Source organism: Streptomyces sp. NPDC089919, from assembly GCF_040684615.1.
Taxonomy (GTDB): Bacteria; Actinomycetota; Actinomycetes; order Streptomycetales; family Streptomycetaceae; genus Streptomyces.
Genome location: NZ_JBFBGK010000004.1, coordinates 55,205 through 111,910 on the forward strand (window position 1 = coordinate 55,205; position 56,706 = coordinate 111,910).

Below are 56,706 nucleotides of genomic sequence, written 5' to 3' on the forward strand. Positions count from 1 at the left end.
GGTGAACGCCGACATCGACCGGATCAACGCGATCACGGACGCCGCGAAGGCCGCCACCGAGTGGAACAAGGTCAACAAGTACCTGCTGGAGAACGTGGTCAACGTGGTGCCCACCGGCTACTACAAGCAGACCCAGATCGCCGGTTCGGGTGTCGGCGGGGTCGTCTACGACGACGTCATCGGCGCGATCGACCCGCGCAAGGTCTTCGTGAAGTAGCCCGCGCACGCTCTTCGTGAAGGAGCCCGCGCCACCCCTTCCCAGGGGCGCCCCCCGACCCCGGGGGCGCCCCGCCCACGCCGCTGAGAGCTGCCCACTGATGCTGCGCTTCCTCCTCCGCCGGATCCTCGGCTCCCTCGTGATCCTGCTGCTGATCAGCGTGTTCACGTTCTACCTCTTCTTCGCGATCCCCCACGACCCGGCGCTGCTGGCCTGCGGCAAGACCTGCACGCCGGACGCCCTGGCGGTGATCCACAAGAACCTCGGCATCGACAAGCCCGTCCCGGTCCAGTACTGGGAGTTCCTCAAGGGGCTCTTCGTCGGGCGGGACTTCGACCTCGGGCCCTGTCCGGCACCCTGCTTCGGCTACTCCTTCGCCAAGTCGGAGCCGGTCTGGGGGCTGCTGACCGACCGCTTCCCGGTCACCCTGTCGCTGACCCTGGGCGCCTCGGTCTGCTTCCTCGCGGTCGGCCTGGGCACCGGGATGGTCTCCGCGTGGAAGCGCGGCACCCTCACCGACAAGATCTTCAGCGGCGGGTCGCTGGTGCTCAGCTCGATGCAGATCTACTTCCTCGGCCCGATGGCGCTGGCCCTCTTCGTCTTCCAGACCGAGCTGCTGCCCCAGCCCAAGTACACGAACTTCACCGACGACCCGCTGCACTGGTTCACCGGGCTGCTGCTGCCCTGGGTGATCCTGTCGACGATCTTCACCGGCAACTACACCCGCATGGCCCGCTCCACGATGGTCGAACAGCTCCAGGAGGAGCACGTGAAGACCGCCCGCGCCAAGGGCATGTCGGGGCGGTACGTCTTCTTCCGGTACGCCTGGCGCGGCTCGCTGGTGCCGATCATCACCATCTTCGGCATCGACCTGGGCTCGCTGCTCGGCGGCGCGATCATCACCGAGTACACCTTCGGCCTCACCGGCCTCGGGAACCTCTCGGTGCACGCGGTCACCGACTCCGACCTGCCGCTCCTGCTGGGCGTGATGCTCTTCGGCGCCGCCATGATCCTGCTCTTCAACATCGTCGTGGACGCCCTGTACGCCTTCATCGACCCGCGCGTGCGGCTGGCCTAGGAGAGAGCGCGTGACCACCCTGACCAAGGAAGCCGGCGGCGCGCCGGGCGCGGCGCCGGGGGCCTTCCTCTCGGTGCGCGACCTGTACGTGCGCTTCCGGACCGAGGACGGCATCGTCAAGGCCGTCGACGGGCTCTCCTTCGACCTCGAACGCGGCCGGACCCTGGGCATCGTCGGCGAGTCCGGCTCGGGCAAGTCGGTGACCAACCTGACCGTCCTGGGCCTGCACAACCCGCAGTTCACCGAGATCGCCGGGGAGATCGTGCTGGACGGCCAGGAGCTGACCGGCGCCCCGGAGCGGACGCTGGAGAAGCTGCGCGGCAACAAGATGGCGATGATCTTCCAGGACGCCCTGACCGCCCTGTCGCCGTACTACACGATCGGCCGCCAGATCGCCGAGCCGTACATGAAGCACACCGGCGCCTCCCGGCGGGAGGCCTGGGACCGGGCGGTGGAGATGCTGGGCAAGGTCGGCATCCCGCACCCCCGGCTGCGGGCCAAGGACTACCCGCACCAGTTCTCCGGCGGCATGCGGCAGCGCGCGATGATCGCCATGGCGCTGGTCTGCGACCCGGACCTGCTGATCGCCGACGAGCCGACCACCGCGCTGGACGTCACCGTGCAGGCGCAGATCCTGGACCTGCTGCGCGACCTCCAGCAGGAGTTCGGCACCGCGATCGTCTTCATCACCCACGACCTCGGCGTGATCGCCAACACCGCCGACGACATCCTGGTGATGTACGGCGGCCGGGCCGTGGAGCGCGGCGCGGTGCGCGAGGTGCTGCGCGCACCGCAGCACCCCTACACCTGGGGCCTGCTGAGCTCGATGCCGCGGCTGGGCTCGGACGTCGGCACCACGCTGACCCCGATCCCGGGCACCCCGCCGAGCCTGCTCTCGCCGCCCTCCGGCTGCGCCTTCCACCCGCGCTGCGCCTTCACCGCCGAGGTGGGCGGCGGCCGCTGCGCGGACGTCCGGCCGGTACTGGCGGACGGCCGGGCCAGCGCCTGCCACCTGAGCGCGGAGCAGAAGCGGACCCTGTACACCGAGCGGATCATGCCGCGGCTGACCGGCCGGGGCCCGAGGAGCCAGACGCCATGAGCGATGAGAGGACCCTGCCCGCGCCGCGGGAGGCGGCCGGACCGGCCGGCGAGCCGCTGCTGGTCGCCCGGGGGCTCACCAAGCACTTCCCGATCATGGGCGGCTTCCCCTTCAAGAGGAAGGTCGGCGCCGTCCAGGCGGTGGACGGGATCGACCTGACGGTGCACCCGGGCGAGAGCTTCGGGCTGGTCGGCGAGTCCGGCTGCGGGAAGTCGACCACCGGGCGGCTGCTGACCCGGCTGCTGGAACCGACCGGCGGCTCGATCCGGTACCGCGGGCAGGACATCACGCACGCCGGCCGGCGGCAGCTGGCCCCGGTCCGCTCCGAGATCCAGATGATCTTCCAGGACCCGTACTCCTCGCTGAACCCGCGGCAGACCGTCGGCTCGATCATCAAGGGCCCGATGGAGATCAACGGCATCGAGCCGCCGGGCGGCCGGGAGCGGCGGGTGCGGGAGCTGCTGGAGACGGTGGGCCTCAACCCGGAGCACTACAACCGCTTCCCGCACGAGTTCTCCGGCGGGCAGCGGCAGCGCATCGGGGTGGCCCGGGCGCTGGCCCTGGAGCCCCGGCTGATCGTGGCGGACGAGCCGGTCTCGGCGCTGGACGTGTCGATCCAGGCGCAGGTGGTCAACCTGCTCCAGGAACTCCAGCGGGAGCTGGGCATCGCCTTCGTCTTCATCGCCCACGACCTGGCGATCGTGCGGCACTTCTCGCAGCGGCTCGCGGTGATGTACCTGGGGAAGATCATCGAGTCGGGCGACCGGGACTCCATCTACCTGCGCCCGCGCCACCCCTACACGCACGCGCTGCTCTCGGCCGTGCCGGAGGCGGTGCTCTCGGACGAGGAGGCGGGCGGCGGCCGGGAGCGGATCCGGCTCGCGGGGGACGTGCCCTCGCCGGTGGACCCGCCCTCCGGGTGCCGGTTCCGCACCCGGTGCTGGAAGGCGCAGGAGAAGTGCGCGGCCGAGGAGCCCCCGCTGGTACGGCTGGCGGGGAACCGGGACGGCCACCTGACGGCCTGCCACTTCCCCGAGGAACCGACGACCGCGGACCGGGGTGAGGACATCGTCCTCGATCCCGCCCTGGCCGCGATCGAGGAGGCCACCGAGACCCGTTGACCCGAGCCCGGCCGGCCTCCACCGGACGCCGGACCCGGTCCGCCCACCCCGAACCCCGGCGGACCGGGCCCGACGCGTGCGCGGCGGGCCCGTTCAGGCCTGGACGACCTTGCCGGGGTTGAGGAGGTTCTTGGGGTCGAAGAGGCGCTTGAGGCCTCTTTGGAGTTCCAGGGAGGCGGGGTCCAGTTCGCGGGCCAGCCAGTCGCGCTTGAGGGTGCCGATGCCGTGCTCGCCGGTGGTGGTGCCGCCCAGGGCCAGTGCGGCGGCCATGATCTCGTCGTAGGCGAGCCGGGCCCGGTGGCTCTCGTCGGGGTCGGCCCGGTCGAAGACGACGGCGGGGTGCAGGGTGCCGTCCGCCGCGTGGCCGAGGGTGTAGAGGCGCAGCCGGTGCCGGTGTGCGATCTCCTCGGTCGTGCCGATGAACTTGGGCAGTTCGGAGCGGGGTACGGCGACGTCCTCGACGAGCACGGTGGCATCGCCGGGCAGCCCGGCGGCGACGGCCGCCAGGGCCGGGGTGACCAGCCGCCGGGCTTCGGTGATCCGCCGGGACTCCGCGGGGTCGGCGGCCACGGTCACCTCCGCCGCACCGGCCGCCCGGCAGAGCGCGGCCATCTCGGCCAGTTCGCCCGCCGGGTCGCCGCCGTCGCTCTCGATGATCAGCGTGGCCGCGCCGTCCGGCCGCATCAGCGGGTGGCCCAGCGCGTGGACGGCCCGCGAGGTGGCCCGGTCCAGGAGTTCGAGCGCGGAGGGGACGTACCCGGTGGCGGTGAGGGCGGCCACCGCGTCCCCCGCGGTGGTCAGGCTCGGGAAGCGGGCGAGCAGCGAGAGGGCCGGCGGCCGCAGCGGACGCAGCGCGAGGGTGGCGCCGACCACCACGGCGAGGGTCCCCTCGGAGCCGACCACCAGCCGGGTCAGGTCGTAGCCGGCCACGCCCTTGACGGTGTCGCGGCCGGTGCGGGTACGGCGGCCGTCGGGCAGGACGAGGTCCAGGCCGAGCACGTAGTCCGCGGTGGTGCCGTACTTCCCGCAGCAGACCCCGCCGGCGTCGGTGGCGATGTTGCCGCCGATGGTGCAGCGGTCCCGGGAGGCCGGGTCGGGCGGGTAGGTGAGGCCGTGCGGGGCGACGGCCTCGTTGAGGTGCCGGGTGACCACGCCGGGCTCGCAGCGGACCAGCCGGTTGGCCGGGTCGATGGCGAGGATCCGGTCCATCCGGGCGGTGGAGAGCAGCAGGCAGCCGTCGACGGCGTTGGCGGCCCCGGCCAGGCCGGTGCGGGCGCCCTGCGGGACCACCGGTACGCCCAACTCGTAGGTGGTGCGCAGGATGTGGGAGACCTGCTCGGGGGTGTCCGGCAGGGCGAGGACGGCGGGAGTGCCCCCGTCGGAGAACGGGGCGGCGTCACGGGCGTGGGCGAGGAGCTGGGCGGGGTCGGTGACCAGCGCGTCGCCGGGCAGCCGGGGCAGGAGGTGCTCGATCAGGTCTGCGAGGGGCATCCGAAGGCCTTCCGGGCGTGACGGGACGGAGGTTCGGCGGTGGCCGGGCGGGCCGGCGACCGGACCTCGACGGTCGGTGATCAATCCAGCACGCTCCGTGGATCTTGGCAAAATCGCCCCGCATATCCGCCCGGCCTGGTACAGGGCCCCGCTCAGGCCGCCCGGCACAAGGGGCGAGGCCCCCGGTGGTGTCCACCGGGGGCCTCGCGGATCCATCTCAGGGGTGAGTCGGCACTGCGTCAGGACTCCTTGCCGAGCGGCGGGGGCGGGGCCGGCGGCGGCGGGAGCTCGCCCTCCTGGGGGACGACCTGCTTCTCGGCGGCGAAGTGGCAGGCGGAGTCGTGGGCGGCCGGGCCGCCCTTCAGCCTGAACTCGGCGGGCACCGCGAGCAGCGGCACCTCCTGCGCGCACCGCTCCTGCGCCTTCCAGCAGCGGGTGCGGAAGCGGCAGCCGGAGGGGATGTTCGCCGGGGAGGGCACGTCGCCGGTGAGGATGATCCGCTCGCGGTGGGCCCGGGCGCCCGGGTCGGGCACCGGCACGGCCGACAGCAGGGCCTGGGTGTAGGGGTGGGTGGGGTGGTCGTAGATCTCGGTGTCGGTGCCGGTCTCCACGATCCGGCCGAGGTACATGACCGCCACCCGGTCGGAGATGTGCCGGACGATCGACAGGTCGTGGGCGATGAAGACGTAGGAGAGGCTGAACTCCGCCTGCAGCCGCTCGAGCAGGTTGACCACCTGCGCCTGGACCGAGACGTCGAGGGCGGAGACCGGCTCGTCGGCGACGATGATCTCGGGCCGCAGGGCCAGGCCCCGGGCGATGCCGATGCGCTGGCGCTGGCCGCCGGAGAACTGGTGCGGGTAGCGGTTGATGTACTCGGGGTTGAGGCCGACCACGTCGAGGAGGTCCTGCACCTTGCGGCGCCGGTCGCCCTTGGGGGCCACCTCGGGGTGGATCTCGTACGGCTCGCCGATGATGTCGCCGACCGTCATGCGGGGGTTGAGCGAGGTGTAGGGGTCCTGGAAGACCATCTGGATGTTGCGGCGGACGGCCTTCAGGGCGCGGGCGGAGAGCTTGGTCAGGTCCTCGCCCTTGTAGGAGATGGCGCCGGCGGTCGGGCGTTCCAGGTTGACCAGCATCTTGGCGACGGTGGACTTGCCGCAGCCGGACTCGCCGACGATGCCCAGGGTCTCCCCCGCGCCGAGGTCGAAGGAGACCCCGTCGACGGCCTTGACCGCGCCGATCTGCTTCTTGAAGAGGATGCCCTGGGTCAGCGGGTAGTGCTTGACCAGGTCGCGGACCTCGAGGATCGCCTCAGGCATGGAGGCACTCCTTCCAGAAGTGGCAGGCGCTGGTGCGGGGCACGGGCGACTCGGTGACCTCGTACAGGGGCGGCACGTCGGTGCGGCAGAGCGGCTGGGCCATCGGGCAGCGCGGGTTGAAGGCGCAGCCGGGCGGGATGGCCAGCAGGTTGGGCGGCAGGCCCTTGATGGCGTAGAGCTCCTGGCCCTTCTGGTCCAGCCGGGGGATCGAGTCCAGCAGGCCCCTGGTGTACGGGTGCGCCGGGGCCTTGTAGATCTCGTGGACCGGGGCGGCCTCGACGATCCGCCCGGCGTACATGACCGCGATCTTGTCGGCCACGTCGGCGACCACGCCGAGGTCGTGGGTGATCAGGATCAGACCCATGTTCAGCTCGCGCTGGAGCTCCGCGAGCAGGTCCATGACCTGGGCCTGGACGGTGACGTCGAGGGCGGTGGTGGGCTCGTCCGCGATGATCAGCGAGGGCTCCAGGGCCAGCGCCATGGCGATCATGATGCGCTGGCGCATGCCGCCGGAGAACTGGTGCGGGTAGTCCCCCACCCGCTGCTTGGCGGCCGGGATCTTCACCCGGTCCATCAGCTCGACCGCCTTGGCCCGGGCGTCCTTGCGGGAGGCGCCCCGGTGCACCTCGAACATCTCGCCCAGCTGCGCGCCGACGGTGAGCACGGGGTTCAGGGAGGAGAGCGCGTCCTGGAAGATCATCGCCATCTCGGCGCCGCGCACCTTGCGCCGCTCGTCCTCCTTCATGGTGAGCAGGTCCTTGCCCTTGAAGAGGATCTGGCCCTGCGGGATCCGGCCCGGGGGCATGTCGAGGATGCCCATCACGGCCTGGGCGGTCACCGACTTGCCGGAGCCGGACTCGCCGAGGACGGCCAGGGTCTCGCCCTCGTCCACCGAGTAGTTGACCCCGTTGACGGCCTTGGCCACCCCGTCCCTGGTCTTGAATTCCACGTGCAGGTCGCGGACTTCGAGCAGCATTGGGCCCAACTCCTCAGCGCAGCTTGGGGTCGAGGGCGTCGCGCACCGCGTCGCCGAGCATGATGAACGCCAGCACCGTCAGGCTCAGCGCACCGGCCGGGTAGAGCAGCATGTGCGGGGCGTTGCGGATCTGGGACGCGGCGTTGGAGATGTCGATGCCCCAGGAGACCGTGGGCGGGCGCAGGCCGACGCCGAGGAAGGACAGCGTGGCCTCGAGGGCGATGTACGTGCCGAGCGCGATGGTGGCGACCACGATCACCGGGGCGACGGCGTTGGGCGCCACGTGCCGCAGCAGCATCCGGCCGTTGCCGGCGCCGAGCGCCCGGGCGGCCTGGACGTAGTCGTTCTGCTTGGCGGTGATCACGGAGCCGCGGGCGATACGGGCGATCTGGGGCCAGCCCAGCAGGACGATGAAGCCGACCACCGGCCACACGGTGGTGCTGGTGACCACGGACAGGAAGACCAGGCCGCCGAGGACCACCGGGATGCCGAAGAAGATGTCGGCGATCCGCGAGAGCAGGGCGTCCCACCAGCCGCCGAAGAAGCCGGCCAGGCCGCCGAGCAGGGAGCCGAGCAGGGCGGCGCCGACGGTGGCGCAGATGCCGACGGTGATGGAGGCGCGGGCGCCGTAGACCGTGCGGGTGTACACGTCGCAGCCCTGGGTGTCGTACCCGAAGGGGTGGCCGGGGGCCGAGCCCTGCTGGGACTTGGACAGGTCGCACTGGAGCGGGTCCCCGGAGGCGATCAGCTGCGGCCAGATGGCGATGACCACCAGGAAGAGGATCAGCAGCGAGGAGACGATGAAGACCGGGTTGCGGCGCAGCTGGTGCCAGGCGTCGGACCACAGGCTGCGGGCCTTCTCGTTCGGCGCGGCCGGCCCGCCCGTCCCGGGGCCCTTCTCCAGGCTCTCGGCCTCTTCGATCGCCAGGTCCATGGCGCCGCCCTGTCCGGTGGGGGCGATCGCCTCCCGGTCGCCGGGCTTCAGCGGGTCGTACGGCTCAGGCATAACGGATCCTCGGGTCCAGGACCGCGTAGAGCAGGTCGACGAGCAGGTTCGCCAGCAGGAAGACGATCACCAGGATGGTCACGAAGCCGACCACGGTGGGGGCGTTGTTGCGCAGGATGCCCTGGTAGAGCTGGTAGCCGACGCCGTGGATGTTGAAGATCCGCTCGGTGACGATGGCGCCGCCCATCAGGGCGCCGATGTCGGTGCCGATGAAGGTGACGACCGGGATCAGCGAGTTGCGCAGCAGGTGCCGGGTGATGACCCGGCGGCGGGGCAGGCCCTTGGCGACGGCGGTGCGGACGTAGTCGGCCTTGACGTTCTCGGCGATCGAGGTGCGGGTGAGCCGGGTGACGTAGGCGAGGGAGACCAGCGCGAGCACCACGCCGGGCAGGATCAGCTCGTTGAGCGGGGCGTCCGAGGAGACGGTGGGCCGTACCCAGCCCCATTTCACGCCGAGGACGTACTGGAGCAGGTAGCCGGTCACGAAGGTCGGGACCGAGATCACGATCAGGGTGAGCACCAGCAGGGTGGTGTCCACGGCCCGGCCCCGGCGCAGGCCGCTGACCACGCCGAAGGTGATGCCGGCGATGATCTCGATGACGATGGCGACCAGGGTCAGGCGCAGGGTGACCGGGAAGGCCGTGGACATCAGCTCGGTGACCTTCTGGCCGTTGAAGGCGGTGCCGAAGTCGCCCTGGAAGATCTGGCCCATGTAGTGCAGGTACTGCTTCCACAGGGGCTGGTCGAGGTACAGGTCCTTGCGGATGCGGGCGGCGGTGGCGGGGTCGGGCGCCTTGTCGCCGAAGAGGGCCGCGACCGGGTCGCCCAGCGCGTACACCATGAAGAAGATCAGGAAGGTGCTGCCGATGAACACCGGGATCATCTGGAGCAGCCGCCGGATCACATAGCGTCCCATGTTGACGCCTCCAGGGTTGAGGGGGCCCCGGCGGGCGGCGCGGAGTGCCGCCCGCCGGGCTGCGCCACTGCGAGTGGCGGGGTCAGCCGACCTTGATCTGGTCGTAGACCGGGACGCTGAACTGGTTGAGGGCCACGTCGCTCACGCGGTCGGAGTAGCCGGCGCTGCCGTTCTGGTACCAGAGCGGGATGGCCGGCATCTGCTCGGCGAGGATCTTCTCCGCGTCCTGGAACTTGCCCACGGCCTTGGCGGAGTCGCTTTCCTGGTTCGCCTCGTCGACGAGCTTGTCGAAGTCCTTGTTGCTGAACTTCCCGTAGTTGGAGGAGGCGCCGGTGTAGTACAGCGGCTCGAGGAAGTTCTGGATCAGCGGGTAGTCGGCCTGCCAGCCGGAGCGGAAGGGGCCGCTCATCTTGAAGCCGCTGACCTGGTTGCGGAAGTCGGCGAAGGTGCCGACCGGGTTGACGGTGCAGACCGGGCCCTTGCCCAGGGCGTTGTTGATGCTGTTGCAGACGGCGTCCATCCACTCGCGGTGCGAGCCGGTGTCGACGTTCGAGGTGAGGGTCATCTTGCCGCCGGGCAGGCCGCCGCCCTCCTCGATCAGCTTCTTGGCCTGGGCCGGGTCGAAGGTGCAGGCGTCGCCGCAGATGCTGTCCTTGTACCCGCCCTTGTCGCCGAGGGCCGGGGAGGTGAAGTCCTTGGCGGGGGTGCGGGTGTTCTGGAAGATCTGCTTGGTGATCTCGTCGCGGTTGATGGCCATCGAGATGCCCCGGCGGACCTTCTCCATGCCGGCCTTGCCCCAGGCGGCGTCGTAGAGCGGGAAGACCACGGTCTGGATGATCAGGGCCGGCTGGTTGATGTACCGGTCGCCGAGGTCGCTCTTGACGTTCTTGAGCTGCTGCGCCGGGACGTCGTCGACCAGGTCGAGGTTGCCGGCGATCAGGTCGGTGTAGGCGGTGTTGTTGTCGGTGTAGACCTTGAGGTCCACGCCGGCGTTCTGGGCCTTGTCGTCGCCCGTGTAGCCGTCCCACTTGCGCAGCTTCATGCCGGTGCCCTTGGTGTATGAGTCCACCGTGTACGGGCCGTTGCCGACCGGCTTGTTCAGCCAGCCGGCGTGGTCGGTGAAGAAGGCCTTGGGCAGCGGGGAGAAGGCCTGGTAGCCCAGGGTCTCGGGCCAGGTGGAGAACTTCTCCTTGAGGGCGACGGTGAAGGTCTTGTCGTCCTTGACGACCAGGCCCTTCATGGTCTTGGCCTTCGGGTCGCCGCTCTCCGGGTGCAGGTCCTCGTAGCCGACGATGTCGGAGAAGAAGGGCGAGTTGTTCTGCTTGTTGCGCACGTCCGCGCCGTAGTTCCAGGCGTCCACGAAGGAGTGCGCGGTGACCGGCTCGTCGTTGCTGAACTTCCAGCCGTCCTTCAGCGTGACGGTGAAGTTCTGCTGGTCGGTGGTGTCGATCTTCTCGGCGACCATGTCCTTGGCCTCGCCGGTCTTGGGGTCGTAGCGCTTGAGGCCCCGGAAGAGCATGTCCAGGACCTTGCCGCCCTGGACCTCGTTGGTGTTCGCCGGCTCCAGCGGGTTCTGTGGGTCACCCCAGGAGGAGCTGACGATGCCGTCGCCCCCTCCACCGCTGTCGCTTCCGCCGCCGCAGGCCGTCGCCGAGAGGGCGACGGCCACCGCACATGCGGCCCACTTCGCGTGGGTGGCTCCGCGCATGGAGTGCCTCCTATGGGGTCCCAAGACTCACTTGGCGCCAATATCACCCCAAAAGGCATCTCTCTGCACATTTTGCGCGGCTGAACGGACCCGGCGTCACCCGGCTGTCAGCGCAAGGTGATCTCCCAGGTGTCCACGGCGTAGTGCGGACGCATCCCGTGCGCCTCGTAGAGGGCGAGGGCGCCGGTGGCGTTGCGGGTGTCCACCCCCAGGCCCAGGGTGTCCCGGCCACGCCCGGCGTACACCGCGAAGGCGTGCCGCAGCAGGTACCCGCCGATGCCCCGGCCGCGGTGCTCGGCCCGCACCCCCAGGCTGCGCACCCAGCCCATGGCGGCCCGGTCGTCGCGGCTGACCAGGACGGCCACGTCGCCGTGCCCCGCCAGGGCCGCCAGCCACACCAGCGACCAGTCGGGGCCCTCGCCGCGGGTCGCGCCGAGGTCGTCGAGCCACTGCTCGTAGCTGCGCCACTGGTGGTCGAAGTGCTCCTGGAACGTCTCCATGAGGAGGGCGTGCGCGATCCGCCGGTCCGCCTCGGCGGTGGCCTCGCGCAGGGTCAGGCCCGGCGGCGGGACGGGCGCGGCGGCGTGCGGGGCCAGGCCCACGGTCATGACGTAGTGCCGGCGCACCCGCTGCCAGCCCCGGCCGGCCAGCAGCTCCAGGTCGAGGCTGGGGGCCGTGTGGAGGTTCAGGTGGACCACCGCCCGGGCCGCGCCGGCCGCCCGGGCCCGCGCCAGCGCCCGGGCCTCCAGCAGCGCCAGCAGCCGCTGCCCGGCGCCCTGGTGGTCCGGCAGGACGTAGTGGTCCCCGTCGATCCGCTCCGGGTCGCCGTCGCACCACAGGCAGGCGTACGCGACGAGCGCCCCGCCCTCGAAGGCCAGCCAGGAGTCCTCGGCCAGGTCCATCTCGGGGTGCAGCAGGTCGGCCTCGACCTCGGCGAGGTCGGTCTCCGGCCGGCCGATCTCGAACAGGTCCACGGCGTTCATCAGCGCGCAGATGTCGGACGCGTCATTGGGCCCGGCGGGCCGTACGGTCACCATCGCCCCACTGTCGGCCCCCCGCCCGGCCCCCCGCAAACCCATTTGGTGATCGCAGAGCCGTCGACTTGGCCGCCCATGGCGTCGAACGATCTCCGACAGGCAGCACCGAGCGGACGGATTCGGCCACCAAGAGATCTTTTTCGCCGAACCATAAAAAATAAGTCAAGCAATGTCCGGGAACACGCCAGAACGAAGAGCGCACCTCAGCAGATGCTCAAATACCTTGCCGCGGGCACCTCAATTTGGTGGACTCAGTGAGCCGCCACAGCGGAAACGTTATTCGACGAAGGTTCGATCAACCACAAATCGTTCAGGGTGGGGTTCATATGAATAAGAAGGTCACGGCAATTGCGACGACCGCGACTGCGGCCGGCGCCGCCGTCATGATGGCGGTCACGCCGGCTGTCGCAGCAGTAACGCCGGGCGCATCCACCATCATCGCCAAGAGCTCCACGCCGAATTCAGTCAAGAGCTCGCTCGCCGGTGATGACAGCCGCGGCCAGAGGGGATGCACAAATGCATCGTATTTCCTCGGGCGAGTGACTTACAACGTCGGCAAGGTGACCGCGACCAGTGTCGAGATCAAGAGTTTCGACCTGGAGCTGACCGGCGGCAAGACGACCCAGATCGGCGGAATTCACATCAGCCGCGGCACTGACGGCAAGCAGGTGTGGGGTGTCCCGTATAGCATCCCGAAGTACGTCCCCAACCGCTCGCAGACCAAGCGTTACACCGTAAACAAGGTTATTCCCGCCGGTGAGGCGCGAGCCAAGGCAATCTTTTTGGTGGTCAACTTCAGCACAGACATGGCCGCGTCCGGGGAACCGGTCTGGTGCTACGGCCGGGGCAATTTCGTCTTCAAGGTGCGGCCCGGCACGTACACCCACAACGAACCCGCGTAACCATCACGTGGACCGTGCAGGACACCTGCACGGTCCACGACGGCATTTCACATAACCCGAAGAGGCTCACCGAGGGGCGGCCCTGCGTCGGCGGTCAACTCCACATCACGCCTGCGGCCAGTGCGGCCATCCTGTGAGGACAGCTCTGGCGCCGCGCGCCACCGGCTCGTCTGTGAATGCAGCTGGAGGCCCATTCCGCCGACCCCGGCCACTGTCTCCTCGTACGACGCAGGGCGCCCGGTCCATGAGGACCGGGCGCCCTGCGCGTGCGCGGTGCGGTGATCAGGCCGTGTGGAGCACGTCCCGCTCTTCCGCGAAGTGGCAGGCCGACTCGTGCGCGGCGAGCGAGTCCGAGCCCTTGAAGCGCTCGGGGATCGCCAGCAGCGGCACCTCCTCGGAGCACTTGTCCTGAGCCTTCCAGCAGCGGGTGCGGAAGCGGCAGCCCGACGGCGGGTTGGCGGGCGACGGGACGTCACCGGTCAGGATGATGCGGTCGCGGTGCTCGCGGGCCTCCGGGTCCGGGACCGGGACGGCCGACAGCAGCGCCTGGGTGTAGGGGTGGGTCGGGTGGTCGTAGATCTGCGCGTCGGTGCCGATCTCCGCCATCTTGCCCAGGTACATCACACCCACGCGGTCCGAGATGTGCCGGACGATCGAGAGGTCGTGCGCGATGAAGACGTAGGAGAGGTTGAACTCGTCCTGCAGCTTCTCCATCAGGTTGACGACCTGCGCCTGGACGGAGACGTCCAGGGCCGAGACCGGCTCGTCGCAGATGATGATCTCGGGGTTGAGCGCGAGGCCGCGGGCGATGCCGATGCGCTGGCGCTGACCGCCCGAGAACTGGTGCGGGTAGCGGTTGATGTACTCCGGGTTCAGACCCACGACGTCGAGCAGTTCCTGCACCTTGCGGCGCCGGTCGCCCTTCGGGGCCACCTCGGGGTGGATCTCGAAGGTCTCGCCGATGATGTCGCCCACCGTCATACGGGGGTTGAGCGAGGTGTACGGGTCCTGGAAGACCATCTGGATGTTGCGGCGGACGGCCTTCAGGGCGCGGCCGGACAGCTTGGTGATGTCCTGGCCCTTGTAGAAGACCTCGCCGGCGGTGGCCTTCTCCAGCGTCATCAGGAGCTTGGCGACGGTGGACTTGCCACAGCCGGACTCGCCCACGATGCCCAGGGTCTCGCCCTGGTACAGGTCGAAGGAGATGCCGTCCACGGCCTTGACCGCGCCGACCTGCTTCTTGAACAGGATGCCCTGGGTCAGCGGGAAGTGCTTGACCAGGTTGCGCACCTGGAGGATCGGCTCGCCCTTGGCCACGGGCGCGCTGATCGCGGCCTCGACCGCCTCCGCGGAGACGGCGTCCTCGGTGCTCACGTCGTTCTTGATGGGCTCAGCCATGGATCGTCTCCTTCCAGAAGTGGCAGGCGCTCTTGCGGCCCGGCAGCTCGCTGCCGTCCTGCTCGGTGACCGCGCTCAGCACCGGGATGTCCGTCCGGCAGATGTCCTGGACGGCGGTGCAGCGCGGGTTGAACGCGCAACCGCTCGGGAGGTTGAGCAGGTTGGGCGGCAGGCCCTTGATCGCGAAGAGCTCCTGGCCCTTCTGGTCCAGGCGCGGGATCGACTCCAGCAGACCCTTGGTGTACGGGTGCGCGGGGCGCTTGTAGATCTCGTGGACCGGGGCGGTCTCGACGATCCGGCCGCCGTACATGACCGCGATCTTGTCCGCGACGTCGGCGACCACGCCGAGGTCGTGGGTGATCAGGATCAGGCCCATGTTCATCTCGCGCTGGAGCTCCGCCAGCAGGTCCATGACCTGCGCCTGGACGGTGACGTCCAGGGCGGTGGTGGGCTCGTCCGCGATGATCAGGTCCGGCTCCAGGGCCAGCGCCATGGCGATCATGATGCGCTGGCGCATACCGCCGGAGAACTGGTGCGGGTAGTCGTTGACCCGGGCCTTGGCGGCGGGGATCTTCACCCGGTCCATCAGCTCGATGGCCTTGGCCTTCGAGTCCTTGCGGGACATGCCCTCGTGGACGCGGAACATCTCGCCGAGCTGGTAGCCGACGTTGAGCACCGGGTTGAGCGAGGAGAGCGCGTCCTGGAAGATCATCGCGATCTTCTGGCCGCGGATCTTCCGGCGCTCCTCGTTGCCCATCTTGAGCATGTCCTGGCCGCGGAAGAGGATCTCGCCCTGCGGGATCTTGCCGGGGGGCATGTCGAGGATGCCCATGATGGCCTGGGCCGTCACGGACTTGCCGGAGCCGGACTCGCCGAGGACGGCCAGGGTCTCGCCGGAGTCCACGGTGTAGTTCACGCCGTTGACGGCCTTGGCGATGCCGTCCCGGGTGTGGAACTCCACGTGCAGGTCGCGGACTTCGAGGAGCGGGCCCTCGTGGGACGCCCCGTCACGGGGGGCGGGGACCGTCGCGGTCTTGTCGATGGTGGTCATGTACGCCCTCCTCAGCGCAGCTTGGGGTCGAGGGCGTCGCGCACCGCGTCGCCGAGCATGATGAACGCCAGCACGGTGAGGCTCAGCATGCCCGCGGGGAAGAACAGCACGTGCGGGGCCGTACGGATGACCTGCTGGGCCGACGAGATGTCGATGCCCCAGCTGATCGTCGGGTCCTGCAGGCCGATACCGAGGTAGCTCAGCGTGGCCTCGGCGCCGATGTAGCCGCCGAGCGCGATGGTCGAGACGACGATCACGGGCGCGATGGCGTTCGGCACGATGTGGCGGAGCATGATCCGGCTGGTGCTCGCGCCCAGGGCGCGGGCGGCGGTGACGTAGTCCGCCTCCTTGGCGATGATCACCGCACCGCGCATGACGCGGGTCATCTGGGTCCAGCCCAGGAAGGTCATCGCGAAGACGACGGTCCAGATGGTGCGCTCGGCGAAGGCGTTCAGGATGACCAGCGAACCGAGCAGCAGCGGGATGCCGAAGAAGATGTCGGTGATGCGGGAGACGACGGTGTCGACCCAGCCGCCGAAGTAGCCGGCGATCAGACCGGTGATGCCACCGATGATCGTGACGGCAGCGGTGACGCAGATGCCGACCGTGATCGAGGCGCGGGCGCCGTAGAGCATCCGGGCGTAGATGGAGCGGCCCTGGCCGTCGTAGCCGAACCAGTCGGGCTGGAAGAGGTGACCCCAGCTCGGCGTGGTCAGGTAGTGGTTGCGCAGGTCACCGGCGCGGGGGTCCGCGGAGGTGAACAGGCTCGGCACGATCGCGATGGCGATCAGCAGCACGATCAGGAACAGCGAGATCACGAAGACCGGGCGGCGGCGCAGGTCGCCCCACGCGTCCGACCAGAGGCTGCGCGCCTTGTCGTCCTTCTTGGCCGGCGTCGAGGCGGCCTGCTCGGTCACGTCCGTGGCCTTCTCAATGGTGTCAGGCATACCGGATCCTCGGGTCCAGGACCGCGTAGAGCAGGTCGACGATCAGGCTCGAGATGAGGTAGACGACGACCAGGACGGTCACGAAACCGACCACCGTCGCACCCTCCTTGCCGTTGATGGCGCGGTAGAGCGCGTTACCGACGCCCTGCACGTTGAAGATGCCCTCGGTGACGATGGCGCCGCCCATCAGGGCGCCCAGGTCCGTGCCGAGGAAGGTGACCACGGGGATCAGCGAGTTGCGCAGCAGGTGGCGGCCGATGATCCGACGGCGCGGCAGGCCCTTGGCCACCGCGGTGCGGATGTAGTCGGACCGCATGTTCTCGACGATCGACGTACGGGTCAGTCGGGCGACGTACGCCAGCGACAGCGAGCCGAGCACGATCGCCGGCAGCATCAGCTGGTTCAGGTCCATCGAGTCCTGGACGGTGGGCGTGACCCAGCCCAGTCCGTCGGCGAACACCGTCTGCAGGACGTACGCGAGAACGAAGATCGGCATGGAGATCACCAGCAGGGTGACGACCAGCACGAGCTTGTCCATGATCTTGTTCCGGCGCAGGCCGGCGAGGACGCCGAGCGCGATGCCGAGGACGAGCTCGATGCTGAAAGCCAGCAGGGCGAGCCGGACGGTGACGGGGAGGGCCTCACCCATCACATCGGTGACCTGACGGCCGGACATCGTCTTGCCGAAGTCGAACTGGACCAGGTTGACGATGTAGTCGACGTACTGCTTCCACAGCGGCTGGTCGAGACCGAGTTCGTGCTTGATGGATGCGAGCTGGGCGGGGTCTGCCGCCTTGTCGCCCCACATGGCTCGGACGGGGTCGCCCGGAAGGGCGTACACCATCAGGAAGATGAGCAAAGTGGTCCCGAGGAATACCGGGATCATCTGGAGCAGTCGCCTCGCGACATAACGCCCCATGGTGCCTCCATTGGTGGTCGGCGCGACAGCGGCCGGACCGCTCCCCCGAGAGTGGGGGGAGCGTCCGGCCGCTGTCGTCAAACTGCCTGCTCCGCGGCGCGGAGCGTGAGGGGTGGGCCGGTTGCCGACCTGATTACTTCTGCTTGACCTCGACCTGGGTGAACACCGGGTCACCGAAGGAGTCGTAGGTCACGTTCTGGACGTTCTTCGACCAGCCGGCGTTCGTCTTGTAGTACCAGAGCGGGATGGAGGGCATGTCCTTCGCGAGGACGGCCTCGGCCTGCTGGTACAGCTCGGTGGTCTTGTCGACCGAGGTGGCCTTGTCGGCCTCCTTGGCGAGCTTGTCGAACTCCGGGGACGAGTACAGCGAGTCGTTCGCCGAGGCGCCCGTGCCGTAGATGTCGCGCAGGAAGTTGGCGTTCAGCGGGTAGTCCTGCTGCCACGCGGAGCGCATGATGCTGGACACCTTGTGCTTGTCGATGATGTCGCGGGCCGTCTTGAAGTCGGCCTTCGGGTCACCCGAGCACTCGACGCCGGTGGACTGGCGGATGGAGTTGCAGACAGCGTCCACCCACTCCTTGTGGCCGCCATCGGCGTTGTACAGGATGGTGATCTTGTTGTTCGGAACGCCACCACCCTGCTTGATGAGGTCCTTCGCCTTGGCGGCGTTGAAGGTGCAGGCCTCGCCGCAGGCACCGGCCTTGTAGCCGGCGACACCCGGGGCGACCCAGGAGTCGGCGGGCTGGCGGGAGCCCTGGAGCACGGTCTTGGTGATGGTGTCGCGGTCGATCGCCATCGACAGGCCCTTGCGGACCTGGGCCTTGTTGACGCCCTGCCAGTCCTTGTTGTACATGGCGAAGGCGATGGAGGTGATGCCACCCATCGGCTGGTCCACGGCGCGGTCGCCGAGGTCGGCCTTGTACTTGGGCAGGTTGGTCGGGTTCACCTGGTCGAGAACGTCCAGGGTGTCCGAGGTGAGCTCCTTGTAGGCAGCCTCGGCCTGGATGTAGTTCTTGAAGACGATGCCGCCGTTCTTCGGCTTGTCGTCGCCCTTGTAGCCGGGGTACGCGGCCAGCGTGACGGCCTTGTTGTGCTCCCAGCTGACGAACTTGTACGGGCCGTTGCCGATGGGGGCCTGGCCGTACTTCTTCGGGTCACCGAAGAACGCCTTCGGCAGCGGCGAGAAGGCGGTGTAACCGAGCTTGTACTGGAAGTACGAGACCGGCTGGATCAGGTCGATGGTGAACTCGGTGTCCGAGACGACCTTCAGACCGGACATCTTGTCGGTCTTGCCGTTGCCCTTCTCCGGGTGCACGTCGGTGTAGCCGGCGATGTCGGCGAACCAGTTCGAGTTGATCTGGTTGTTCTTCGTCGCGGCGGACCAGTTCCAGCTGTCCACGAAGGAGGCAGCGGTGACGGGGGTGCCGTCGTGGAAGGTCCAGCCCGACTTGATGGTGACCTTGTAGTGCTGGGCGTCAGTGGTCTCGATCTTCTCGGCCATCTGGTTGCGCAGCTTGCCGGTCGCCGGGTCGTAGTCCAGCAGACCGCGGAACAGGTTCTTGATGATGCGGCCGCCACCGACCTCCATGGCGTTGGCCGGCTGGAGCGGGTTCTGCGGCTCGCTGCTCTGGTAGCTCCAGACGCCCTTCGCGTCGACAGCACCCTTGGCGTCGCTGCCCTTGTCGTCCCCGCCACCACAAGCCGTAGCGGCCAGAGCGACGACGATCGCGCCCGCAACCAGCTTGGCGCTCTTGGCACCGCGCATGGGTTTCCTCCTCATGAGTCCACTGATCAACATGAGGGGCACAAGTACGCGGCCGACACCCCTGACGGCCCCGAGACAGTGCCCCGAGTGTGCTCGTGAGTCGGCGCTCCCCACAGCGCGTGACCCATTGACCCGAGCTCAATGGAGCCATCCTTAAGGACGCCCTGTCCGTTAACCACACTTAAAGGGTCTCGTTTTCACAACATCAACAGCTCTCAAAACCCGAAATACGGACAAAGGGAGCACAGACAGACACGCGCGAAACGGACGGTTAGCACACGTTCCGGAGTGTGACGGTCGGAATCCGGACACCGGAGCGCAACAATCCGTTTGACAAACGTGAACGGCCCGGCTCCACGCGGGGCGTGGAGCCGGGCCGTTCTCGGCGTCCGGACACTACTACGGGCGGCCCGGAGGCCGCCCGTAGTTGGTCCTACCGGCAGAAGGCTTCTACCAGCTCTTTACTTGGCGGACTTGGCGCGCGACGCGGTGCGCGAGCGCTCCTTCTGGTCCAGGACGACCTTGCGGATGCGGACGGCCTCCGGGGTCACCTCGACGCACTCGTCGTCGCGGCAGAACTCCAGGGACTGCTCCAGGGAGAGCTTGCGCGGCGGGACGATCGCCTCGAAGGAGTCGGCGGAGGAGGAGCGCATGTTGGTGAGCTTCTTCTCCTTGGTGATGTTCACGTCCATGTCGTCGGAGCGGGAGTTCTCGCCGACGATCATGCCCTCGTACACCTCGGTGCCGGGGTCGGTGAACAGCACGCCGCGCTCCTGCAGGTTGGTCATCGCGAAGGCGGTGACCGCACCGGCGCGGTCGGCGACCAGCGAGCCGTTGTTGCGGGTCTGCAGCTGGCCGAACCACGGCTCGTGGCCCTCGTGGATCGAGTGCGCGATGCCGGTGCCGCGGGTCTGGGTCAGGAACTCGGTACGGAAGCCGATCAGACCGCGGGACGGGACGACGAACTCCATGCGGACCCAGCCGGAGCCGTGGTTCGACATGTTGTCCATGCGGCCCTTGCGGACGCCCATGAGCTGGGTGACGGCGCCCATGTGCTCCTCGGGCACGTCGATGGTCATGCGCTCGACGGGCTCGTGGACCTTGCCGTCGACCTCGCGGGTGACGACCTGCGGCTTGCCGATGGTGAGCTCGAAGCCCTCGCGGCGCATCTGCTCGACCAGGATGGCGAGCGCGAGCTCACCACGGCCCTGGACCTCCCAGGCGTCCGGGCGCTCGGTGTCGAGCACGCGGAGGGAGACGTTACCGATCAGCTCGCGGTCCAGGCGGTCCTTGACCTGGCGGGCGGTGACCTTGCGGTCCTTGACCGCGGCCTTGGCGTCGGCGCCCTTGCCGGTGCCGCCGCGGCCGACCAGCGGGGAGGTGTTGGTGCCGATGGTCATCGAGATGGCCGGCTCGTCGACCGTGATCAGCGGCAGCGCGATCGGGTTCTCCGGGTCGGCCAGGGTCTCGCCGATCATGATCTCCGGGATACCGGCGACGGCGCAGATGTCGCCCGGGCCCGCCACCTCGGCCGGCTTGCGGGTGAGCGCCTCGGTCATCATCAGCTCGGTGATGCGGACGTTGGAGATCGAGCCGTCGCGCTTGATCCACGCGACCGTCTGGCCCTTGCGCAGCTCGCCCTGCTCGACGCGGAGCAGCGCGATGCGGCCGAGGAAGTTGTCGGCGTCCAGGTTGGTGACGTGGGCCTGGAGCGGGGCCTCCTCGTCGTACACCGGGGCCGGGACGTGCTCGAGGATCGCGGAGAAGAACGGCTCGAGGTTGTCGCTGTCCGCGGGGACGGTGCCGTCCTCCGGCTTGGTCAGCGAGGCGACGCCGTCACGGCCGCAGGCGTAGACGATCGGGAACTCGATCTGGTCCTCGTCGGCGTCCAGGTCGAGGAAGAGGTCGTACGTCTCGTTGACGACCTCGTCGATCCGGGAGTCCGGGCGGTCCGTCTTGTTGATGCAGAGGATGACGGGCTTGCGCTGCTGGAGGGCCTTGCGCAGCACGAAGCGGGTCTGCGGCAGCGGACCCTCGGACGCGTCCACGAGCAGGACGACCGCGTCGACCATCGACAGGCCGCGCTCGACCTCGCCACCGAAGTCGGCGTGGCCGGGGGTGTCGATGATGTTGATCGTGATGGGCGCCCCGCCGTCCTTGGGGTGGTACTTCACCGCCGTGTTCTTGGCGAGGATCGTGATGCCCTTCTCACGCTCCAGGTCGTTCGAGTCCATCATGCGGTCGTCGAGCTGCTGGTGGGCGGCGAAGGCACCGGCCTGCTTGAGCATGGCGTCGACGATGGTCGTCTTGCCGTGGTCGACGTGGGCGACGATGGCGACGTTACGAATATCGTGGCGCGTGGGCATACTTCGGCGCTTCTCCCGGATCGTGGATTGGCGTCGCGTACGGTCCGGCACGCGAGCCCGCCGGGCGGAAAACCTGCCACGGCCTTACCCCATCGTACGTCGCGTGGCGGGAAGCGCATGCCGGGGGTCTGTCAAGAGGCCGGGAGGGCGAGCTTGCACCGCTCCGGAGGGGCTGGTTCTACGGGCCGTCCGCGGGGCCGGGTCAATGGGATGCGGACGGCCGTGACGTGCGTGGTGCCGTGGGGTGGAACCGACCCTGCCCGCCGGCGGACCGGCGGGCAAGGGACTTGAGACACTTCTGAGCTTGGCCCTGCGCCCTCCACAAATTCTTCAGGAATTCCCCGCCCGGTGTCCTCAGGAGCGCTTCTGCGGGGCGGCCGCGCCCGCCTTCTGCCAGCCGATGTCCTCGTAGTGCGGGGTGCCGAGGCCGAAGGCTCCGGCGTTGGTCACGCCCGGCTTGACCGCCACCAGCTCGGGGCGCTGGTAGAGCGGGATGGAGCCGGCGGCCGCCCAGATCCGGGCGTCGGCCTTCTTCATCAGCTCCCGGGCCTCGTCCTCGTCCAGCTCCCCCAGGGCCTGGTCGAAGAGCTGGTCGATGTGGTCGGTGCCCACCCGGGTGTAATTCTGTTCGATCAGCAGCGAGCCGTCCGCCGCCGGCTCCGGCTTGGCGAAGATCGGCCGGTCGTCGGTGGCCGGGTAGGCCGTCGCGGGCCAGGAGTACAGCGCCAGGTCGTACTGGCCGGAGGCGATGTGGTCCTTGAAGAAGCCGTCGTCCGGGACCTTGGTCAGCTCGGTGCTGATGCCGATCTTCCGCAGCATCTGGCTGATCCGGTCGCCGACCGCGCGCAGCGGCTCCGAGCCGGGACCGGCCGGCAGGACGAACCGGAGCGTGAGGGTCTTGCCGTCCTTGGCCAGCAGGTTCCCCGAGGTCCGGACCTGCTTGGCCGGGGCCGGGGCGGGGGTGCCCTGCGGGGCGTACGCGCCGGCCACCGGCTCGCGGCCGTTCGCCGCCGGGCGGACCGGGGGCTGCTTGGCGTCCACCGCCCGCTCGTCGGCCGGCTTCTTGCCGTCGTCCCCGGCGCCGGCCGCCGCCAGGGCCTCGGCCTGGGCCAGCAGGGAGGCGCCCTGGAGCGCGGCCACCGGGGCCGGGTGCATCAGCGCCGGGCCGCCGCCGCGCTCCTCGGCCGTGTCCGCGTCGACGATCTCGCCGTCCGCGGCCTCGGGCGCGTACGCACCGGGGGCCTCGGGGTTCTTGCCCGCGTCGGCCGGCCGGCCGGGGTTCTTGTCGTCCTGGCCGACGATGTACAGCCCGTCGTTGCCGGTGCCGTCGCCGCGCTCGGCGGCCCGGGTCTTGGCGTCGTCCTTCTCGGTCTTCTCGGCCTTGTCGGCCGTCTCCGCCTCGGCGCCGGGGCGGCCGCCGGCCGCCTTGGTGTCCAGGGGCGCGCCGAGCCGCCAGCCCGCGTCGGCCAGCAGGGCCGAGGCGGCCTTGGGGTCCCGGCCGCCTAGGGCCTCGCTGTTGTCCGCGTAGGCCCGCTGCCCGGCGAGCGCGAGGTGGCTGCCCACCGGCCGGGCGGGCAGTCCGAGCGGCTTGAGCACGACCTCGGCCAGCTCCTGGCGGTCCAGGGCGCGGGCCACCGCCCGGCGCACCCGCTCGTCGGCGAGCGGACCGGCCGCGCCGTTCATCGCCAGCTGCGTGTAGGCCGGCTCCAGGGACTTGCGGATCCGGAAGCCGCCGAGGGCCTTCTGCTGGGCGGCGTACGTCCGCACGGCCGCCGCGTTGCGGGCCCGGGCGCCCTGCTCGGCCTGCGCCTTGTCGCCGTCCGAGCCGTGCGCCACGGCCCAGGAGAGCAGGGCCTGACCCGCGGTGACGGTGGCGCCCGGGCCGTGCGTGAGCGCCTTGCCGGCCGAGCCCGCGCCCTGCGCGCCGTCCCGCAGCGCCAGCGCGATCCGCTCGGCGCCGAGCCGGTCGACCTCGGCGAGGTCCAGCTTCCCGGCGGCCAGTGCGGCCGGCCGGTCGGCCCGCGGTACGGCGGTCAGCAGGAGGGTGTCGAGCTTGGCGGGCCGCCCCCACCAGCGGGGGTTGCGGGAGAGCGCGGCGGTGCCGGTCTTCTTGTCGATCGCGCCGAGCACGAAGGGCCCGGCGGTGACCTTCAGGGCGCCCCGGGCGCCCTCGTTGAAGGCGTCGGGGGTGCCCGTGACCTGCTTGGGGTACAGCGGGCTGAACAGTGAGCGCCAGTCCGCGTAGGGCTTGGCGAAGGTGACCCGGACCTCCAGGTCGTTGGCCCCGCGCTCGATCTTCTCGATCCGGTCGTAGCCGGCGTTGCGGGCGGTCCAGTAGGCGGAGTCCTTGCCGTTCAGCGCCCGCCACTGGGCGACGAAGTCGGCCGCGCCGATCTCCCGGCCGTCGCTCCACACGGCCTGCTGGTTGAGCTTGTAGAGCACCACCTGCTTGGGCTCCCGGGCCACCACCTCGGCCTTCTCGAGGTAGTTCCGGTCGGCCACCGGCCGACCCCGCCCGTCGAGGGTGAAGAGGGAGGGCAGGACCGCCCCGGCGATCCGCGCGGTGGTCGCGTCCGCATCGGCCTGGAAGGTGTTCAGGGTGTCGGGCAGCGCGTCCACGGCCCAGCGCATCACCCCGCCGTCGGCCACCCGGTCCCGGGTCGCGGCCCGGATGTCCTGCGGGGCCGCGGCCGGCCCCGCCTCGTCGTCGCCCGCTCCGCACCCCGCCAGAAGGGGCAGCGCGAGTACGCCCGAGGTCAGGAGCGCCAAGGACCTGCGCCTTCTCTGGGACATGGGTGGTACCTCCGGGGCGGCGGGCTTGATCACTTATGGCGGTATATGGAGCTGATCACACTGGGTGCGGAACCCACTCAAAACGACCGCCCGCCGCCGCTGCGCCAGCCGGGCCGCGCCACGCCGCGAACCCCACCCGTGCGGACCAACCCGGCGCGCTCCGCCGCTCCGGCCGGCGCCGCCGGCGGCCCGGACGTCACCCCGCGGGGGCGGCCGGGTCCCCCCTGGGAGGGACGGGACCGGGCACCCGGGGGGCGCACAGATCACGCCTGCGCGCCCGCAATCCCTGCACGTGCCTTCACAACCGGGGACGGGAGGCGCGACACTCCAAGGCGCACATGAGCGTTGCCACCGCAACCTGCGGAAGTGAGGGCAAATCATGTCCCTGCAGGACGATTTCAATGCCGTCCGGCGCAATCTGGACGAGCTGACGCGCGCGGTCGACCGGCTGGAGCAGGACATCTCCCGCCAGTCCCCCGCCGGGCCCGCCGCCGCCCGGCCGCCGGGTCCCGCCATGGTGACCATCCCGGACACGCCGTACGACAGCACCCTCTGGACGGACTCGGACGACGAGGGCCTGGGCGCCCGCGACCGCCGGGCGCCCTGACCCACCGCCTGACCCGCCGCCGCGGCCCCCGGCCGCGGCCCCGGACCGGGCTCCCGCCCGCACCACCCCATCAGGCCCCGCCGCCCCCGCACCGGGGGCGCACCCCAGCGGCAGCTGGGCGGGGTCTCCTGGGCCACCCCCGACACTCCACCCCCGGAGTCCCCCTTGGCCACAGGCACCGAACCACCCCGGCCGCTGACCGGCGTCCACGGCCCCTCCCGGGCCTCCATACCCGCCCGCCACCTGCGCACCGACCGCTGGTGGCTGGCGCCCGCCGGCACCGCGGCCGGGCTGTTCGCCTTCGTCGTCTACTCGACCTGGCGGGCCTTCGCGAACGCCGACTACTACGCGGCGCCCTACGTCTCGCCCTTCTACTCGCCCTGCCTCGCGGACAACTGCAAGCCCATGCCCGGCGGTCCCGACTGGGGCCTGGTCGGCAGCTGGTGGGGCCTGTCCCCGGCCCTGCTGGTGCTGGTCTTCCCGCTCGGCTTCCGGCTGACCTGCTACTACTACCGCAAGGCCTACTACCGGGGCTTCTGGGCCTCGCCCCCGGCCTGCGCGGTGGCCGAACCGCACGCCGGCTACAGCGGCGAGACCCGCTTCCCGCTGATCCTGCAGAACCTCCACCGGTACTTCTTCTACGCCGCGCTGCCGGTCGCCGGCTTCCTCACGTACGACACCGTGCTGGCCTTCCGCGACGAGCACCACGCCTGGGGCCACCTGGGCCTGGGCTCCCTGCTCTTCCTCGCCAACATCGTGCTGATCTGGGCGTACACCCTCTCCTGCCACTCCTGCCGGCACATCATCGGCGGCCGGCTGCGGCACTTCTCCAAGCACCCGGTGCGCTACCGCCTGTGGGGCTGGGTGGGCCGGCTCAACTCCCGCCACATGCAGCTCGCCTGGGCCTCGCTGGTCTCGGTGGCGCTCTGCGACTTCTACGTCTACCTGCTGGCCACCGGCACCTTCGACGACCCGAGGATCTTCTGACATGGCTCAAGTCGACCGGCAGCAGTGGGACGTGGTCGTGGTCGGCGCGGGCGGCGCCGGGCTGCGGGCCGCGATCGAGGCCCGCGAGCGCGGCGCCCGTACCGCCGTGATCTGCAAGTCGCTGTTCGGCAAGGCCCACACGGTGATGGCCGAGGGCGGCATCGCCGCCTCCATGGGCAACGTCAACGACCACGACAACTGGCAGGTGCACTTCCGCGACACCATGCGCGGCGGGAAGTTCCTCAACCAGTGGCGGATGGCCGAGCTGCACGCCAAGGAGGCCCCCGACCGGGTCTGGGAGCTGGAGACCTGGGGCGCGCTCTTCGACCGCACCCCCGACGGCCGGATCTCCCAGCGCAACTTCGGCGGCCACGAGTACCCGCGGCTCGCGCACGTGGGCGACCGGACCGGCCTGGAGCTGATCCGCACCCTCCAGCAGAAGATCGTCCAGCTCCAGCAGCAGGACTTCGAGGAGACCGGCGACCACGAGTCCGGGCTGAAGGTCTTCCAGGAGTGCACGGTCACCCGCATCCTGAAGGAGCACGGCCCGCAGGACGGCGAGCGGGTCTCGGGGGCGTTCTGCTACGAGCGGGAGTCCGGCCGCTTCTTCGTGCTGGAGGCCCCCGCGGTGGTGCTCGCCACCGGCGGCATCGGCAAGTCCTTCAAGACCACCTCCAACTCCTGGGAGTACACCGGCGACGGGCACGCGCTGGCCCTGCTGGCCGGGGCGCCGCTGCTGAACATGGAGTTCGTGCAGTTCCACCCCACCGGCATGGTCTGGCCGCCGTCGGTGAAGGGCATCCTCGTCACCGAATCGGTGCGCGGCGACGGCGGGGTGCTGCGCAACAGCGAGGGCAAGCGGTTCATGTTCGACTACGTCCCGGACGTCTTCAAGGAGAAGTACGCCGAGTCGGAGGAGGAGGGCGACCGCTGGTACGACGACCCGGACCACAACCGCCGGCCGCCCGAACTGCTCCCCCGGGACGAGGTGGCCCGGGCGATCAACTCCGAGGTCAAGGCGGGCCGCGGCTCCCCGCACGGCGGGGTGTTCCTGGACGTCTCCACCCGCATGCCGGCCGAGCGGATCCGCCGGCGCCTGCCGTCCATGTACCACCAGTTCAAGGAGCTGGCGGACGTGGACATCACCGCCGAGGCCATGGAGGTCGGGCCCACCTGCCACTACGTGATGGGCGGGGTGGCGGTGGACTCGGAGACCGCGGCGACGGTGGGCGTGCCGGGCCTGTTCGCCGCGGGCGAGGTGGCCGGCGGCATGCACGGCTCGAACCGGCTGGGCGGCAACTCCCTCTCCGACCTGCTGGTCTTCGGCCGCCGGGCCGGGCTGTACGCCGCCGAGTACGCGCAGGGCGCCGGACGTCCGGAGGTGTCGCAGGCCGCGGTGGACGCGGCGGCCGAGGAGGCACTGGCCCCCTTCCACGCGGAGGCGGGCGCGGAGAACCCGTACACCCTCCACCAGGAGCTCCAGCAGACGATGAACGACCTGGTCGGCATCATCCGCCGGGAGGGCGAGATGGCCCAGGCGCTGGAGCGGCTGGCGGCCCTGCGGGTCCGGGCCGGCCGGGCGGGCGTCGAGGGCCACCGGCAGTTCAACCCGGGCTGGCACCTGGCCCTGGACCTGCGCAACATGCTGCTGGTCAGCGAGTGCGTGGCGAAGGCGGCGCTGGAGCGCACCGAAAGCCGGGGCGGCCACACCCGCGAGGACTGCCCGGCCATGGAGCGGGCCTGGCGCCCGGTGAACCTGGTCTGCCGGCCGGTCCTGCCGGTACCCGCCGACCCCGCGGCCGACCGGATCGAGCTGCACCGCACCCGCACCGACCCCATCCGCCCCGACCTGCTCGCCCTGTTCGAGAAGGAAGAGCTGGTCAAGTACCTCGCCGAAGAGGAGCTGTACGAGTGACGAGCTATGACGCACGCTTCCGGGTCTGGCGGGGCGACGCGGCGGGCGGGGGCCTGGCGGACTTCACGGTCGAGGTCAACGACGGCGAGGTGGTGCTGGACATCATCCACCGGCTGCAGGCCACCCAGGCCCAGGACCTGGCGGTGCGCTGGAACTGCAAGGCGGGCAAGTGCGGGTCGTGCAGCGCGGAGGTCAACGGCCGGCCGCGGCTGATGTGCATGACGCGGATGTCGGTCTTCGACCGGGCGGAGACCGTGACGGTCACGCCGCTGCGGGCCTTCCCGGTGGTCCGGGACCTGGTCACGGACGTGTCCTTCAACTACGAGAAGGCGCGGTCGGTACCGGCCTTCGTGCCGCCGGAGGGGCTGGCGCCGGGCGAGTACCGGATGCAGCAGGTGGACGTGGACCGCTCGCAGGAGTTCCGCAAGTGCATCGAGTGCTTCCTGTGCCAGGACACCTGCCACGTGGTGCGCGACCACGAGGACAACAAACCCGCCTTCGCCGGGCCCCGCTTCCTGATGCGGGTCGCGGAACTGGACATGCACCCCCTCGACGCCGCCGCCGCGACCGGCCTGGACCGCAAGCGCACCGCCCAGGAGGACCACGGCCTGGGCCTGTGCAACATCACCAAGTGCTGCACGGAGGTGTGCCCCGAGGGCATCAAGATCACCGACAACGCCCTCATCCCCCTGAAGGAACGAGCCGCCGACCGCAAGTACGACCCGCTGGTCTGGCTGGGCAACAAGATCACCCGCCGCCGGGAGTAACGGCCGCGCCCCAGCCCCGCCTCCCCCAGCCCGCGCCGGGGGCACCTCCCAGCGGTAGCTGGGGGAGATTGAGCGCACCGGCGCGGAGCGGCGGTATGGGGGTCCGGGGGCGGAGCCCACGGTTTCGGGATGGGGGTCCCCCCGGACGGAGTCTGGGGGAGGGTGGGGAGGGGACCGGCCCCGCAGGGCACCGGCCCCCGCCCCGCTCCGGTCGCGGCCCCCCGGATCCCCCCATAGCCTCCCAAATGTGACCCCGACCCGCGGCATCCGCCTGACCCTGGCCCTGGGCATCGCCCTGCTCGGGGCAGCACCACAAGCCCAGGCGGCACAAGCGGCAGCACCGGCACGGGCCGCGGCCCCGAACGAAGACCCCGGCCCCCTCAGCAGGAGCGGCCAGATCACCGACCGCGTGGACGCGCTGGGCGACCGCGCGCCCGCGGTCCGCTCCGCCCTGGACCGCCTCTACCAGAGCCGCCGCATCCAGCTCTTCGTCACCTACGTGCACGACTTCGCCGGCCGCTCCCCCCAGTCCTGGGCCGACGCCACCGCCGAGCGCAACGGCCTCGGCCAGGACGACGTCCTGCTCGCCGTGGCCACCGGCGACCGCCAGTACGCCTACTCCGCCGCCACCGACTCCGGCTTCACCCAGGCCCAGCTGGCCGCCGTGGCCCGGGACGCCATCGAGCCGGCGCTGCGCCAGAACGACTGGGCCGGGGCCGCCATCGGCGCCGCCGACGGCTACGACGCCGTGCTCGGCGGGCGTCCGGTACCGGCCCCCGCCGTCACCCCCGGCGACCCCGACCCCGGCCGCACCGCGCAGGGCGGCGGCGCCGGGGACTTCGTCGTCCCGGTGATCGCGGTCGGCGCGGCCGGCGCCCTCGGCGCGTACGCGTACACCCGGCGCAAGCGCCGCGGCACCGGCGGCCGGGCGGCCGCCACCACCGGCTGGGGCACCCCCGAGGCCCCGCTGCCGCCCTCGCTCGACGAACTGGACGCCCGCGCCCGGACCCTGCTGGTCGGCACCGACGACGCGGTCCGCACCAGCACCGAGGAACTGGGCTTCGCCACCGCACAGTTCGGCGAGGAGGCGGCCCGGCCCTTCGACGAGGCCGTGCAGTACGCCCGGACGGAGCTGGCCGCCGCCTTCCGGCTGCGCCAGCAGCTCGACGACGCGTACCCGGAGGACGACGCCACCCGCCGCCGGATGCTCGAGGAGATCGCGGCCCGCTGCGCCGGGGCCAACCGGCGCCTGGACGCCGAGTCCGAGGCCTTCGACCGGCTGCGGGCGCTGGAGAAGAACGCCCCCGAGGCCCTGGCGGCGGTGGAGGCGCGGTTCCGGGAGCTCACCGGCCGGGCCGGCACCGCCGAGGCCACCGTGACGGCGCTGCGCACCCGGTACGCCGACTCGGCCGCGGCCCCGGTGGCCGGCAACCCCGGACAGGCCACGGACCGGCTGCTGTTCGCCACCACCAGCCTGGGCCTGGCCCGGGCCGCCCTGGACTCCGGCGACCACGGCCGGGCCGCCGTGCAGGTGCGGGCCGCCGAGGGGGCCGTGGACCAGGCGGCCACCCTGGTCGACGCGGTGGAGCGGCGGGCCCAGGAGCTGGCCGAGGCGGCCGGGAAGCTGGACGGCGCGCTGACCGAGACGGAGACCGACCTCGCCGACGCACGGGGGCTGCTCACCGGCACCCCCGAGGGGGTGTCCACCGCCGACCTGCGCGGCCGGATCGGCCGGGCCGAGGCGGTGCTGGCCGAGGTGCGCGGGGAGCGCGAGGGCGGCCGGTACGACCCGATCGACGCGCTGCGCCGGGTCGAGGAGGCCGACGCGGCCCTGGACGAGGCGCTGGCCGGCGCGCGGCAGCGGGAGAGCGGCGACCTGCGTGCCCGGACCCTGCTGGACCAGGCGCTGCTGAGCGCGCGCAGCGCGATCGGGGCGGCCGCGGACTACGTGACCACGTCCCGGGGCGCGGTGGGCAGCCGGGCCCGCACCCGGCTGGCGGAGGCCCAGCGGCGGCTGGAGAAGGCGCAGGCACTGGCCGCGTCCGACCCGTCGGGGGCGCTGGCCGAGGCCCAGCAGGCCGATGCGCTGGCCCGGCAGGCGCAGGAGCTGGCCGAGCAGGACGTCCGCGGCTTCCAGCAGCCCTACGGGGGCGGCGGGGCGGGCGGCCGGGGCGGCGCGGTGCTGGGCGGGATCATCCTCGGCGAGATCCTGCGCGGCGGCGCCGGCGGCCTCGGCGGCGGGCGCGGCGGCCGGGGCGGCGGCTTCGGCGGCGGTTTCGGCGGCGGTTTCGGCGCCGGCCCGGGCCCCGGGCCCGGTTCCTTCGGCGGCGGGGGCACCCGCGGCCGGATGGGCGGCGGCGGCCGGTTCTGAGCCCGCCCCGCCCCCTCAGGCTTCCACGAGTCCCGCGTTCCCCTCAGGAGATGACGATGACCAAGCAGACCATCCTCGGCCGGGTCACCCAGCTGGCGAAGGCCAACATCAACGCACTGCTGGACCAGGCCGAGGACCCGCAGAAGATGCTGGACCAGCTGATCCGGGACTACTCCAACAACATCTCGGAGGCCGAGCAGGCGGTGGCCACCACCCTCGGGAACCTGCGGCTGATGGAGCAGGACCACACGGAGGACGTGGACGCGGCGGCCGAGTGGGGCGGGAAGGCGCTGGCGGCGAGCCGGAAGGCGGACGAGCTGCGGGCCGCGGGGTCCGCGGCGGACGCGGACCGCTTCGACAACCTGGCGAAGGTCGCGCTGGGCCGCCAGCTCCAGTCGGAGAAGGAGGCGGCCACGGCCGAGCCGACGATCGCCGCGCAGACCGAGGTGGTCGGCAAGCTGCGGGAGGGCCTGGACAGCATGAAGGCCAAGCTGTCGGAGCTCCAGGCCAAGCGGGACGAGCTGGTGGCCCGGGCCAGGACCGCCCAGGCGCAGAACACCATGCTGGACGCGGTCAAGAGCATCGACGTGATGGACCCGACCAGCGAGCTGAACCGCTTCGAGGACAAGGTCCGCCGCGAGGAGGCCCGCGCGCAGGGCCGCCAGGAGCTGGCCGCCTCGTCCCTGGACGCGCAGTTCGAGGCCCTGGACGACCTGGACCGCCGCTCCGAGATCGACGCCCGGCTGGCCGCCCTGAAGTCCGGCCGCGCCGCGTAGGCCGCCGGGCTACCCGTACATCTCCAGCAGCTGCTCGGCGGAGAGCTCCGCGGCCGGGGTGGCCTCGGCGGCCCCCGGCAGCGGCAGGTCGAACCAGACCGTCTTGCCGCGCGGGGTCCGCCGGGTGCCCCAGCCGGCGCTGAGGAGGCCGACGAGCTGGAGCCCCCGGCCGCCCTCGTCGGTGTCGCGGGCCCGGCGCCGGCGGGGCTGGACCAGTCCGCCGTCCCAGACCTCGCAGACCAGGGTGCGGTCCAGCAGCAGCCGGAGCCGGATCTCGCCCTCGCCGTACCGCAGGGCGTTCGTGACCAGCTCGCTGACCAGGAGTTCGGTGGTGTCGGCGAGGCCTTCCAGGCCCCAGGCGTGCAGCCGGGTGCGGGCCAGCTCGCGGGCCCGGCCCACCGAGCGGGGCTCCCGGGGCAGCCGCCAGTCGCCCACGGCGTCCGGCGGCAGCCCCTGGACCCGGGCCATCAGCAGGGCGATGTCGTCCTCGCCGTGCCGGGTCTCGAGGGTGTTCAGGACGTGGTCGCAGACGTCCTCCAGCGGCTGGGCCGGGTCCCGCAGGGCCTCGCGCAGTCCTCTGAGGCCGTCCTCCAGGGTGTGGTCGCGGGATTCGACCAGGCCGTCGGTGTAGAGGGCGAGCAGCGCCCCCTCGGGGAGCTCGACCTCGATCTCCTCGAAGGGCTCCCCGCCGACCCCGGCGCCCAGCGGCATCCCGGGCGGCACCTCGAGCAGCAGGGCGCCGCCCTCGCCGCTCTCGGCCACCACCGGCGGCATGTGCCCGGCGTTGGCGATGGTGCAGCGCCGGGTCACCGGGTCGTAGACGGCGTAGACGCAGGTGGCGAGGTAGACCTCGGCGAGGTCGGCGTCCCGCGAGCGGGACTGCTGGGAGCCGCCGGGCGCGCCCAGGCCCCGCGCGACCTCGTCGAGGGCGGCCAGCACCTCGGCCGGTTCCAGGTCGAGGAGGGCGAGGGTGCGCACGGCGGTGCGCAGCTCGCCCATGGCGACGGCGGCCCGCAGCCCGCGGCCCATGACGTCGCCGACGACCAGGGCGGTGCGGTGGCCGGGCAGCTCGATGACGTCGAACCAGTCGCCGCCGACCTCGGTGGCGGCGTTGCCGGGCAGGTAGCGGCAGGCGATGTCCAGGCCGGCGGCCTCCGGGTCGCCGGGCGGCAGCAGGCTGCGCTGGAGGATCAGGGCGCGTTCGTGCTCGCGCCGGTAGAGCCGGGCGTTGTCGATGGAGACGGCGGCCCGGGCGGCCAGCTCCACGGCCACCGCCCGGTCCCGCTCCCCGAAGGGCTCGCTGCCCTTGGTGCGGGAGAACTGGGCCAGGCCCACCACGGTGTCGTGGGCCACCATCGGCACCACGAGCGTGCACTGCACCAGGTCGTCGGGGCCGCCGCCGAGGACCAGCCGGGGCCGGGCGGTGCGCAGCGCGAGCGCGCCGGGCGAGGCGGCCGGGAAGCGGTGGATCTCGCCGACGCCGACCGGGCCGGCGGGCGTGGCCCCGGCGTCGTCCGGGCGGCGGCCGGGGGGAGTCCCGGGCCCGGAGACGGGGGCGTCGGAGACGGCGCTGGCGAAGGCGACCCGCCGCATCAGCGCGGAGGGCAGCCGTCCGCCGGGGGTGCCGGCGGCGCCGTGGTGGGCGCGCTGGGCGCCCGGGCCGGTGCCGGGTCCGTGCATCCGGGCGGGCCGGTCGTCGTCGCCCTGGAGGAGCCCTTGGTACAGGTCGACGGAGGCCAGGTCGCAGAAGCCGGGCACGGTGACGTCGAGCAGTTCGCGGGCGGTGGTCTCCAGGTCGAGGGAGTTGCCGATCCGGGAGCCGGCCTCGTTGAGGAGGGCGAGGTTGCGGCGGACACCGGCGGCCTCGCGGGCGGCGAGGTGGCGGCGGGTGACGTCGGTGCCCAGGCCCGCGACGCCGATGGGGCGGCCGGAGCCGCCGTGCACGCGGTAGAGGTTGATGGACCAGTGGCGTTGTTCCCGGCTGCCGGGGGCGGCGCCGACGATCTGGAGGTCGGTGACGGACTCGCCGGTCTCCAGGACCCGCCGGAGGGCGGCGGCCATCCGGTCGGCCTCGCGGCGGGGCAGGTAGTCGTGGACGGTCCGGCCGCGGTGGTCCTCGGCGGCGCCGCCGAAGACGGTGGCGAAGCGGCGGTTGGCGCGCTGCACCGTGAGGTCGGTGTTGAAGAGCAGGAAGCCGAAGGGAGATTGTCCGAATATCGCCTGCGAGGCCGCTAGGTCCGATTCGATCCGCCGCAGCGCCTGGACGTCGACCACGATGCAGAGCGCGGCCCGCTCCCCCGACTCCGTCTCGGTGGGCATCACGTAGATCTCGGCCACGCCCTGGAGGCCGTCCCGGTCCGGGATCCGGAAGGGGACCAGGCCGGTCCACTCCTTGCCGTCAAGGATCTCGGCCACCCGGCGGCGGCCGCCGGCGCGCAGTTGGGCGGGCATGAAGGCCTCGACCGGGTCCCGCCCGACGGCCTCCTCGGCGGTCAGTCCGAAGAGGTCCTCGGCGCGCAGGCTCCACTGGTCGACGAGCCCGTCCGGACCGATCGAGAAGGAGGCGACCCGTATGTAGTCATAGATCGAGCCAGGCGGACTGCTCTGCCACATGGCTTCGCGCCACGGCGCTCCGGGCACATCGGTCTGTTGTGCCTGCGCAGGTATTTCGCTCACGCGACCGTCCCCTCCAGCTCACCGCAACCGGACCGGCCATGACCGAAGTATTCAGCACCACGGCCGCTCCCGGTACGGCGTTCACGATCACAGCAAGGTCTCGTTGCTTTTGAGCCGCGTCTCGTGATCGTCGGCGTACCTTCACCTTCTTACTCACCAGGCAACGCCAATTCGAACCACACGGTCTTGCCGCTCTTCCCGTGCCGCGTCCCCCAGCGCTGTGCCGAGACCGCCACCAGGTGCAGTCCCCGGCCCCCTTCGTCGTCGGGCTCGGCGACCCGCTCCCGGGGCGGATCCGGAAGCGGATCGGAGACCTCCACGAGGAGCGCGGGGTGCCCCGGGCCACCGCCGGTGGCCGGATTCTGCCGTACCAGCCGGACCCCGATGGGGCCCGAGGCGTACCGCAGGGAGTTGGTCACCAGCTCGCTGACCAGCAGGACGGTGACGTCTCCGACGGAGTCCAGGCCCCAGTTGCGCAGGGCGCCGCGGACGGCGTGCCGGGCGGTGCGGACGGCGCCCGGCTCGGCGGGAAAGGCCCATTCGGCGCACTCGCCTTCGGTGTCGATCACGCCGATCACTTCCCGGGCCGCCAGCGGACCCCAGTCCGGATGTTCAGGGGGACGAGATGGGGATTAATAGCGACATACCCGATATCCGGGGCGTCGTACCGCCCGGGACGGCACGCACCGGCGCACTGTGGCACGAACGGCGTACATCGCGGGCCCCCTGCGCCCCGCCGGGTCACCCCGAAGGGGCGTCCGGGCTCCGGTCGTCGCGCCCGGCGGCTCCGGCGCGCAGCCGGCGGCCGGCCTCGGCGACGGCGGGGCGGTCCTGGTCGAGCCAGTCGACCTGGTCGAGCTCGTCGGGGCCGAGCCAGCGCAGCCGGTCGTGGTCCTCCAGCGGGCGGGGCTCGCCGGAGAGCAGCCGGGCGGTCCACACGTGCAGCACCAGGCCCGGCTTGAGGGGCCACTCGCCGGGGATCCGCTCGAGCGGCTCGGTCTCGACGCCCAGTTCCTCGCGCAGCTCGCGCACCAGCGCCTCGGGCACGGTCTCGCCCGGCTCGGCCTTGCCGCCCGGCAGCTCCCAGCGGCCGGCCAGCTCGGGCGGGGCGCTGCGGCGGGCGGCCAGCAGGCGCCCCTCATGGCAGACGGCTCCGCCCACGACCACGCGTACAGTCATGGGCGGAGCCTATGCGATCAGTTGCGGGTGGCGGTCTGGCCGATCCGCTCGACCCAGTAGAGCTGCTTGTGGCCGCGGTCGTCGAGGCTGTCGGCGACCTTCTGGGCCTCGGACCGGGTGGCGTACTGGCCCACCCGGTAGCGGTTGCCGTTGTCGTCCTGCCGTATGACCAGCCACGGGAGCACGGCACCGCTGTCGTTCATCGCGCTTCACCCTCCGCCGATGGGCGTGCCCAGGAAACCGCATTACGCATATGCCTGAGCTTACGCCCGACCTTCACGGAGCGGATACGGGTTTTCACGAAGAGATACCTCGCAGGCGTACGCATCCGGCCATGCGTACGACTGCGCCGCGCACGGGCGGCCCGCGGCGCACCACCGCGGGGGGCGTACCACCCCCCGCGCGCGGCCCCCGGTCAGCGAACGGGCAGGTGGTAGGCGACGCGGTAGCGGTCGGCGGGGACCACCACGTCGGCGGTCTCCACCGCCCGGCCGGAGGCGAAGTAGGTGCGCCCGATGACGAGGACGACGTGCCCGGGCACGCCCCCGAGGGCCAGCAGTTCCTCCGCGAGGCCGGGGCGGGCGCCGACCTCCTCGACGACGTTGTCCACGACGAGGTCGATGGCGGCCATCCGCTCGACCACCCCGCAGCCGCCCAGCGGCCCCTCCTCGGGGAGCATCACCGGGGTCCGGCCGGTCACCGCCAGGGGCTCCCAGGAGGTGGAGAGCATCATCGCCTCGCCGCCGTCCCGGAAGACGTAGCGCGTGCACATCACCCGGTCCCCCGGCTCGATGCCCAGCCGCCGGGCCACCTCGGCCGGGGCGCCCGTCTGCTCGCTGCTGGACTCCCACGTCCCGCGGGCGCCGTCCTCGGCCTGCTCCTGCCGGAAGGGCGTGGAGGCCCCGCCGGTGCCGTACCCGGAGCGGGCCACGCGTCTGGGCACCGGCTGCTCGCGCACGTACGTGCCGGAGCCGGAGCGGCCCTCGACCAGGCCCTCCGCCATGAGGACCTTGCGCGCCTCCAGCGCGACCGTGTCCGAGACGCCGTACTCCTCGCGGATGCGGGCCTGGGAGGGGAGGCGGGCGTGCGGGGGCAGGGACCCGTCGACGATCTTGCGCCGAAGATCCCCGGCGACACGCAGATAGGCCGGCTGCTCACCGAAAGTCACAAGCCACTCCCCTCAGGTTGACGGACAGCAACAGACTGACAACCCACGGTTGTTGACCGCAACCAAAGGCCAAAGATTCACCCGATGTGATGAACCAGCAGGTCGGGGGTGCGGTTACCGAAAGTACAACGATCAAGCTGCCCCCGGTCGGCCGTCAACAACCCTTGACCCTCGTGGTCCAGACCAATACGGTCCCCCTGCACCTTCCCGGCACCACGCCGTCACGCGCCCAACTCCCTTATCCGCACCGGCCGCAAAGGAAGTCCATGCGCCGCAGCACTCCCGGCAGACTCGCCGTCGCCGCCTGCTCCCTCGCCCTCCTGACCGCACTGGCCCCGGCCGCCTCGGCCGTCCCGGCCGCCGCGTCCAAGGCCCCGACGGCACCCGCCGCCCCGGCGGGCCACCACCCCGGCCCGGCCGCGAAGCGCGTCGGCTACTTCACCCAATGGGGCGTCTACGGACGCGACTTCCAGGTCCAGGACCTGGAGACCAGCGGGACCGCCGGCAAGCTCACCCACCTCAACTACGCCTTCGGCAACATCAGCGCCCAGGGCACCTGCGTCATGGGCAACATCCCCGGCGAGGCCGACGCCTGGGCGGACTACGAGCGCCCGCTGGACGCCGCGAACTCCGTCGACGGCACCGCCGACACCTGGGACCAGCCGCTGGCGGGCAACTTCAACCAGCTGCGCGAGCTCAAGGCCGAGCACCCGGGCCTGAAGGTCCTGCTCTCCCTGGGCGGCTGGAGCTGGTCCACCCACTTCTCCGACGCCGCCCTCACCCCCGCCTCCCGCAAGGCGCTGGTGTCCTCCTGCATCGACCTCTACATCAAGGGCAACCTGCCCCAGGACGGCACCCGGGGCGGCGCCGGCGCCGCGGCCGGGGTCTTCGACGGCTTCGACCTCGACTGGGAGTGGCCCGGCTCCGCGGGCGACACCGACACGGTCTACCGCCCCGAGGACAAGCGGAACTACACCGCCCTGGTCCGGGAGTTCCGCACCCAGCTCGACGCGTACGGCCGCGCCCAGCACCGGAAGTACCAGCTGTCGGCCTTCGTACCGGCCGCCCCCGCCAAGATCGACGCCGGCTTCGAGGTCCGCAAGATCATGCGCGACCTGGACTTCGTCACCCTCCAGGGGTACGACTTCCACGTCTCGGGCGAGCCGGTCACCGCCCAGCAGTCGGCGCTGCGCGCCCGCGGCGACTTCAGCGGCGACGCCACCGTCGAGTCGTGGCTGCGGCGCGGCGCCCCCGCGCACAAGCTCGTGCTCGGGATGCCCTTCTACGGCCAGGGCTGGACCGGGGTGAGCGGCGGCGGCGACGGCATGGGACAGCCCGCCACCGGCCCGGCGCCGGCCAAGTGGGGCCCCGGGTACGCCGACTACAAGGAGCTCAAGGAGCTGGCGGCCGACCCCCGCTACCGGCTCTACCGGGACCGCCGGGGCGGCCACGCCTGGCTCTTCGACGGCACCACCCTGTGGACGTACGACGACCCGCAGGTGCTGCGCGACAAGGCCCGCTACGTCCGGGCCCGCGGGCTGGGCGGTGCGATGTTCTGGTCCCTGGACGCGGACACCCCCGACGGCGAGCTGATCACCGCCGTGGACCAGGGGCTGCGCCACTGACCTGCGGCACGGCTGACGCGCGGGGGCGGGCCGCCGGTGGCGGCCCGCCCCTGCGCGCGGGATGCGGGGCTCAGAACTGCAGCGCCCAGGAGTCGATCTTGCCGATGTCGGCACTGGCGTTGTCGCTCACCCGCAGTTTCCAGGTGCCGTTCGCGACCTCGCTGGAGGCGTTCACCGCGTACGTCTGGAGGATGTTGTCCGCGCTGCCGCCGCTGCGGTTGTGCAGGGTGTAGACGGAGCCGTCCGGGGCCACCAGGTCGACCTTGAGGTCGCCGATGTAGGTGTGCTTGATGTCCACCGAGACGCTGAGGGCGGCCGGCGCGTTACCGGGGACGCCGCTGACGGTGACCGGCGACTCGACGGTGGAGTTGTCGTTGATCGGGTAGTCGGCGGTGTTCTCGAAGCGGGCACCGGGCGGGTTGGTGGAGCCGCCGACCGAGAGCAGCCGGTTCGGCGAGCCGGTGCCCGGCGAGGTCACCACGTTCGGCGTGGCCGCCGCGACCAGGGCGGCGGAGACCTGCGCCGGGGTGCTCGCCGGGTTGGCCGCCAGGTAGAGGGCCGCCGCGCCCGCCACGTGCGGCGTGGCCATCGAGGTGCCGGAGATGGTGTTGGTGGCGGTGTCGCCGGTGCCCCAGGAGGACGTGATCGAGGAGCCGGGGGCGAACAGGTCGAGCACGGTGCCGTAGTTGGAGTAGCTGGCCTTGGCGTCGGTGCTGGTGGTCGCGCCGACGGTGATGGCCTCGGTGACCCGGGCGGGCGACTTGGTGCTGGCGTTGGTGCTCTCGTTCCCGGCCGCCACGGCGTAGGTGATGCCGCTGGCTATGGAGTTGCGCACGGCCGTGTCGAGGGCGGAGTCGGCGCCGCCGCCCAGCGACATGTTCGCGACCGCGGGCTTCACCGCGTGCTGGGTGACCCAGTCGATGCCCGCGACGACCTGCTCGGTGGTGCCGGAGCCGGAGTTGTCGAGCACCCGGACGCCCACCAGCTTGGCCTTCTTGGCGACGCCGTAGGAGTTGCCCGCGACCGTGCCGGCGACATGGGTGCCGTGGCCGTGGCCGTCCTGGGCGGTGTTGTCGTTGTCGATCGCGTCGTAGCCGTAGGAGGCGCGGGTGCCGAACTCCTGGTGGGTGATGCGCAGTCCGGTGTCGATGATGTACGCGGTCACGCCCGCCCCCGCGGTGTCGGGGTACGTGTAGCGCTGGTCGAGCGGCAGCGCCTTCTGGTCGATCCGGTCCAGGCCCCAGGACGGCGGGTTGGGCTGCGTGGCGTCGACGGTGAAGCGGCGGTTCTGCACCACGGAGCGGACGGCGGGGTCGGCGGCGAGCTTGCGGGCCTGGCTCTCGGAGAGCTGCACGGCGTAGCCGTTGAGCGCCTTCTTGTAGGTGCGGCGGATCTTCGCGCCGTAACCCGCCACGACCGCCCGGCCCCTCGCGGAGTCGGCAACGGGGCCTTCGAGGGTGACGATGTAGCTGCCGGGGACGGACCCGGGGGCGCCGGCGTTCTCGATGACGCCCACGGGGCCGGTGGCGGCGGAGGCGGCGGGGGCGAGCGCGGCCAGCAGGGCGGCCACCGCGGTCGCGCTGAGCGCGGCCAGGGCACGGCGTGGTTGACGCATCACGGACATGTGGAGGGTCCTCCTCATCGGGTGGTGCGTTGCGGGGGGTTGGCGGCGCGACACGGGAGGCAGGGCATGGACATGACAACCACTCCCCAGCAGTACCCGGCCCCGACTCCCGGTCGCTCCACCGAGGTTGACCCAGGGTGCCGATTCCCACAAGAGGACAACGAACGCTTAACAACCGCGCCATGGACAGGCCATGAAACGGCAAAGACCGGCCGCACATGACGCCCGGCCCGACCGGTCGGACGTCCCTGCCCGGGCCGGTGCCGCCCGGGCCCCGGTGCGGACCCGGGGCCCCGGGTCCGTACCGGGGCCCCTCACAGCTCCTTGCGCGGGCTCCCGCCGTCCAGGCCCCGGTCCGGCCCGCCGCCGCGGTCCTTGCGGCCCTTGGCGCCCTTCGGCTCCTTGGTGCGGATGTCCACCCCGCCCCAGAAGGCGAAGCCGGTCACCACCACGCGCGGTGCGTCCACGTCCGGCGCGGTGTCCGGCATCCGCTGGTCGAAGGCGCCCATCACGCCGATCCCGCGGACGTCCACCGCCACCCCCGGCGGCACCGTGATCTGGATCCCGCCCATGATGGCCACGCAGTTGATGACCACCTCGCGGGCCTCGAAGTCCGCCTCCCGCAGGTCGATGTCGCCACCGCCCCAGAACACCACCGCGTCGAACCGCCGCGGCACCGTCCAGCGCCCCTTGCGCTGGAAGCCCGACATCACCGCCACGGCCGTGCCGGAGGTGCCCGCGCCGCCGATCCGGGCCGGCCACGACTCTCCCGTGTGCGCCACCGGCACCGGCGCCGCCGCGGCCGGCGCCCCCGGCAGGTCCCGGGTCAGCGGCGCCAACTCCGCGTACGTACGCGACCGGTACGCCGCCTCCAGGCGCTCCTCGAACTCGTCCATGTCGAGCCGCCCCTCGGCGACGGCGTCGCGCAGGCGCTCCACCACCCGCTCCCGGTCGGCGTCCGACGCCCGCAGCTCGGGCAGCTCCTCGCTCATGGCACCACCCTAGGACTTACCGGCCCCCCGCTGCGTACATCCGTGCGATCACGTCCTCGATGTCCGGCTCCCGCACCGACAGGTCCAGCAGCGGGTACTCCGCCGCGACCGCCGCCACCAGAGGGGCCGCCGACCCCGACGCCGGGAAGGCCAGCCACTGCCGGGCCCCCTCCACCTTCACCGTCCGCGCCCCGGGCACCTCCAGCGGCGGCATCTCCCGCGCCAGGTCCACCACCAGCGTCCGCTCCCCGCCGCCGACCTCGTGCAGCCCCTTGAGCGCCCCGTCGTACATCAGCCGGCCGTGGTCGATCACCATCACCCGCTCACACAGCTGCTCGATGTCCTGGAGGTCGTGCGTGGTCAGCAGCACCGTCGTCGACCGCTCGGCGTTCAAGTCCCGCAGGAAGCCACGCACCTTCGCCTTGCTGATCACGTCCAGCCCGATCGTCGGCTCGTCCAGGTACAGCACCTCCGGGTCGTGCAGCAGCGCCGCCGCAATGTCCCCCCGCATCCGCTGCCCCAACGACAACTGCCGTACCGGCACCCCCAGCAGCTCCCCGAGGTCCAGCAGCTCCACGCACCGCTCCAGGTTCGCCCGGTAACGCGCCGGCGGGATCCGGTACATCCGCTGCATCAGACCATACGAGTCCCGCAGCGGCAGGTCCCACCACAGCGTCGTGCGCTGCCCGAACACCACCCCGATCCGGTGCGCCAGCCGGGTCCGCTCCCGCGCCGGGTCGATGCCCGCCACCCGCAACCGGCCCCCGCTCGGCGTCAGGATGCCCGTCAGCATCTTGATCGTGGTGGACTTCCCCGCGCCGTTCGGCCCGATGTACCCCACCATCTCGCCCCGCGGCACCGTGAAGCCGATCCCGTCCACCGCCCGCACCTGCGAACGCTCCCGGCGCCACAGCCCGGTCCTGCGCCGCACCTCGAAGACCTTCTCGACCCCGTCCAGCTCGATCAGCGCCATCGCACCCGGCTCCCTTCAGCCACCGCTCAACTCCCCGTACTCCGGTACGCCCGGACGCCCGCCCGCCACGCCAGCGAGGCCGGCACCAGCACCACCACCGCCACCAGCGGGCTCGCGTACGCCGCCCAGTCCGGCAGCCCCATCGGATCCGGCCGCCCCAGCAGGTGCAGCGCCGGCACCCAGTTGACGAAGGCCAGCGGCACCACGAACGTCACCCCCCGCACCAGCTCCCGGGCGAACACCCCCGGCGGGTACTGGAGCATCGTCGCCCCGCCGTACGTGAAGGCGTTCTGCACCTCCGCCGCGTCCCCCGCCACGAACTGGAAGGCCGCCCCCGCCACGAACACCGCCGCGAAGATCAGCGACCCGCCCAGCACCATCAGCGGCACCAGCAGCACCCGCCCGGGCGTCCACGCCACGTCCACCGCCGCCAGCGCCCACCCCAGCGCGAACAGGCCCTGCGAGATCCGCCCCACCCGCCGCAGCGCGAACCGGTCCGCCGCCAGCTGCGCGAACAACGGCACCGGCCGCACCAGCATCGTGTCCAGCGAGCCGTCCCGGATCCGGGCCCCCACCCGGTCCGTGTTGCCCAGTGCCAGGTCGGTCAGCCCCAGCGAGACCGTGGTCGACCCGTACAACAGCGCCACCTCCGGCAGCGAGAACCCGCCCAGCGCGTCCACCTGCCGGAACATGATGAAGATCGCGACGAAGTCCAGCCCGCTGGTCAGCGCGCTGCCCACCACCATCAGCAGGAAGGACGCCCGGTACGCCATCGTCGAACGCACCCACATCCCGACGATCAGCCCGTACCCCCGGAGCCCGTCCCGCACCCGCCACAGCGCCCCGCGGGGCGGCCCCGCCGCCCGCCCGGCCGCCGGCGCCACCGTCCGTTCAGCCACCCTGGACCACCACCCGCCGGGTCGCCGCCCCCTGGAGCAGCCGGCCCGCCCCGATCAGCACCGCCACCCACAGCACCTGGAACCCGAAGGCCCCGAGCGCCGGCCCGGCCCCCGCGTGCGTGCCCATCAGCACGTCCAGCGGCACCTGGAGCATCGCCGCCCACGGCAGCTGCCGCACCACCTCCCCGAACACCCCCGGGAAGACGTGCAGCGGCAGCACCATCCCGCAGCAGAACATCGCCAGCAGCGTCGCGATCATGTTCACCCCCGTGCCGTCCAGCAGCCAGAACGCGCACAGCCCGACCAGGAACCGCATCGCGAAGCTCACCACCACCCCCAGCCACACCGACACCAGGAACAGCAGCCACCGGCCCGGCCCCGCCGGCAACGCCAGATCGAACGCCAGCGCCCCCACCACCAGCGGCACCACCCCGCGCGCCACCAGCTGGAACGCCGCCCGCCCCAGGTCCGCCGCCAGCCACCACAACTGGAGGTCCACCGGCCGGTACAGGTCCACCGCCACGTCCCCGGTCCGGATCCGCTCCTGCAACTCCTCCTGGAAACCCCCGCCCAGCAGCGCCCCCGCCGCCAGCAGCGACTGGCTCACCCACACGAACGTCAGCGCCTGCGCCTGGTCGTACCCGCCCAGCCCCGGCCGCTGGCCCCACAGCGCCAGGTACGTGTAGGCCACGATGAAGCCGAAGACGGTGTTCGTGAACACCCCCGCGGCCGTGGCCGTGCCGTACGTGGCGTACCTGCGGAAGCCGGCCACCGCCACCGCCGGGTAGACGCGCGCGGCGCCCCACGCCCGCCCGCTGGTTTTCACCCGCACCCACCGCCTCGGATATCGATTCGGACTCGTTGTCCTGGTGTGCCCCGCACCCGTGCAACCCCTGGGGCGCACCGGCCGTCTGACCCCGTGCCCCCGACCCGCCTGAAACCGCGTCAGCCAAAGCGAGCGAGCTTAGTGCGGCGGGGGGACCCACGCGACCGAATATCGGCCGACCGGCACACGACGGTGTTCCATGGGGTACAGATCAGCAAATATCGCCCATCAGGGCGAACGACCGTCCGGCCGAGGAGTCCCTGCAGACATGAGCGACCAGTCACCGCCGCAGGGCTGGACCCCCCGGGATCCCGACCGGGCCGCCCACCCCACGCCCGCCGGCGCCCCCGGCCGCCCCCCGGGGACCGGCAAGCGCAAGCGCACCGGCTGGCGGCGGATCTTCCCCACCTGGCGGATGGTCCTCGGCGGCGTGCTCCTGCTCGCCCTGCTCCTCGGCGGCGCGCTCGTCGCCGGCTACCTGATCGTCGACATCCCGGCCGCCAACAAGGCCGCCACCGCCCAGAGCAACGTCTTCCTCTACTCCGACGGCACCCAGCTCGCCCGCGACGGCGAGGTCAACCGGATGAACGTCCCGCTCTCCCAGGTCCCCAAGACCGTCCAGGAGGCCGTCCTGGCCGCCGAGGACCGCGACTTCTACTCCGAGCGCGCCGTCGACCCCAAGGCCATGCTCCGCGCCGCCTGGAACACCGTCACCGGCAAGGGCAAGCAGTCCGGCTCCACCATCACCCAGCAGTACGTCAAGAACTACTACCTGGGCCAGGAACAGACGATCAAGCGCAAGGTCAAGGAGTTCTTCATCGCGATCAAACTCGGTCGCGAAGAGTCCAAGGAAGACATCCTCGAGGGCTACCTCAACACCAGCTACTTCGGCCGCAACGCCTACGGCATCCAGGCCGCCGCCCAGGCCTACTACGGCAAGGACGTCAGCAAGCTCAGCACCGCCGAAGGCGCCTACCTCGCCACCCTCCTCAACTCCCCCAGCGCCTTCGACGTGGTCGCCCACCCCCAGCAGCGCCCCCGCGCCCTCGCCCGCTGGAACTACGTCCTCGACGGCATGGTCAAGAAGAAGTGGCTCGACCCCGCCGAACGCGCCGCGACCAAGTTCCCCGAGCCCGGCAAGGTCCGCGCCCCCTCCGGCATGTCCGGCCAGCGCGGCTACCTCGTCGAGACCATCAAGGACTACCTGCTCAACAACAAGGTCCTGGACGAGAGCGACCTCGCCGCCGGCGGCTACCGGATCACCACCACCATCGACAAGCGCCGCCAGAACGACTTCGTCGCCGCCGTCCAGGACAAGCTCATGGACGACCTCGACCCCGACCGCAAGAAGGACCGCATCGTCCGCGCCGGCGGCGCCTCCATCGACCCCGCCACCGGCAAGGTCGTCGCCCTCTACGGCGGCATCGACTACACCAAGCAGTACGTCAACAACGCCACCCGGCGCGACTACACCCCCGGCTCCACCTTCAAGCCGCTGGTCTTCACCGCCGCCGTCCAGCACGACTCCCGCACCCAGGACGGCCGCCGCATCACCCCCAACACGATCTACAACGGCGACAACGAACGCCCCGTCCAGGGCTCCGCCATCGCCTACGCCCCGGAGAACGAGGACCAGCGCTCCTACGGCGACATCACCGTCCGCAGCGCCACCAACAACTCCGTCAACACCGTGTACGCGCAGATGGCCGTGGACGTCGGCACCAACGAGGTCAAGCAGACCGCCATCGACATGGGCATGCCCAAGGACGTACCGGCCTTCGACGCCGTCCCCGCCATGGCCCTCGGCACCCTCCAGGCCAGCGTCCTCGACATGACCCAGGTCTACGCCACCCTCGCCGACCACGGCCGCTACACGCCCTGGACCATCGTCGACAAGGTCAGCAGCCCGGACGGCGACACCCTCGCCCTCCCCAAGCGCACCTCCCGCCAGGCCGTCTCCCGGGAAGCCGCCGACACCACCACCTCCATGCTGGAGAGCGTGGTCGAATCCGGCACCGGCACCGCCGCCCAGGCCGCCGGCCGCCCCGCCGCCGGCAAGACCGGCACCGCCGAGGACGACAAGGCCGCCTGGTTCGCCGCCTACACCCCCGACCTCGCCACCGTCGTCGCCGTGATGGGCCAGGACCCCGACGCCGGCACCCTCGAACCCCTCTACGGCGCCCTCGGCCAGGACCGCATCAACGGCGGCGGCTACCCCGCCCGCATCTGGGCCGCCTACACCAAGGCCGCCCTCGAAGGCAGCGAGGCCCAGGACTTCGACCTCGAGCTCCAGCCCGGCGCCGCCTACGTCCCGCCGCCCGTCGAGCCCAGCCGCACCCGCGGCCCCGGCCGCGACGAGGGCCGCACCCAGGGCAACACCAACGCCGGGAACGGCAACGGCGGCAACGGGAACGGCGGGAACCGCGGCGGCAACCAGAACCAGGGCCAGCAGCAGGGCGGCAACACCAACGCCGGCACGAACACCGGCACCACCAACGGCACGAACGGCACCAACGGCCAGACCCAGGGCGGCACCACCGACGGCGGCACCACCGGGGGCGAGACCGACACCGGCGGCACCACCGACGGCGGCGGCACCACCGGAGGGACCACCGGCGGCACCCGCGGCGGCACCACCGGCACCCAGGGAGGCGGCAGCCGGGGCGGCACCACCGGCCCCACCCCGGGCTAGCGGCCCTAGGACACGCCCTAGTGCCCCGAGGTCGCCTTCAGGCCGACCACGGCCACCAGCAGCAGACAGATGAAGAAGATCCGGGCGGCGGTCACCGGCTCACCCAGCACGGCCATGCCGAGCACCGCCGCCCCCGCCGCACCGATCCCGACCCACACGCCGTAGGCCGTACCGATCGGCAGGGTCTTCGCGGCGTACGACAACAGCACCATGCTGGCCACGATCCCCGCACCGGTGAACACGCTCGGCCACAGCCGCGTGAACCCCTCGGTGAACTTCATGCCGATCGACCAGCCGACCTCGAGCAGACCGGCGACGAGAAGAAGAACCCAGGCCATGACGGCACCTCCGGGACGAGAGCGAACGGGGTGCGTCGTCTTTGCCTGCCCGGTACGGCGCGTCTCGTCGGGTTCCCCACCACCGTAGCAAAGGAACGGCAAAGGGCCGGTGACACCCGTCACCGGCCCTTCGTACGCCTTCGCAGGCGGCTACAGGTACAGCCCCGTGGAGTCCTCGGACCCCTCCAGCCGCTCCGCCGCCACCGCGTGCAGGTCCCGCTCGCGCATCAGCACGTACGTCGCGCCCCGCACCTCGACCTCGGCCCGGTCCTCCGGGTCGTACAGCACCCGGTCACCCGGCTCCACGGTCCGGACGTTCTGTCCGACCGCGACCACCTCGGCCCAGGCCAGCCGCTTGCCCACCGCGGCCGTCGCGGGGATGAGGATGCCACCGCCGGACCGCCGCTCGCCCTCCGGCGAATCGGACCTGACGAGCACGCGGTCGTGCAGCATCCGGATGGGCAGCTTGTCGTGGGTGGGGTTCTCGCTCACACCCAGAACCTACCTGCCGGCCCGCGCCGGGCACCCCGCAGGGTCATCAGCGCTTGCGCCGGGTCGACAGGGCCAACAGCCCGACGACGCCCACCGCGAGCATCGCCACCGGCACCAGCCGCTCCAGGCGGGGCGCGCCGTCCTCGTGCCGCAGGCCGGACTTCAGGTCCGTGACCACGCGGTTCACCGCGACGAAGGCCCGCCCGGCGGTCTGGTCGACCGTCGAGGCCACCCGCGCCTTGGCGTCACCCACGATCGTCCTCGGGTGCATGCGCACCCCGATCTCGTCCAGCGTCTCCGCGAGCGATTCGCGCCTGCGGATGATGTCCGCCTCGATCTGGGCGGGGGTCCTGACATCCGACACCGCGCTGCCTCCGTGGTGGTCGTGGGTGGGCGTAGTCCGGCATGGACAGTCTGTCAGCTTACGCTCGTGCCGTACGGATCCCCTCCCGAGGAGACTTGAGGACATGAGCGAGCGACTCCAGCCGGGCGACACCGCCCCCGCCTTTTCCCTGCCCGACGCGGACGGCAACGCGGTCTCCCTCGCCGACCACAAGGGCCGCAAGGTGATCGTCTACTTCTACCCGGCCGCCCTGACCCCCGGCTGCACGAAGCAGGCCTGCGACTTCACCGACAACCTGGCCGTCCTGGCCCAGGCGGGCTACGACGTCATCGGCGTCTCCCCCGACAAGCCGGAGAAGCTGGCCAAGTTCCGCGAACAGGAGCACCTGAAGGTCACCCTGGTCGGCGACCCGTCGAAGGAGGTCCTGACGGCCTACGGCGCCTTCGGCGAGAAGAAGCTGTACGGCAAGACGGTGACGGGCGTCATCCGCTCCACGGTCATCGTCGACGAGGAGGGCAAGGTCGAGCGAGCCCTCTACAACGTCAAGGCCACCGGCCACGTAGCCAAGATCATCAAGGACCTGGGCATCTGACGGATCCTCCGGGAGGGCCCGCACGGTCAGTGACCGTGCGGGCCTTTCCGTACACCCGGCGTAACCGTCCGACTATCGGTTCGTTACTCCTTCCGAGCGCCGAATGCGCGCCCGAACGGAGCACGAGATGCCGACCAGCCCCTACACGAAGCCCCGCCTGGCAGAGGCGGCCGCCGCCTCCCGCAACCTGACCGAATGCCTGACCCGCCTGGGCGTGGACCCCAAGACTGGATCCCGCCGCTACCTCCACGACCGCATGCGGAAGCTGGGCGTGGACACCTCTCACTTCACCCGCGAGACCGGCGAGAAATGGACCCGCGAAGTCCTGGCGGAGGCGGTGGCCGCCTCGACATCGATCAACGAGGTGCTGCGCCGCATAGGCCTGGACACCGTCGGCGGCCACCACACCCACATCAGCCGCAAGGTGAAGTCCTTCGAGATAGACACCTCGCACTTCGCGCAGCCCAGGCCTTCGCGCGGCCGCATGCAGGACGCGCGGCGGCGCCGCTCCGCGGACGAGATCCTCCTCGCCGACGAGTCACCCCACGCCCGGCGCGTGCCGGGCGCCCGACTGCGCAGGGCTCTGCTGGAGACGGGCGTCGATGACCGCTGCGCCGACTGCGGCATCGAGGCCGTCTGGCTCGGCGAGCCGCTCCCCCTGGAAGTCGACCACATCAACGGCGACTGGCGGGACAACCGGCGCGAGAACCTCCAGCTCCTGTGCCCCAACTGCCATTCGACCACGGACACCTACCGCGGCCGCGGCAAGGGACGGCGGTGAGCGCGCGGTGGGGCCCGGCGCCCGGGACGGTTCGGGAGGCAGTGGCCGCGTCCTTGAGCATCGCCGCAACGCTTCGCCGCCTCGGATTGCCGGACAGCGGCGGAAGCCGCGCGTGGCTGCGAACCTGCGTCGCCGACAACGCCATCGACACGTCCCACTTCCTGGGCCAGGCCCACGCGCGCGGAAAGCCCGGCCCGACACAGGGCAGGCCGGCCGATGAGGTGCTGGTGCGGCACGACGGATCGAAACGAACCCGGACTGCCACCCTCAGACGTGCTCTCAGGGAGGTCGGCCGGCCCGAACGCTGCACGGGGTGCGGATCCGCCCCCGAATGGCGGGGCCGGCCGATGACGCTGGAGGTCGACCACGTCAGCGGCGACTGGAGCGACGACCGGAGGGAAAACCTCCGCCTGTTGTGCCCCAACTGCCATGCGATCACGACGACATGGTGCCGCGGAGGTGCACGAAGTCGAGGCGAGTGAGAGCACGTCGTCACACTCAGGCAGTACCGCTACCATTACAGCGGCACACGCGGTCGTGTTGTAACTGGTAGCCAAGAGGGCCTTAGAAGCCCTTGGGAGAAATCCCGTGTGGGTTCGAATCCCACCGGCCGCACCCGAGAAGGGCCTGCGAATCCAAGATTCGCAGGCCCTTCGGCGTATCCGGTCCGGTCAGCCCAGGAGCTCCCGGATCACTGGGATCAGGCCGCGGAAGGCGTGGCCTCGGTGGGAGATGGCGTTCTTCTCGGCGGCGGTCAGTTCGGCGCAGGTGCGGGACTCGCCCAGGGGCTCGAGGATCGGGTCGTAGCCGAAGCCGCCGGCGCCGGCGGGGGTGTCGCGGAGGGTGCCGAGGAGGCGGCCCTCCACCACGCGCTCCGTACCGTCCGGCAACGCAAGGGCCGCGGCGCAGAAGAAGTGCGCGCCGCGGTGCGGGGCGGCGATGTCGCCGAGCTGGGCGAGGAGCAGGTCGAGGTTGGCCTGGTCGTCGCCGTGGGTGCCGGCCCAGCGGGCGGAGAAGATGCCGGGGGCGCCGTTCAGGACGTCCACGCAGAGGCCGGAGTCGTCGGCGACGGCCGGCAGGCCGGTGGCCTGGGCAAGGGCGTGGGCCTTGAGGAGGGCGTTCTCGGCGAAGGTGACGCCGGTCTCCTTGACGTCGGGGATCTCCGGGTAGGCGTCGGCGCCGACGAGTTCGTGGGGCAGTCCGGCGTCGGCCAGGATGGCGCGGAGTTCGGTGACTTTGCCCTGGTTGCGGGTGGCGAGGATGAGGCGGGTCATACCTCGATTATCCGGACCCGCCCGCACCACCCGCCCCGCCGGGGCCCGCCGGACCGCCCTAGCCCGGCGTGCAGACCTTGGTGATCTCGCCCGCCGCGTCGGCGATGGGGGTGACGTCGGGGGTGGGGTTGCCGTTCTGGATGGCGGTGCGGACGTTGGTGACGCCGGCGGTCATGTCGTCGATGGCCTTGCCGAGGTCGGCGTTGTCGGTGTTGTCGCCGATCTGCTTGAGGCTCTGGTCGATCTGGTTGAGGGCGTTCTGCGCGTCCTGGGGGCTGTTGCCGGCCTGGGAGACGGCCTGCTGGAGGTCGTTCACCGCGTCGGTGATGGCGACGGCGGTCTTGGCGCAGTCCATGGCCGTGTTGATCGCGTCGCAGGCGCCCAGGGCCGGCACCGCCAGGAGGGCGGCGACGGCGAGGGCGGTGCTGCGGCGGTGGCGCGTGGTCATCAGGTCCCCCCGGTCGGTGTGCACGGAAGGGCGCACTGGGCCGAAGCTTCGGTCCGTGCGCCCGTGTCCGTCAAGACGCCGGGGCGGGGGGCGCCGGTTGCGTCAGTCGCCGAGGGTGCCGAGGGCCCGGAGCTGGAGGGCTTCCAGGTCGGCGCAGCCGCCGGCGGCGAGGTCGAGGAGGGCGTTGAGCTCCTTGCGGTCGAAGGGCTCGCCCTCGGCGGTGCCCTGGACCTCGACGAAGCGGCCGTCGCCGGTGCAGACGACGTTCATGTCGGTCTCGGCGCGGACGTCCTCCTCGTAGCAGAGGTCGAGGAGGGGGGTGCCGTCGACGATGCCGACGGAGACGGCGGCGACAGTGCCGGTGAGGGGCTTGCGGCCGGCCTTGATGAGCTTCTTCTGCTGACCCCAGGCGATGGCGTCGGCCAGGGCGACGTAGGCGCCGGTGATGGCGGCGGTGCGGGTGCCGCCGTCGGCCTGGAGGACGTCGCAGTCGAGGACGATGGTGTTCTCGCCGAGGGCCTTGTAGTCGATGACGGCGCGCAGGGAGCGGCCGATGAGGCGGGAGATCTCGTGGGTGCGGCCGCCGATCTTGCCGCGGACGGATTCGCGGTCGCCGCGGGTGTTGGTGGAGCGGGGCAGCATCGAGTATTCGGAGGTGACCCAGCCTTCGCCGCTGCCCTTGCGCCAGCGGGGGACGCCTTCGGTGAAGGAGGCGGTGCAGAAGACCTTGGTGTCGCCGAAGGAGATGAGGACGGAGCCCTCTGCGTGCTTGCTCCATCCGCGTTCGATGGTGACGGGGCGGAGCTGTTCGGGGGTGCGGCCGTCGATGCGAGACATGGGTCGAGCGTAGCCGTTGACGACGAGGGCCCCGCCCGGGTGGTGCCGGGGCGGGGCCTTCGTACGGATGAGTGAGGGGTGGCGGGGCCGGGGGCCGGTGGTGCGGCCGCCGGCTCCGCTCACTCCGTGAGCCGGGGGGCTCGACTCACATCATGTCTTCGATGTCGGCGGCGATGGGGTCGGCGTCGGTGCCGATGACGACCTGGATCGCGGTGCCCATCTTGACGACGCCGTGGGCGCCGGCGGCCTTGAGGGCGGCCTCGTCGACCTTGGACGGGTCGACGACCTCGGTGCGGAGGCGGGTGATGCAGCCCTCGACCTCTTCGATGTTCTCGATACCGCCGAGCCCGGCGACGATCTTCTCAGCCTTGGTGGCCATGTCCTTCTCCCTGTGTCTTTCAAGGAACGAGTCTCGGCGGCGGCAGGCGTACCGGTGGGTGCGCGTGCGCATCCGCTTTGTCACGGTAACGCACGGTTGGACCAGTTACGCGCGCGGTAGCGCGGGTCCTGCCGAATGATGACGATCAGCGGCGGACCGCCTCGGCGGGCCCGCTCTCATCGCTATCGACAACTGGTCTACACCAGTGAGCGGCCCTCGCCAAACCCGGCGACGGCAGGGAGGACGCCATGAGCGCGACCAGTGCGGCGGCGGCACCGCAGCCGAAGTGGTGGAACGGCCTCTTCCAGGGCCTTCAGAAGATGGGCCGGAGCCTCCAGCTGCCGATCGCCGTGCTGCCGGCGGCGGGCATCCTGAACCGGCTGGGTCAGGACGACGTCTTCGGCAAGGACGGCCTGGACTGGCAGAACGTCGCGAAGGTGATGTCCGGCGCGGGTGGTGCGCTGCTGGACGGGAGCCTGGGCCTGCCGCTGCTGTTCTGCATCGGTGTCGCGATCGGCATGGCCAAGAAGGCGGACGGTTCGACCGCGCTGGCGGCGGTGGCCGGCTTCCTCGTGTACTTCGGGGTGCTGCACAAGTTCCCGAAGGACTGCACGGAGGGCGCGAAGGCGGTCGCGGCGGGCTGCCAGGCGCCGGACTTCTCGGTGACGGGCTTCACGTACCAGAACCCGGGGGTGTTCGGCGGCATCGTGATGGGGCTGCTGGCGGCGTGGTTCTGGCAGCGGTACCACCGGGTGAAGCTGGTGGACTGGCTGGGCTTCTTCAACGGCCGGCGGCTGGTGCCGATCATCATGTCGTTCGTGGCGATCGGGTTCGCGGTGCTGTGCCTGTGGATCTGGCCGCCGATCGGCGACGCGCTGGAGAGCTTCAGCGACTGGCTGGTGGGGCTGGGTGCGTGGGGTGCGGGCGTGTTCGGCGTGGCGAACCGCGCGCTGCTGGTGATCGGCCTGCACCAGTTCCTGAACGTGCCCATCTGGTTCCAGTTCGGCAGCTACACGAAGTCGGACGGCACGGTGGTGCACGGCGACATCAACATGTTCCTGAACGGGGACCCGGACGCGGGCCAGTTCCTGAGCGGGTTCTTCCCGATCATGATGTTCGCGCTGCCGGCCGCGGCGCTGGCGATCACGCACTGCGCGAAGCCGGCCCGCCGCAAGGAGGTCGGCGGCCTGATGCTGTCGGTGGGCCTGACCTCCTTCGTCACCGGCATCACGGAGCCGCTGGAGTACTCGTTCCTGTTCGTGGCGCCGCTGCTGTACGCGGTGCACGCGCTGCTGACGGGCGTGTCGATGGCGGTGACCTGGGCGCTGGGGGTGCACGACGGCTTCAGCTTCTCGGCCGGCCTGATCGACTACGTCATCAACTGGAGCATCGCCACGAAGCCGTGGCTGATCATCCCGATCGGGCTGTGCTTCGCGGTGGTGTACTACGTGATCTTCCGGTTCGCGATCACGAAGTTCGACATCCCGACGCCGGGGCGCGAGTCGGACGAGGAGATCGAGCAGATGCAGAAGGACGTGACCAAGGCGTAGCGCGCCCCCGCTCCCCCGCCGGGCCGAAAGGCCCGGCCGCGAAGGCCCTCGGATTCCTTGTCCGGGGGCCTTCGTCATGCCCGCCGGCGGGGGCGTCGGGGGTGGCGCGGGCGGGTGGCAAGTGGGGCCCCGGGCCCGGGATCAGGCCTTTCGGCCCCGGTTCCCGGATGTGGTGTAGACCACAGTTTATCGAAGGTTCCTTATCTAACCCTCACCGTGTTACAACTGGTCTACACCACCGATTGGTGTAGACCACGCGAGCCCGTTCCGTGCTCTCGTGCCCCCAATCCGAGACGTCGCCGTCCCCCCGTAGGTCATCCCTCTGGCGGCGCCTTGCCTTCTGGAGGAAGTTATGAGTACGGCCAGTGCGGTCGCGCCCGCTAAGAAGCGGGGCGCCGGCCTGATGGCGGGCATGCAGAAGATCGGCAAGAGCCTTCAGCTCCCGGTCGCCGTGCTGCCCGCCGCAGCGATCCTGCTGCGCCTGGGCCAGGACGACGTGTTCGGCAAGGACGGCCTCCACTGGGGCAAGGTCGCCTCGGTCTTCAACACCGCCGGTGGCGCGGTCTTCTCCAACCTCGCGCTGCTCTTCTGCGTCGGTGTCGCCATCGGTTACGCCAAGAAGGCGGACGGCTCCACCGCCCTCGCCGCGCTCGTCGGCTTCCTCGTCTACAAGAACGTGCTGACCGCGTTCCCGATGGACGGATCCGTCACCGCCGCACTGCCGGCCGGCAAGCCGCAGGACCCGGGCGTGCTCGGCGGCATCATCGTCGGCCTGGTCTCCGCCATCGTGTGGCAGAAGTTCCACAAGACCCGCCTGGTCGACTGGCTCGGCTTCTTCAACGGCCGCCGCCTGGTCCCGATCCTGATGGCCTTCATCGGCACGGTCTTCGGTGTGGTCTTCGGTCTCGCCTGGGGCCCGGTCGGCGACGCGCTGACGAACTTCGGTGACTGGCTGATGGGCCTCGGCTCGGTCGGCGCCGGCATCTACGGTGTCTTCAACCGCGGTCTGATCCCGGTCGGCATGCACCAGTTCCTCAACACGTTCTTCCAGCAGCAGGTCGGTTCCTTCACCAAGGCCGACGGCTCGATCGTGACCGGTGAGATCCCGCGCTTCTTCGCCGGTGACCCGACGGCCGGCCAGTTCATGTCCGGCTTCTTCCCGATCATGATGTTCGGCCTGCCGGCCGCCGCCCTGGCCATCGCCCACTGCGCCCGCCCCGAGCGCCGCAAGGCCGTCCTGGGCATGATGATCTCGCTGGCCCTGACCTCCTTCGTCACCGGTGTCACCGAGCCGATCGAGTTCACCTTCCTCTTCCTCGCCCCGCTGCTGTACGCGGTCCACGCGGTGCTGACCGGTATCTCGATGGCCGTCACCTGGGGCCTGGGCGTGCACGACGGCTTCGGCTTCTCGGCCGGTCTGATCGACTACCTGCTCAACTGGAAGCTCGCCACCAACCCGTGGATGATCATCCCGATCGGCCTGGCCTTCGCCGCGGTCTACTACGTGGTGTTCCGCTTCGCCATCACCAAGTTCAACCTGCCGACGCCGGGCCGTGAGTCCGACGAGGAGCTCGCCGAGCTGGAGAAGGAAGAGGCCAAGTAGGCCCCTGCCCTCCGGCGCCGCGAAAGTCGGGTCCGAAGTCCCCGTCCTTCCTTACGAAGGACGGGGACTTCGGCGTTTTCCGGCCCTTACGGTCGATATATGAACGACACGCGCATTCTCGACCTGGACCGTGACGAGCTGGCCGCGCTGCACGGCCGGGCGCTGACCCGGGCGGTGGCCGCCGCCGAGGGCCGGACCATGGTGGCCGAGGTCTTCGCGGAGCGGGCCGCGCTCTCGCCGCACCCCGACGGCCGGGGCGTGCACAACGCCGAGCTGGTGGCCGCCTTCGGGGCGGACATCGTGGTGCTCAACCTGATCGAGCGGGGCTGGGACGGCGAGCGGCTGCGGCTGCCCGGGCTCGGCGAGTTCGCCTCCTTTACCGAGCTGGCGCAGGTCATCGGCCGGCCGGTGGCGGTCAACCTGGAGCCGGGCGACGTGCCGGAGATCCGGCGCGCGAAGCCCGAGTACGCCAAGCGGCTGATCGGGATGGGGGCGGCGATGCTGTGCATCACGGCGAACCCGGGGACCGGCGGGTCGTACGCGGCGATGGCCCGGGTGACCGAGGAGCTGCGGCGCGGTCTCGGGGACGGGGTGGCGCTGTGGTCGGGGAAGATGCACCACGCCGGGTATCCGGAGCGGGTGACGACGGGCCGGCTGACGGCACTGGTGGAGGCCGGGGCGGACGGGGTGGTCATGCCGCTGCCGGGGACCCTGCCGGGGGTGACCCGGGAGCTGGCCGCCGAGGCGGTGGCGGCCGTGCAGGACGCGGGGGCGATCGTGATGGGCGCCATCGGCACCAGCCAGGAGGGCGCGCACGCGGACGTGGTGCCGCAGCTGGCGCTGAACGCCAAGGAGGCGGGCTTCGACGCGCACCACTTCGGCGACTCGTACCTGCCGGGGATGTGCGATCCGGAGCTGATGTACGCGTACTCGGTGGCGGTCCGGGGCCGCCGGCACACCTGGAACCGGATGGCCCTCTCGGGTCGCCGGTCCCGCTGACCGGCCGCCTCAGATCTCGTACACGGCGCCCGCGCGGGCCAGTTCCACCGGGCCGGAGTAGGCCGTCCGGGCGTCGGCGAGGTTGCGGTCGGCGTCGGTCCACGGCGGGATGTGGGTCAGGACCAGGCGGCGGGTGCCGGCCAGCTCGGCGTACCGGCCGGCCTCGAGGCCGTTGAGGTGGAGGTCCGGGATGTCCTCCTTGCCGTGGGTGAAGGAGGCCTCGCAGAGGAAGAGGTCGGTGTCCCGGGCCAGGGTGCCGACCGCCTCGCAGGTGCCGGTGTCGCCCGAGTAGGCCAGCGACCGGCCGTCGTGTTCCACCCGGATGCCGTAGGCCTCGACGGGGTGGCTGACCCGCTCGGTGCGGACCTGGAAGGGGCCGATGGTGAAGCTGCCGGGCGCCAGGGTGCGGAAGTCGAAGACCTCGCTCATGGAGTGCTGGTCCGGTACGTCCTCGTAGGCCGTGGTCAGCCGCTGCTCGGTGCCCTCGGGGCCGTAGACGGGGATCGGGGCGCACCGGCCGCCCTCGTGCCGGTAGTACCGGGCGACGAAGTAGGCGCACATGTCGATGCAGTGGTCGGCGTGCAGGTGGCTGAGGAAGATCGCGTCCAGGTCGTACAGGCCGATGTGGCGCTGCAGCTCGCCGAGGGCGCCGTTGCCCATGTCGAGGAGCAGCCGGAAGCCGTCGGCCTCGACGAGGTAGCTCGAGCAGGCCGATTCCGCGGACGGGAACGAACCCGAGCAGCCGACGACGGTGAGCTTCATGGAGCAGGAACCTCCGTGGACGGTCCGTGGACGTGGGACGGCGGGGGCGACGGGGGCCGTGCGTGCGTCAAAGGTAAGGCGCGAAAGGGCCGGTCGCTCCTCTGCGGCAGGCCTGTGTGGGC

51 protein-coding genes, 1 tRNA gene and 1 riboswitch (1 of these 53 running past the window's edge) are annotated in these 56,706 nt (G+C 71.3%); of the genes, 20 read left to right on the forward strand and 32 right to left on the reverse strand.

Annotation, left to right across the window (positions count from 1 at the left end; translation table 11 throughout):
- The 4 genes from AB0O40_RS03055 to AB0O40_RS03070 form a co-directional block, all read left to right on the forward strand.
- Positions 1–217, forward strand: the end of a protein-coding gene (locus AB0O40_RS03055) for an ABC transporter substrate-binding protein (RefSeq protein ID WP_365035014.1). It extends 1,592 nt beyond the left edge of the window; the window shows 217 of its 1,809 coding nt (coding positions 1,593–1,809); its start codon lies off the left edge, out of view; its stop codon occupies positions 215–217.
- A 100-nt stretch (positions 218–317) separates the two neighbouring features.
- Positions 318–1,295, forward strand: coding sequence for an ABC transporter permease (locus tag AB0O40_RS03060; protein WP_365035015.1), 978 nt, complete (start codon positions 318–320; stop codon positions 1,293–1,295).
- 10 nt (positions 1,296–1,305) lie between these two features.
- On the forward strand, positions 1,306–2,394 hold the full coding sequence (locus tag AB0O40_RS03065; protein WP_365035017.1) for an ABC transporter ATP-binding protein: 1,089 nt from the start codon (positions 1,306–1,308) through the stop codon (positions 2,392–2,394).
- Positions 2,391–3,515 (forward strand): oligopeptide/dipeptide ABC transporter ATP-binding protein, encoded by a 1,125-nt coding sequence (locus tag AB0O40_RS03070; RefSeq protein ID WP_365035019.1) that lies wholly within the window; start codon positions 2,391–2,393, stop codon positions 3,513–3,515. Before AB0O40_RS03065 ends, AB0O40_RS03070 begins: the two co-directional genes overlap by 4 nt.
- 93 nt (positions 3,516–3,608) lie before the next feature.
- Here the strand turns inward: AB0O40_RS03070 and AB0O40_RS03075 are convergent, their stop codons facing one another.
- The 7 genes from AB0O40_RS03075 to AB0O40_RS03105 form a co-directional block, all read right to left on the reverse strand.
- A complete protein-coding gene (locus tag AB0O40_RS03075) occupies positions 3,609–5,006 on the reverse strand; it encodes an FAD-linked oxidase C-terminal domain-containing protein (RefSeq protein WP_365035021.1) in 1,398 nt (465 codons plus the stop codon).
- 239 nt (positions 5,007–5,245) lie between these two features.
- Positions 5,246–6,325 (reverse strand): dipeptide ABC transporter ATP-binding protein, encoded by a 1,080-nt coding sequence (locus AB0O40_RS03080; RefSeq protein WP_365035023.1) that lies wholly within the window; start codon positions 6,323–6,325, stop codon positions 5,246–5,248.
- A complete protein-coding gene (locus tag AB0O40_RS03085) occupies positions 6,318–7,301 on the reverse strand; it encodes an ABC transporter ATP-binding protein (RefSeq protein WP_365035024.1) in 984 nt (327 codons plus the stop codon). Before AB0O40_RS03085 ends, AB0O40_RS03080 begins: the two co-directional genes overlap by 8 nt.
- Before the next feature lie 13 nt (positions 7,302–7,314).
- A complete protein-coding gene (locus tag AB0O40_RS03090) occupies positions 7,315–8,307 on the reverse strand; it encodes an ABC transporter permease (protein ID WP_365035026.1) in 993 nt (330 codons plus the stop codon).
- Entirely contained in the window at positions 8,300–9,223 is a 924-nt protein-coding gene (locus AB0O40_RS03095; RefSeq protein ID WP_365035028.1) for an ABC transporter permease, read from the reverse strand. The genes AB0O40_RS03090 and AB0O40_RS03095 overlap by 8 nt, the downstream gene beginning before the upstream one ends.
- 82 nt (positions 9,224–9,305) lie before the next feature.
- Positions 9,306–10,931, reverse strand: coding sequence for an ABC transporter substrate-binding protein (locus AB0O40_RS03100; protein WP_365035030.1), 1,626 nt, complete (start codon positions 10,929–10,931; stop codon positions 9,306–9,308).
- A gap of 107 nt (positions 10,932–11,038) precedes the next feature.
- Positions 11,039–11,968 (reverse strand): GNAT family N-acetyltransferase, encoded by a 930-nt coding sequence (locus AB0O40_RS03105; RefSeq protein WP_365035032.1) that lies wholly within the window; start codon positions 11,966–11,968, stop codon positions 11,039–11,041.
- A gap of 326 nt (positions 11,969–12,294) precedes the next feature.
- Between AB0O40_RS03105 and AB0O40_RS03110 the strand changes: the two genes are divergently transcribed.
- Entirely contained in the window at positions 12,295–12,870 is a 576-nt protein-coding gene (locus AB0O40_RS03110; RefSeq protein ID WP_365035034.1) for a hypothetical protein, read from the forward strand.
- Positions 12,871–13,152: 282 nt separating this feature from the next.
- Here the strand turns inward: AB0O40_RS03110 and AB0O40_RS03115 are convergent, their stop codons facing one another.
- From AB0O40_RS03115 to AB0O40_RS03145, 7 genes are all read right to left on the reverse strand, one after another.
- On the reverse strand, positions 13,153–14,268 hold the full coding sequence (locus AB0O40_RS03115; protein WP_365035036.1) for a dipeptide ABC transporter ATP-binding protein: 1,116 nt from the start codon (positions 14,266–14,268) through the stop codon (positions 13,153–13,155).
- On the reverse strand, positions 14,261–15,319 hold the full coding sequence (locus tag AB0O40_RS03120) for an ABC transporter ATP-binding protein (protein ID WP_365035038.1): 1,059 nt from the start codon (positions 15,317–15,319) through the stop codon (positions 14,261–14,263). Before AB0O40_RS03120 ends, AB0O40_RS03115 begins: the two co-directional genes overlap by 8 nt.
- A gap of 11 nt (positions 15,320–15,330) precedes the next feature.
- Positions 15,331–16,266, reverse strand: coding sequence for an ABC transporter permease (locus tag AB0O40_RS03125; protein ID WP_365035040.1), 936 nt, complete (start codon positions 16,264–16,266; stop codon positions 15,331–15,333).
- Positions 16,259–17,185 carry an ABC transporter permease gene (locus AB0O40_RS03130; RefSeq protein ID WP_365035042.1) on the reverse strand — a complete coding sequence of 309 codons (927 nt, stop codon included), beginning with the start codon at positions 17,183–17,185 and terminating at the stop codon, positions 16,259–16,261. Before AB0O40_RS03130 ends, AB0O40_RS03125 begins: the two co-directional genes overlap by 8 nt.
- Positions 17,186–17,318: 133 nt before the next feature.
- Complete coding sequence (locus AB0O40_RS03135; RefSeq protein WP_365035044.1) at positions 17,319–18,950, reverse strand: ABC transporter substrate-binding protein; 1,632 nt, start codon at positions 18,948–18,950, stop codon at positions 17,319–17,321.
- Positions 18,951–19,411: 461 nt separating this feature from the next.
- On the reverse strand, positions 19,412–21,316 hold the full coding sequence (gene typA, locus AB0O40_RS03140) for a translational GTPase TypA (RefSeq protein ID WP_365035046.1): 1,905 nt from the start codon (positions 21,314–21,316) through the stop codon (positions 19,412–19,414).
- Positions 21,317–21,670: 354 nt separating this feature from the next.
- Complete coding sequence (locus AB0O40_RS03145) at positions 21,671–24,109, reverse strand: ABC transporter family substrate-binding protein (protein ID WP_365035048.1); 2,439 nt, start codon at positions 24,107–24,109, stop codon at positions 21,671–21,673.
- Between the two features lie 379 nt (positions 24,110–24,488).
- On the opposite strand from AB0O40_RS03145, the gene AB0O40_RS03150 reads away from it, so the two are divergent.
- The 6 genes from AB0O40_RS03150 to AB0O40_RS03175 all read left to right on the forward strand — a co-directional run bounded on the left by AB0O40_RS03150 (position 24,489) and on the right by AB0O40_RS03175 (position 31,532).
- Positions 24,489–24,716 carry a hypothetical protein gene (locus AB0O40_RS03150; protein WP_365035050.1) on the forward strand — a complete coding sequence of 76 codons (228 nt, stop codon included), beginning with the start codon at positions 24,489–24,491 and terminating at the stop codon, positions 24,714–24,716.
- A gap of 165 nt (positions 24,717–24,881) precedes the next feature.
- Complete coding sequence (locus tag AB0O40_RS03155) at positions 24,882–25,703, forward strand: hypothetical protein (protein ID WP_365035052.1); 822 nt, start codon at positions 24,882–24,884, stop codon at positions 25,701–25,703.
- A gap of 1 nt (position 25,704) precedes the next feature.
- Positions 25,705–27,618: a fumarate reductase/succinate dehydrogenase flavoprotein subunit gene (locus AB0O40_RS03160; RefSeq protein ID WP_365035053.1), complete on the forward strand. Its 1,914-nt coding sequence runs from the start codon at positions 25,705–25,707 to the stop codon at positions 27,616–27,618.
- Positions 27,615–28,385 (forward strand): succinate dehydrogenase/fumarate reductase iron-sulfur subunit, encoded by a 771-nt coding sequence (locus AB0O40_RS03165; protein WP_365035055.1) that lies wholly within the window; start codon positions 27,615–27,617, stop codon positions 28,383–28,385. Before AB0O40_RS03160 ends, AB0O40_RS03165 begins: the two co-directional genes overlap by 4 nt.
- Before the next feature lie 283 nt (positions 28,386–28,668).
- Positions 28,669–30,756 (forward strand): TPM domain-containing protein, encoded by a 2,088-nt coding sequence (locus AB0O40_RS03170; RefSeq protein ID WP_365035199.1) that lies wholly within the window; start codon positions 28,669–28,671, stop codon positions 30,754–30,756.
- 56 nt (positions 30,757–30,812) lie between these two features.
- Entirely contained in the window at positions 30,813–31,532 is a 720-nt protein-coding gene (locus AB0O40_RS03175) for a PspA/IM30 family protein (protein WP_365035057.1), read from the forward strand.
- A 9-nt stretch (positions 31,533–31,541) separates the two neighbouring features.
- Here the strand turns inward: AB0O40_RS03175 and AB0O40_RS03180 are convergent, their stop codons facing one another.
- From AB0O40_RS03180 to AB0O40_RS03200, 5 genes are all read right to left on the reverse strand, one after another.
- A complete protein-coding gene (locus tag AB0O40_RS03180; protein ID WP_365035059.1) occupies positions 31,542–34,145 on the reverse strand; it encodes a SpoIIE family protein phosphatase in 2,604 nt (867 codons plus the stop codon).
- 212 nt (positions 34,146–34,357) lie between these two features.
- Entirely contained in the window at positions 34,358–34,786 is a 429-nt protein-coding gene (locus AB0O40_RS03185) for an ATP-binding protein (RefSeq protein WP_365035060.1), read from the reverse strand.
- Between the two features lie 163 nt (positions 34,787–34,949).
- Positions 34,950–35,387 carry a (deoxy)nucleoside triphosphate pyrophosphohydrolase gene (locus AB0O40_RS03190; protein ID WP_365035062.1) on the reverse strand — a complete coding sequence of 146 codons (438 nt, stop codon included), beginning with the start codon at positions 35,385–35,387 and terminating at the stop codon, positions 34,950–34,952.
- 17 nt (positions 35,388–35,404) lie between these two features.
- Complete coding sequence (locus AB0O40_RS03195; protein WP_365035064.1) at positions 35,405–35,590, reverse strand: SPOR domain-containing protein; 186 nt, start codon at positions 35,588–35,590, stop codon at positions 35,405–35,407.
- Positions 35,591–35,802: 212 nt separating this feature from the next.
- Complete coding sequence (locus AB0O40_RS03200; RefSeq protein ID WP_365035066.1) at positions 35,803–36,555, reverse strand: GntR family transcriptional regulator; 753 nt, start codon at positions 36,553–36,555, stop codon at positions 35,803–35,805.
- A gap of 266 nt (positions 36,556–36,821) precedes the next feature.
- On the opposite strand from AB0O40_RS03200, the gene AB0O40_RS03205 reads away from it, so the two are divergent.
- Entirely contained in the window at positions 36,822–38,180 is a 1,359-nt protein-coding gene (locus tag AB0O40_RS03205; RefSeq protein ID WP_365035068.1) for a glycoside hydrolase family 18 protein, read from the forward strand.
- A 70-nt stretch (positions 38,181–38,250) separates the two neighbouring features.
- Here AB0O40_RS03205 and AB0O40_RS03210 read toward each other — a convergent pair whose 3' ends face one another.
- From AB0O40_RS03210 to AB0O40_RS03230, 5 genes are all read right to left on the reverse strand, one after another.
- Positions 38,251–39,804, reverse strand: coding sequence for a S8 family peptidase (locus AB0O40_RS03210; protein WP_365035070.1), 1,554 nt, complete (start codon positions 39,802–39,804; stop codon positions 38,251–38,253).
- A gap of 314 nt (positions 39,805–40,118) precedes the next feature.
- Entirely contained in the window at positions 40,119–40,796 is a 678-nt protein-coding gene (locus AB0O40_RS03215; RefSeq protein ID WP_365035072.1) for a DUF1707 domain-containing protein, read from the reverse strand.
- Between the two features lie 16 nt (positions 40,797–40,812).
- On the reverse strand, positions 40,813–41,769 hold the full coding sequence (locus AB0O40_RS03220; RefSeq protein ID WP_365035074.1) for an ATP-binding cassette domain-containing protein: 957 nt from the start codon (positions 41,767–41,769) through the stop codon (positions 40,813–40,815).
- 26 nt (positions 41,770–41,795) lie between these two features.
- Positions 41,796–42,653: an ABC transporter permease gene (locus AB0O40_RS03225; protein WP_365035201.1), complete on the reverse strand. Its 858-nt coding sequence runs from the start codon at positions 42,651–42,653 to the stop codon at positions 41,796–41,798.
- Positions 42,654–42,660: 7 nt separating this feature from the next.
- Positions 42,661–43,494 (reverse strand): ABC-2 family transporter protein, encoded by an 834-nt coding sequence (locus tag AB0O40_RS03230; protein ID WP_365035076.1) that lies wholly within the window; start codon positions 43,492–43,494, stop codon positions 42,661–42,663.
- A 268-nt stretch (positions 43,495–43,762) separates the two neighbouring features.
- Between AB0O40_RS03230 and AB0O40_RS03235 the strand changes: the two genes are divergently transcribed.
- Positions 43,763–46,186 (forward strand): transglycosylase domain-containing protein, encoded by a 2,424-nt coding sequence (locus AB0O40_RS03235; RefSeq protein WP_365035078.1) that lies wholly within the window; start codon positions 43,763–43,765, stop codon positions 46,184–46,186.
- A 17-nt stretch (positions 46,187–46,203) separates the two neighbouring features.
- Here AB0O40_RS03235 and AB0O40_RS03240 read toward each other — a convergent pair whose 3' ends face one another.
- The 3 genes from AB0O40_RS03240 to AB0O40_RS03250 all read right to left on the reverse strand — a co-directional run bounded on the left by AB0O40_RS03240 (position 46,204) and on the right by AB0O40_RS03250 (position 47,380).
- Positions 46,204–46,524: a multidrug efflux SMR transporter gene (locus AB0O40_RS03240; protein WP_030158619.1), complete on the reverse strand. Its 321-nt coding sequence runs from the start codon at positions 46,522–46,524 to the stop codon at positions 46,204–46,206.
- A gap of 29 nt (positions 46,525–46,553) precedes the next feature.
- A riboswitch (guanidine-III (ykkC-III) riboswitch) is annotated at positions 46,554–46,624 on the reverse strand.
- Between the two features lie 50 nt (positions 46,625–46,674).
- Positions 46,675–47,016, reverse strand: coding sequence for a co-chaperone GroES (locus AB0O40_RS03245; RefSeq protein WP_365035080.1), 342 nt, complete (start codon positions 47,014–47,016; stop codon positions 46,675–46,677).
- A 46-nt stretch (positions 47,017–47,062) separates the two neighbouring features.
- Positions 47,063–47,380 carry a DUF3618 domain-containing protein gene (locus tag AB0O40_RS03250; RefSeq protein ID WP_365035082.1) on the reverse strand — a complete coding sequence of 106 codons (318 nt, stop codon included), beginning with the start codon at positions 47,378–47,380 and terminating at the stop codon, positions 47,063–47,065.
- A gap of 103 nt (positions 47,381–47,483) precedes the next feature.
- Here AB0O40_RS03250 and bcp point away from each other — a divergent pair, with 103 nt between their 5' ends.
- The 4 genes from bcp to AB0O40_RS03270 all read left to right on the forward strand — a co-directional run bounded on the left by bcp (position 47,484) and on the right by AB0O40_RS03270 (position 49,347).
- Positions 47,484–47,951, forward strand: coding sequence for a thioredoxin-dependent thiol peroxidase (gene bcp, locus AB0O40_RS03255; RefSeq protein WP_365035084.1), 468 nt, complete (start codon positions 47,484–47,486; stop codon positions 47,949–47,951).
- A 127-nt stretch (positions 47,952–48,078) separates the two neighbouring features.
- On the forward strand, positions 48,079–48,732 hold the full coding sequence (locus AB0O40_RS03260; protein WP_365035086.1) for an HNH endonuclease signature motif containing protein: 654 nt from the start codon (positions 48,079–48,081) through the stop codon (positions 48,730–48,732).
- A gap of 227 nt (positions 48,733–48,959) precedes the next feature.
- Positions 48,960–49,214 (forward strand): HNH endonuclease, encoded by a 255-nt coding sequence (locus tag AB0O40_RS03265; protein ID WP_365035203.1) that lies wholly within the window; start codon positions 48,960–48,962, stop codon positions 49,212–49,214.
- Between the two features lie 49 nt (positions 49,215–49,263).
- A tRNA-Leu gene (locus AB0O40_RS03270) sits at positions 49,264–49,347 on the forward strand.
- Between the two features lie 56 nt (positions 49,348–49,403).
- Here the strand turns inward: AB0O40_RS03270 and rdgB are convergent.
- From rdgB to AB0O40_RS03290, 4 genes are all read right to left on the reverse strand, one after another.
- Positions 49,404–50,006, reverse strand: coding sequence for an RdgB/HAM1 family non-canonical purine NTP pyrophosphatase (gene rdgB / locus AB0O40_RS03275; protein WP_365035088.1), 603 nt, complete (start codon positions 50,004–50,006; stop codon positions 49,404–49,406).
- 58 nt (positions 50,007–50,064) lie between these two features.
- Entirely contained in the window at positions 50,065–50,454 is a 390-nt protein-coding gene (locus tag AB0O40_RS03280; protein ID WP_365035090.1) for a hypothetical protein, read from the reverse strand.
- Between the two features lie 102 nt (positions 50,455–50,556).
- A complete protein-coding gene (rph, locus tag AB0O40_RS03285; protein ID WP_365035091.1) occupies positions 50,557–51,291 on the reverse strand; it encodes a ribonuclease PH in 735 nt (244 codons plus the stop codon).
- 145 nt (positions 51,292–51,436) lie between these two features.
- Positions 51,437–51,742: a PTS glucose/sucrose transporter subunit IIB gene (locus AB0O40_RS03290; protein WP_365035093.1), complete on the reverse strand. Its 306-nt coding sequence runs from the start codon at positions 51,740–51,742 to the stop codon at positions 51,437–51,439.
- Between the two features lie 176 nt (positions 51,743–51,918).
- On the opposite strand from AB0O40_RS03290, the gene AB0O40_RS03295 reads away from it, so the two are divergent.
- The 3 genes from AB0O40_RS03295 to AB0O40_RS03305 all read left to right on the forward strand — a co-directional run bounded on the left by AB0O40_RS03295 (position 51,919) and on the right by AB0O40_RS03305 (position 55,822).
- The gene (locus AB0O40_RS03295; protein WP_365035095.1) at positions 51,919–53,220 is read left to right on the forward strand and encodes a PTS transporter subunit EIIC; all 1,302 of its coding nucleotides are present in this window, start codon (positions 51,919–51,921) and stop codon (positions 53,218–53,220) included.
- 352 nt (positions 53,221–53,572) lie between these two features.
- Complete coding sequence (locus AB0O40_RS03300) at positions 53,573–54,823, forward strand: PTS transporter subunit EIIC (RefSeq protein ID WP_365035097.1); 1,251 nt, start codon at positions 53,573–53,575, stop codon at positions 54,821–54,823.
- 99 nt (positions 54,824–54,922) lie between these two features.
- Entirely contained in the window at positions 54,923–55,822 is a 900-nt protein-coding gene (locus tag AB0O40_RS03305) for a hypothetical protein (protein ID WP_365035099.1), read from the forward strand.
- Between the two features lie 9 nt (positions 55,823–55,831).
- On the opposite strand, the gene AB0O40_RS03310 is transcribed toward AB0O40_RS03305, so the two are convergent.
- The gene (locus AB0O40_RS03310; RefSeq protein WP_365035101.1) at positions 55,832–56,584 is read right to left on the reverse strand and encodes an MBL fold metallo-hydrolase; all 753 of its coding nucleotides are present in this window, start codon (positions 56,582–56,584) and stop codon (positions 55,832–55,834) included.
- Between the last annotated feature and the right edge of the window lie 122 nt (positions 56,585–56,706).

Coding starts and splice junctions, on each gene's coding strand:
- AB0O40_RS03060 (WP_365035015.1), top strand. CDS start 318: ATGCTGCGCTTCCTCCTCCGCCGGATCCTCGGCTCCCTCGTGATCCTG.
- AB0O40_RS03070 (WP_365035019.1), top strand. CDS start 2,391: ATGAGCGATGAGAGGACCCTGCCCGCGCCGCGGGAGGCGGCCGGACCG.
- AB0O40_RS03075 (WP_365035021.1), bottom strand. CDS start 5,006: ATGCCCCTCGCAGACCTGATCGAGCACCTCCTGCCCCGGCTGCCCGGC.
- AB0O40_RS03080 (WP_365035023.1), bottom strand. CDS start 6,325: ATGCCTGAGGCGATCCTCGAGGTCCGCGACCTGGTCAAGCACTACCCG.
- AB0O40_RS03085 (WP_365035024.1), bottom strand. CDS start 7,301: ATGCTGCTCGAAGTCCGCGACCTGCACGTGGAATTCAAGACCAGGGAC.
- AB0O40_RS03090 (WP_365035026.1), bottom strand. CDS start 8,307: ATGCCTGAGCCGTACGACCCGCTGAAGCCCGGCGACCGGGAGGCGATC.
- AB0O40_RS03095 (WP_365035028.1), bottom strand. CDS start 9,223: ATGGGACGCTATGTGATCCGGCGGCTGCTCCAGATGATCCCGGTGTTC.
- AB0O40_RS03100 (WP_365035030.1), bottom strand. CDS start 10,931: ATGCGCGGAGCCACCCACGCGAAGTGGGCCGCATGTGCGGTGGCCGTC.
- AB0O40_RS03105 (WP_365035032.1), bottom strand. CDS start 11,968: ATGGTGACCGTACGGCCCGCCGGGCCCAATGACGCGTCCGACATCTGC.
- AB0O40_RS03110 (WP_365035034.1), top strand. CDS start 12,295: ATGAATAAGAAGGTCACGGCAATTGCGACGACCGCGACTGCGGCCGGC.
- AB0O40_RS03115 (WP_365035036.1), bottom strand. CDS start 14,268: ATGGCTGAGCCCATCAAGAACGACGTGAGCACCGAGGACGCCGTCTCC.
- AB0O40_RS03120 (WP_365035038.1), bottom strand. CDS start 15,319: ATGACCACCATCGACAAGACCGCGACGGTCCCCGCCCCCCGTGACGGG.
- AB0O40_RS03125 (WP_365035040.1), bottom strand. CDS start 16,266: ATGCCTGACACCATTGAGAAGGCCACGGACGTGACCGAGCAGGCCGCC.
- AB0O40_RS03130 (WP_365035042.1), bottom strand. CDS start 17,185: ATGGGGCGTTATGTCGCGAGGCGACTGCTCCAGATGATCCCGGTATTC.
- AB0O40_RS03135 (WP_365035044.1), bottom strand. CDS start 18,950: ATGCGCGGTGCCAAGAGCGCCAAGCTGGTTGCGGGCGCGATCGTCGTC.
- typA (WP_365035046.1), bottom strand. CDS start 21,316: ATGCCCACGCGCCACGATATTCGTAACGTCGCCATCGTCGCCCACGTC.
- AB0O40_RS03145 (WP_365035048.1), bottom strand. CDS start 24,109: ATGTCCCAGAGAAGGCGCAGGTCCTTGGCGCTCCTGACCTCGGGCGTA.
- AB0O40_RS03150 (WP_365035050.1), top strand. CDS start 24,489: ATGTCCCTGCAGGACGATTTCAATGCCGTCCGGCGCAATCTGGACGAG.
- AB0O40_RS03160 (WP_365035053.1), top strand. CDS start 25,705: ATGGCTCAAGTCGACCGGCAGCAGTGGGACGTGGTCGTGGTCGGCGCG.
- AB0O40_RS03175 (WP_365035057.1), top strand. CDS start 30,813: ATGACCAAGCAGACCATCCTCGGCCGGGTCACCCAGCTGGCGAAGGCC.
- AB0O40_RS03180 (WP_365035059.1), bottom strand. CDS start 34,145: ATGTGGCAGAGCAGTCCGCCTGGCTCGATCTATGACTACATACGGGTC.
- AB0O40_RS03190 (WP_365035062.1), bottom strand. CDS start 35,387: ATGACTGTACGCGTGGTCGTGGGCGGAGCCGTCTGCCATGAGGGGCGC.
- AB0O40_RS03195 (WP_365035064.1), bottom strand. CDS start 35,590: ATGAACGACAGCGGTGCCGTGCTCCCGTGGCTGGTCATACGGCAGGAC.
- AB0O40_RS03205 (WP_365035068.1), top strand. CDS start 36,822: ATGCGCCGCAGCACTCCCGGCAGACTCGCCGTCGCCGCCTGCTCCCTC.
- AB0O40_RS03210 (WP_365035070.1), bottom strand. CDS start 39,804: ATGTCCGTGATGCGTCAACCACGCCGTGCCCTGGCCGCGCTCAGCGCG.
- AB0O40_RS03215 (WP_365035072.1), bottom strand. CDS start 40,796: ATGAGCGAGGAGCTGCCCGAGCTGCGGGCGTCGGACGCCGACCGGGAG.
- AB0O40_RS03220 (WP_365035074.1), bottom strand. CDS start 41,769: ATGGCGCTGATCGAGCTGGACGGGGTCGAGAAGGTCTTCGAGGTGCGG.
- AB0O40_RS03235 (WP_365035078.1), top strand. CDS start 43,763: ATGAGCGACCAGTCACCGCCGCAGGGCTGGACCCCCCGGGATCCCGAC.
- AB0O40_RS03240 (WP_030158619.1), bottom strand. CDS start 46,524: ATGGCCTGGGTTCTTCTTCTCGTCGCCGGTCTGCTCGAGGTCGGCTGG.
- bcp (WP_365035084.1), top strand. CDS start 47,484: ATGAGCGAGCGACTCCAGCCGGGCGACACCGCCCCCGCCTTTTCCCTG.
- AB0O40_RS03260 (WP_365035086.1), top strand. CDS start 48,079: ATGCCGACCAGCCCCTACACGAAGCCCCGCCTGGCAGAGGCGGCCGCC.
- rdgB (WP_365035088.1), bottom strand. CDS start 50,006: ATGACCCGCCTCATCCTCGCCACCCGCAACCAGGGCAAAGTCACCGAA.
- AB0O40_RS03280 (WP_365035090.1), bottom strand. CDS start 50,454: ATGACCACGCGCCACCGCCGCAGCACCGCCCTCGCCGTCGCCGCCCTC.
- rph (WP_365035091.1), bottom strand. CDS start 51,291: ATGTCTCGCATCGACGGCCGCACCCCCGAACAGCTCCGCCCCGTCACC.
- AB0O40_RS03290 (WP_365035093.1), bottom strand. CDS start 51,742: ATGCGCACGCGCACCCACCGGTACGCCTGCCGCCGCCGAGACTCGTTC.
- AB0O40_RS03295 (WP_365035095.1), top strand. CDS start 51,919: ATGAGCGCGACCAGTGCGGCGGCGGCACCGCAGCCGAAGTGGTGGAAC.
- AB0O40_RS03300 (WP_365035097.1), top strand. CDS start 53,573: ATGAGTACGGCCAGTGCGGTCGCGCCCGCTAAGAAGCGGGGCGCCGGC.
- AB0O40_RS03305 (WP_365035099.1), top strand. CDS start 54,923: ATGAACGACACGCGCATTCTCGACCTGGACCGTGACGAGCTGGCCGCG.
- AB0O40_RS03310 (WP_365035101.1), bottom strand. CDS start 56,584: ATGAAGCTCACCGTCGTCGGCTGCTCGGGTTCGTTCCCGTCCGCGGAA.